Below are 57671 nucleotides of genomic sequence, written 5' to 3'. Positions count from 1 at the left end.
GGGCCGCGACCACCTCCGCGCTGCGCGCGACCGCTGCCAGATCCGCGGAGAACGACTCGCACTGCACCAGTTCGGCCAGGTCGGCCAGCATCGCGTCGGTGTCGAACACGTTCGAGCCGGCCGCGTTCGAGCCGGTCGCGTTCGAGCCGGTCGCGGAACCGGCCGTCGCGCCGGTCATCGGGCCAGGCCCAACTCGGCACGGAACAGCCTCTGTACATTGCCGCCGAGGATCGCCATGATCTCCTTCTCACCCAATCCGCGGCGCACCAGTACCTCGGTGAGCGCGGGCAGTTCGGCCGGGCCGTTCAGCCCGGGCAGTTCGGCGGAGGCGTCCACGCCGGTGTAGTCGACACCTTCACAGCACGGCGGAGTGATGTCCGCGAGCACTTCTTGCAGGAAGTCGGGGCCGATCCCGACGTGGTCGATGCCCACCAGGGAGACGATGTGCTCGATGTGGTCGACGAGCCCGTCGATGGTCTGCTTCGACCGGTCGGCGGACAGGAAGTCGGGCACGAAGTTGACGCACACGACGCCACCGGTGGCGGCCACGCCCCGGATCTGCTCGTCCGTCAGGTTCCGGTGGTGATCACACAGCGCCCGGGCGCCCGAGTGGGTGGCGATCAGCGGGCGCGTGGCCTGCTCCAGCACGTGCGCGACACCGACGGCCCCCAGGTGGGAGATGTCGAACAGGATGCCGAGACGTTCCATCTCGCGCAGCGCCTCGACGCCGGCGTGGGTGAGCCGGCTGCCGGTGGCGTCCTCGCCGCTGCCGTCGCCCAGGGCGGACCGGCCCCAGTGCGCGATCGAGGCGACCCGTACGCCCAGCCGATACAGCGTGCGGAACAGTTCGAGGTCGGCGTCCACCCCGGGCGCGCTCTCCAACGCGAGCACGAGCGCGATCAGGCCCTCGGCGAGCGCCGCGTCGATGTCGTCACCGGTCAGGCACAGCCGGACCGCGTCCGGGTTGCCCTCGGCGATCGCGTGCGCGCACTCCACCATCCGCAGCGTCCGGCGCAGCGCTCCCTCCGGACGGAACTGGTCGTCCACGAAGACCGGCAGCACCTGGATGTCCACCCCGCCCTCGCGCAGTTGGGGCAGCCACTGCTCTCGGAAGAAACTCGCCCACCTTCCTGGTGGTCGTTCCACCACGGCCATCAGGAGATCGTTGTGCGTGTCCGCCACGACGGCACGGGTGTGCAGTTCGGCGCTCATGTCGCGTCCTTCCGGTCGGTGTGTGATCGACGCTAGGCCGCGGTGCACATCGGCTTCTTCGTCCGAATGACCAATGCTGTCGACACTTTCCGTCAGCGAGCACCAAAGCCACGACCGGCTCGCGGGACCGCCCCGTCGACGTCTCGGCACCGGATCCGTACCCGGCGGCGGCCCGCGCGAGGCCATAGGTGGGCCGCGACGAAGAACCCGGCTCGGCTTTGTCGCGCCGGACGATCCCGGGCCACCGGCCGTGCACCTACCGTGCGCAGGTGTCCTGGTATCCCCCGGGCCCGGTTCACCGGGTCCGCGCCGCCGGTTCGGGGGTCGTCCCCGGCCCCGGCACCAGGTGACCCGGGCCTCCTTGCCGGCCCGCCCGTCCACCCCAGGGATGCGCCCGTGCCCGTCGATCGTCTGCTCCCCACCGACGAAGCCCACGACCTGATCGCCCGGACCCGGGCGTTCGCGGACCGGGAACTCGCCTCCCGGGTCACCGGGTGCGAGGCCGACGCGAGCTATCCCACCGGCTTGTTCGCCGCCCTGGGTCGGGCGGGCCTGTCCGGGCTGCCCTACCCGGTGCGGTACGGGGGCGCCGGCCAGCCGTACGAGGTCTACCTCCAGGTTCTGGAGGAGCTCGCCGCGCGCTGGGCGGCGGTGGCATGCGCCGCGGACATGCACACGCTGGCCTGCCTGCCGACCGCGGTGTACGGCACCGAGGCGCAGCGCGAGCAGTGGCTGCCCGGCATGCTCGACGGTGCGCTGACCGGGGGCGGCAGCCGATCCGAACCGCATGTCGGAGCCGACCCCTCGGCGGTCACCTGCCGGGCCGAACGCACTCGCGGCGGGCACCTGCTCCAGGGCACCCAGGTCGCCGTCGCGCACGGAGGTCGGGCGCACTTCCACACCGTGTTCGCCCGCACCGGTCCGGCCCGGCCGGACGTCTCCTGCTTCCTGGCCCCCGGCGCCGACGAATACCTCTACTTCGGCGCACCCGAGGAGGCGACCGCGCTGCGCGCCATCCCGACCACCGCCGCCTACTGGGACGGGGTGTACCTGGAGCCCGAGCGGCTGATCGGGGCACCGGGTCGGGGTCTGCGGATCGCGTTCGACCTGTTGGACGCGGGCCGATTGGGCGGCGCGGCGTGCGCGACCGGACTGGCCCAGGCCGCGCTGGATGTCGCGGGCGCGTTCGCTGTTGGGGCCGATCGGCACCTTCTGGTCGAGCCGGCGGGGGCGGTCGACTCGGCGCGGGCGATCTACCTGGACGCGGCCCGGCGCCGCGACGCGGGCATCTCGTACACGCGGCAGGCGTCGGTGGCCGAGTCGGCCGCGGTGGAGGCCGCGGTCCGGGCGACCGCCGCCGCGGTACGGATCCTGGGTGCGGTGGCCGACACCGACGAGTTCCCGGTCCGGCGGTATGCGCGCGAGGCCGCGGTGCTGCGCCTGCGGATCGCGCCGACGGCGGGTCTGGGGGGTGGGGGTGGGGGCGGCTCGGGTGCGGACGGCGCGGGTGGAGGTGCCGCGGGTGGGGGCGCCGCGGGTGCGGGCGGCGGCGTGGGGGCTGTGGTCGGCGTGCCGGCGGTTCGGCGGTTCGAGTCGGGGCGCGGTGGGGCCTTGAGTGTGCGCGGGTCCGTGGCTTAGGGCTGCTTCGGTGTAGGCGTTGGCGTAGGCGTAGGCGTAGGCGTTGGCGTTGCCGTCGATGTCGGTGTCCGTGTCGGTGTCGCCGGCTTCGGGGGCCGTCGTGCTCGGCGGGCTCGAAGAGGGTCGGTGTCTCGGGAAGCCTTGCGGCGGCGTGGACTTCGGCCCGTCGCCCGCCCATCGGTCGCACCGAATCCGGGCGTTGTCACCCGACTGGGTCTTGCGCCGACGATCACGGGTTGGACAGCGTGGAGTTGCGCACACACGACGTGTGACCACACGTCGGAACGAGCACACCCCGTACGGGCGCGCGCATCCGGCCCGGCGGCGTGGGCGGAACGAGACCAACGGGAGTGCTGTGAGCGACCGGAACGGCGACAGGCGAACGGACGACCGCATCGTCCGAGTACGGATCCACCCGGCCATCGGCATCGCACGCGTGGGCAACAGCACGCGCCCGGACGGCTGGTACGTCGGACCCGAGACCCCCGATCCGGAGCCCTTCCCGCCTGGCTTCGCCAAGGACGCGGACGGCGCGATCAAACGCCAGGCGGCCCGCTTCCGGCTGTACGGCCTCGCCGCCGACGGGCGCGTGGTGCGCGAAGTCACCGTCGCCGACCCGAATACCCGGATCACGTGGGGCGTGCACGTGGCCAATCGCAAGGCCGCGTGGTACCAGTTCCAGTTGCCGCTGGACATTCCCGACTCCCGGGATCCGGCGGCCCGGCCGTCCGCGCGCCGCAATCCGGGCGTCACCGATCGCCGGACGCTGGTGATCGACCCCGGCCGCAAGACGCTCGACGCCGCGCCGGGCGGCCGAGTGCCGTTCACCGGCGGCCGGTTCCTGGGTCGGGTCGACGTCCCGCTGGGCGAGATGCGCACCGACGAGCACGGCCGACTGGTGGTCCTCGGCGGACTGGGCGTCTCCGGCTCGCCGGATCAGGCGCCGCTGGCCTCGGTGACCAACAACGACGGTTGGTACGACGACATTTCGGATGGCCCGGTCACCGCCTCGGTCACCATCGACGGTGTCGGCGTACCGGTGGACCCGGCCTGGGTGGTGGTCGCACCGCCCAACTTCGCGCCGGACGTGCGCACCGTGCGCACCCTCTACGACCTGCTCTTCGACGTGTTCGTCGGCACCGGTCAACTGCCCTTCCCGGCCCGGGTCTCCTTCGGCGAGCACATCGAACCGATCCTGCGCCGGTTCTGCGAACTCCAGTGGGTCAACGCCGGGTTCGCGGCCAAGTTCGGGTGGGCGGGCCCCGAGTACTTCCTCGCGCCCGAGGCTCTGCGCCGGTTGTCCAGTCCCGCGCCCGAGCATCGCGAGACGCGCCGGCAGGTGTACACCGCGCTGCGCGACTACAAGCGCGACGACAAGTCACCGATGCCGTGGCCGTGGATCTACGGCGACGGCATGGCCAGTGTGCCCAGGACGGTGCGCCAGTACATGACGCTGTCGCCGACTCAGGACAAGATGCTGCTCGCGTGGTCGCGCGGGGACTTCGACGCAACGCCGTTCGCCGGATACCCGCATCGCCTGGAGGACGCGCCACCGGCCGCGCAACCGGGTCTGTTGGATCGGGCGGCATTGGACTTCTGCGTGGCGGACGCGTTCCATCCCGGCATCGAGGTGACCTGGCCGATCCGGCACGCGTCCATGTTCAGCGAGCCGTTCCGGATCCGGGTGCGGGCGGAGGGCGATCCCGATCCGGACTACGGCGACACACTCACCCCCGATGCGGCGCTGGCCGCGAACGGCCCCTTGCACGCGCAGGGTCCGGGCGACCTCAGTCGATGGATGGCGGTGCCCTGGCAGACCGACACCGCGGGCTGCCGCGCGGGCTACGAGTCGCAGGCCGGGCTCGGGCCGCGCTACGACCCCTATGTGCCGACGTTCTGGCCCGCGCGGGTGCCCAACCACGTGCTCAAGCAGAGCGACTACGAGACGGTCAATCGGCCGGACGGCACCGGATCGGCCGACCGCGAGGCCGCGTTCGCGCACCGTGCGGTGTGGTTGCGCGGACTGACCGGGACCACGCCCGAGGCGCAGCGTCGGCAGATGGTCGACGGCTGGTACAAGCTCGGCATCGTCGAGGTGCGGCCCTACACGGTCGGCGACGGCCGGTTCCCGGCGCGCATGCAGGTCGAGTCGCCGCCGCAACCGCCGTTCGATCAGGCCTCGGACGCGAACAACCTGGTCAACGTCCATGTGCCGGAGCTGGCTGCGGCCGATGCGGTCATCCGTGGCGTCGCCGACGCCACCGGGCAACATGCGGCGGACGTGACCGTGGGCTACGTCGACAACATCGACCCGTATCTGGACTCGCCGTGACCGGTGTCGCTTCGGGCGCTGCCTCGTGCACTGCGCCGAGCGCCGCGTCCGGCGTGGGGTGCGGGTGACCCGCGGCGGCTCGGGACCGGGCTTCCCGTGACCGGGGTCGAGGTGCCGAGCGGGCGTCGGCGGCGCTATGACGTCGTGGTTGCCGGTGGCGGCCCGGCCGGTGCCTCGGCCGCGATCACGCTTGCACGCGCCGGTCGTTCGGTGCTGCTCGCCGACGCGGGTGGCGGGCCGCCCGCGGTCGGCGAGGCGCTGCCGGGTGCGGCCCGGGTGCTGCTGGCCGACCTGGGGGTCGGCGAGCACGTCCCCGGGCCCGGCCATCTGACCTGCTACGCCACGCTGTCCGCGTGGGGGTCGGCGCAGCCGATCACGGTCTCCGCGATCCACGACCCGAACGGGCCGGGCCGGCACCTGGATCGCCCGTTGTTCGACCGCCGGTTGCGCGATGGTGCCCGTGCGGCCGGTGCCGAGGTGGTCGAGCACACCCCGGTCGGCGCGCCGGTGCGGCGGCCGGACGGCACCTGGTCGGTGCCGCTGGGTCGGCCCGCCCGGCGCGAAGTGGTGGGCTGTGACTGGGTCGTCGACGCGACCGGACGCCGTGCGACGGTCGCGACCGGAAGCGGCGGCGCCCGGCGGCACACGCACGACGCGCTGGTCGCACTGCACCTGACCCTGGCCGACCCCGCCGAGCCCGACATCGACGCAGGCACCCTGGTCGAATCCGGCGCGGACGGCTGGTGGTACACCGCGCTGCTGCCCGGCGACCGGCGCCTGGTGGTCTACTTCACCGACGCCGACCTGCCCGCCGCGCGAGCGGGTGACCCGGCCCGTTTCCGGGCTCTCCTCGCCGAGACGAGCGAGGTCCGCCGCCGGCTGGCCGGATGGCCGCTGCCGGCGCACGCGGTGCCGCGCCGGGCACCCGCCCACGGTGCGCATCTGGACCGCGTCTGCGGTGACGGCTGGATCGCGGTGGGCGACGCCGCAGCCGCGTTCGATCCGCTGTCCGCGCAGGGCATCCTCAGCGCGCTGTACACCGGCCTGACCGCCGGCCACACCGTCGACGCGTGTCTGGCGGGCCGCCGGGATGCACCCGAGGCGTACCGGGCCCGGCTCACGGACCTGCTTCGGGCCTACCGCCGCAACCACCGCGACGCATACGCGGCCGAACGCCGCTGGCCCGACCACCCGTTCTGGCAACGACGCCACCTCGCCCCACCCGAAACCGACTTCGACCCCGAGCCCGCCGAACCCCGCTTCGAGGTCGGCTGACCGAGCACACCGAACGGTGCACGCGCCACACCGCGGCCGAGGCAATCCACCGGCCCCGTCGACTCCCAGCGGGAGCCGGCCAGCTCACCCGTTCGGGTGACTCCCGCTGGGAAGCCGGGGTGTCGAGCACATACGTGCGTACGGTTTCGATTCGACGGCGGTACATCGGCCCGGGCAATGGCCCGGCGCGGTCGACGGTAATCAGGGAGAGATGACGCGACGCGAACCACGGGCAGGGAGGCCGCAAGTGACCACGGTGACCGCACGTGCAGGCATGCCCGTCGAGGAGTTCGAAGGCATTGCCCGCGTCACCGCCGAGTCGGTGCGACTGGAACTCATCGGCGGCAGGGTAGGGGTAAAGGAGATGCCCGACGACGACCACATCGAGATCGTGATGTGGCTGGTGAAGCTGTTCGCACGGCTACGCTCGGAACTGAGGCTATACGTGGGACACGGCCTCCGGGTGGAGCAATACCGCAATGGCCGTGCCCACCCCGACGGCATCCTCGCTCCGAAAGGTAGCTTCACCGGCCAGGGTGAGTGGGACGACCCGGCCGCCGCGCTCATGGTCGTTGAGGTAACCTCCTTCGACCGTGACACCGACCGACGCGCCCGTGAGGACAAACCCCGCGCATATGCCGAAACCGGCATCCCGCTTTACCTTCTGATCGACCGCGATACGTGCGAAGTCGTCGTGCACAGCGAGCCGGCCGATGGCGGCTATACGACCGTCCTCAAGCGCCCCTTCGGCAAGCCGGTGCGTCTTCCGGCTCCGGTCGAGCTTCGGGTCGATACCGAGGGGCTTTCGGGTTGGGTGCGCTGAGGTCGCCGGGGAGCCCCGAGCGGGCTCACCGGCGACGCCTCTTCAGCTGTTCATCGCTTCGCGCGTACTGCGTGGGCGCATGTCGGTCCAGACCTTGTCGATGTGGGCGAGGCAGGCCGGGCGGTTGCCGGTGAAGCCTTCCGCTCGCCAGCCGGCCGGGATGTCGCGGTCGGTGGCCCAGACCGAGTACTGGTCCTCGTCGTTGATCACCACTCGGTAGGGGCGTTCGGACTCGTCGTTGGTGGTCATACCTTCTCCAGTTCGGGTTCGGGTTCGGGTTGTTTCCGGACGGGTGGCGGCGGCGTCGACGCGTCCGCGCGCTTCCTGCGGCGTTCCTCGATGCCGATCAGGTCGTCCGGCATCGCGTCCGGGACCTCGTCGTCGAATCCGGCGATCACCCGGTGCCGGAACGAGGCGAGCGCGAGCAGGATCATCGCCGACGCGCACAGCAGGTACAGGAACCCGGTGCCGCGGCCCTCGCCGACCCCGATCACCCGGCCGACGCTGGACGCCAGCGCGCCGCCCGGGGTGAACAGCGGTTCGAGCAGGTGCACCGCGAGCGGCGCGATCACCCCGAAGCCCAGCGGGAGCGTGGACCACGCCACCATCGTGTTCAGCGCGATCACCCGGCCGTGGAATCGTTGCGGCACCTTGACCTGGATGATCGTCGCGTAGATGCCGTTGAGCAGGGACAGTCCGAAGAACACCCCGAAGAATCCGACGCCGACCAGCACCGGCGAGGGCCGCAGACCGGCCACGAAGGCGAAGACCGCGATCAGCACGGTGGCCAGCAGAATGCCGTGCATCCGGCGATGCCGCGGGCCTCCCCACACCCCCATCGCCAAGCCGCCGAGCAGCGCACCCGCGCCCGCCGCGACGCCGACCGCGCCCGCGGTGTGCACCGACCCGAAGGACAACACCAGCGGTGTCATCAGCACCAGCATCGGCGCCAGGAACACGTTCAACAGCGCGAAGTAGAGCAGCATGGTGCGGAATCCGGCGTGCCCCATCGAGTAGCGCACCCCGTTGGCGATCTCCTTGACCATGCTCTCGCGCCGGGTCTGCGCCATCGTGTCGGGGAACGGCACGAACGCGACCACCGTCACCGCGATCACGAACGTGGTGATGTCGATCGCCAGAATCCCGCCGAGTCCGATGCTCGCCAACAGCGCGACCGCGATCAGCGGCACCACCAACTGCGCCAGCCCGGTGCTCATTTGCACGATGCCGTTGGCGTGACCCAAATAGCGTTTGGGCACCAGCTGCGGCACCGCCGAGTTGTAGGCGAGACGTTGGAAGGTGGCGGTCACCGACAACACCACCAGCAGCCCGTACACCGCGCCCACGCCCAGATGGCCGCTCCACAGCAGCAGCGCCATCACCACCTGGACCGCTCCCGCCGCGCAGTCCGCGGTCAGCATCACCGCCCGGCGACTGTTGCGGTCCACCACCGCGCCCGCCAACGGGGCCACCACGATGCCCGGCACCAGTGCCAGCACCGAGAACAGCGCGAATTGGGTGAGCGAATCGGTGCGCAGATAGATCCAGATCGGGATGGCGAACTCGGTCAGCGCCGACCCGGTGATCGAGGCGAGCTGCCCGAGGGCCACCGCCATGAACCGACCCATGCTCGGCCGCACGGCCGGTGTCCGCGCCGCCCGGGCTTCGGCAGCCGCGGATCCGGCCCCGGCGCCCGTGCCCTTGCCCTTGCCCTTGCCGGTGCCTGTGCCCGCGCTCGCGTCCGCGCCGAGACTGCCCGCGCCCGTGCCGCCCGACACCCCCTGCAACCACCATCCCGCGTCCGCACCGCGCGCATCCCGGGTCAGCGGCTCGGTCCGGTCCCGGGCCACCGCCTCGTGTGTCGCGGTGACGATCTCGGCCAACTCGTCCGCCCGATAGCGCAGGAAGTAGTGGCCCGCCTCGTCGATCACCACCAGCGCCGTGGCGTCGGCCATGAAGTGCCATTCCCGGTAGCGCTCCTGGTAGAACTCGGTGCTGGGATCGCGCTCGCCGATCACCGAGATCACCGGCGCCGCCAACGGCCGCATGCCCTCGGCCATCCGCCGGGTGAAGTACTCCTCCGAGGTCCGCCCGTCCTTGCGCATGTTGCGGACGATGAAGGTGACCTGTTCCTCGTCCAGGTCGCCGAGGTCCGCGCCCATCGAGGTCAGCCAGTTCAGGTGCACCCGGTCCCCGCGCAGCCGCTCCAGTCCGGCGAATCGCGACAGCGCGCCGAGCACGCCGCCCTCGGGTCGGGCGAACGGGAAGATCGCGCCCAGGTACACCGCCTCCAACCGGCGCCCCGACTCCTCCAGGAGGTGGGCGATCTGTGCGGTCAGCGCGCTGCCCACCCCGCAGTGCCCGTACAGCGCAAGCGGTCCCTCGACCCGGGCCAGGATCTCGTCCACGCACTCCTGCGCGACCTCCTCGATCGGCCTGGGCGCCTCCGGCATGGACAGGTCGTGACCGGGAATCGCCACCGAGTACAGCGAGTGCCCGGCGGGCAGCGCATCGGCCAGCGGCTGGTACACCACCGCACTGCCACCGCCGTAGGGCACGCACACCAGCGAGAGCACCCGCTGCGCCGCCGGCACCGGCCGGGTCAACTCGTGGAGCAACGAGCGCGGTTCGTCCTCGCCGACCGGGCGATCGATCAGTGCCGCAAGCTCGCGCACGGTCCGGTGCTTGAACAGCTCCAACAGGCTGACCTGCCGGCTGCCGGGCGGCAACACCTTGCGCAGTCGGGCCAACACCTGCATCGCCAGCAGCGAGTGCCCGCCCAGTTCGAAGAAGTCGTCGGTGACGCCGACCGAGGCGAGGTCGAGCACCGACGTCCAGATCCCGACCAGGGCCTCCTCGGTCGCGCCGACCGGGGCCACCCGCTCGCCGCCGTCGGCCCCGGCCCCGGCGTCCGGTTCCGGCAGCAGGGCCCGATCCACCTTGCCGTGCGCCTTCAGCGGCAGTCGATCGAGCCAGACGAAGCGGGACGGCACCATGTACTCGGGCAGTCGAACGAGCAGTTCCCGGCGCAGGTCGGCGGTGGCCGGCGGCTCGCCGGGACCGTCCTCGGCCGGCACCAGGTAGGCGATCAGCCGCTGCGCCCCCGCGGGGCCCCGGGCATCGACCACGGCCTGTCCGACGGCTGGTTGCGCGCGCAATGCCTCCTCGATCTCGGCCGGCTCCACCCGATAGCCGCGGATCTTTACCTGCTGGTCGCTGCGCCCGAGGAACTCCACGTCGCCACCGGGCAGATATCGCCCCAGGTCGCCGGTCCGGTACAGCCGCCCGCCCGGCGGTCCGAACGGGTCGGGTACGAACCGGTCCGCGGTGGCCCCCGGTTGGCCCAGGTAGCCCCGAGCCAGCCGCTCGCCGCCGATGTGGATCTCCCCGGTGACCCCGATCGGCACCGGTTGCAGGTGTGCGTCCAGCAGGTACACCCGCGTGTTCGGCAGCGGTCTGCCGATCGGCGTCACGGTCGAGATCGGCTCGTCCCGCGGCTCGACCCGATAGGTGGTCACACCCACCGTGGTCTCGGTCGGCCCATAGTGGTTGACCACCGCGCACCTGCCGATCGCGGCCAGGTCCCGCGCCCACTCCCAGGACGAGCCCTCACCGCCGAGGATCAACAACCGGCGGGGCAGGAGATGTTCGGCGCCGACCTCGGCGGCCAGTCCGGCCAGGTGCGAGGGCGTCATCTTCAGGTAGTCCACCGGATGCCGACTCAGCCGGTCGGCGAACTCCGCGCCCGACAGCCGCTTGGGGATCAGGTGTAGTTCGCCGCCGGTGTTCCAGGCCAGGTACAGCGCGGTGATCGCGAAGTCGAAGGACAACGACTGGGCCAGGCCGAAGACGGATCCGGGCACCACCTCGAACCGCTCGCGTACGCCGTCCAGATAGGCCAGCACTTCGCGGTGCTGCACCGCGACGCCCTTGGGCCGGCCGGTGGAGCCGGACGTGTAGATCACATAGGCCAGGTTCCCCGGCCCGGCCTGCGCCGGCGCAGGACCCGATTCCGGTTCCTGCGCGTCGATCGCGGCCTGTTCGCGATCCAGCAGGATCACCGTGCCGGTGTACCCCGCCGTGCGCTCGCGCAGCGCGGTGTCCGTCACCAACACTCGCACATCCGCGTCGGCGAGCATGAACGCCAGTCGTTCCACCGGCTGTTCGGGGTCGAGCGGGAGATACGCCGCACCCGCCTTGAGCACGGCCAGGACGGCCACCGCGAGGTCGAGCGATTGTTCCAGGCACAGTGCGACCGGTGTCTCCGGGCCGACGCCGCGCCCGCGCAGGTAGCGGGCGAGCCGCTCGGCGCGGGCGTCGAGTTCGCCGTAGTCGAGCGTGTGCCCTTCGTGGGTCACCGCCGGCGCACGCGGATCGAGGGCCACCCGGGCCTCGATCGCGGCAGCCAGCGTGGGGTGTTCGGGCAGCGCCCGAGCGGTGTCGTTCCAGCCGGTGACGAGTTGGGCCCGCTCCCGCGGTTCGAGCAGGTCGATTCGGGACAGCGGGGTATGCGGGTCCGCGACCACCGCCCGCAGCAGTGTGGTCAGATGACCGGCGAGCCGGGCCACCGTACTCGCGTCGAACAGGTCGGTGTTGTAGGTGAGCATGCCGTGCATCCCGGCAGCGACCTCGAACACGAACAGGCTCAGGTCGAACCGGGTCACCCGGGAATCGCCGCTGAACCACTCGTGGTCGAGCCCGGCGAAGCCACGTTCCCCGCGTCCGTAGTTCTGCAGCGCGAAGGTGACCTGGAAGAGCGGCGTGCGACTGACGTCGCGGGTCACGTTCTGGTCCCGGACCACCTGGTCGAACGGCAGATCCTGGTGCGCGTAGGCATCCAGACTGCTCTCCCGGACCCGACCCAGGAGTTCGGCGAAGGTGGGATCCCCCGCCAGCGGCGCCCGCATGGCCAGCATGTTGACGAACATGCCGATCATCGGTTCCAGGTCCGGGTGCGGACGTCCGGCGATCGGGGAGCCGACCGCGAAGTCGCTCTGGCCGCCGTGCCGGGACAACACCGCCTGCCAGGCCGCGAGCAGCGTCATGTACGTCGTGGCGCCGTGCGCACGACCCAACTCAACGACGGCAAAAGCCAGTTCCGCGTCGAGCGTGAAGGCGTGCGCGTCGCCGGTGAAGGTCTGCTGCGCCGGTCGGGGCCGGTCGGTGGGCAGCGCCAGCGTGCCCAGCCCGGCCAGTCGATCCCGCCAATAGCGCGCGGCCCGCTCGCCTTCGGGACCGGCCAGGCGCTGCTGCTGCCAGGCCGCGTAGTCGCCGTACCGCACCGCCGGTTCGGTCAGGGGCGATTCCAGCCCGGCCGTGAAGGCGTTGTAGTCGTCCATCAGTTCGTTGACGAGCAGGTGGACCGACCAGCCGTCGCCGACCAGGTGGTGCAGGACCACCACCAGTACGGTGTCCTCCCGGTCCAGCCGCACCAGTGCGGCCCGCACCAGCGGCGGCACCTCCAGGTGGAACGGGCGGGCGAACTCCGCGCCCACGAGGGCGGACGCCCAGCGCTCCCGGCCCTCGGCGTCGAGATGCTCGTCGGGCGTATGCCGGGCCACGGTGAGCGGCAGCGGCGGATGCACCGTGGCCACCGGCCGGCCGTCCGCACTCGTGCCGAACGTGGTGCGCAGGCTGTCGTGCCGGGTCAGCAGCGCGTTCAACGCCCGGTCCAGCGCCTGCTCGTCGAGTCGCCCACGCAGCCGCAACGCAAACGGGATGGTGTACGCGGCGGTTCCCGGCGTCAGGTTCTCCATGAACCACAGCGGGATCTGTGCCGAGGACAGCGGTACCTCGGCCCCGTCCGGCAGTCGGGGGATCGATGCGGGAGCGGCCTTCGCGGATCTGCGCAGCCGCTGTTCGAGCAGCGTGCGCTTGGCGACCGAGAGTTCACCCGGACGAGTCGCCGGCGCCGGGGTGCGCGTCATCGCGGGTCTCCTGTCTCGGCCTGGTCCAGTACCAGTCGCTCGGCGTCCGCTTCGGAGAGGGTGTCGAGTTCGGCCAGCAGCAGTTCCTCGACCGACGCGGCCAGTCCAGCCACCGTGGGATCAGCGAACAGGGCGCGGATCGGCACGGTCAGTTCGATCGCCGCGCCGAGCCGGGCCACCGCCCGGGTGGCCAGCAGCGAGTGGCCGCCGAGCGCGAAGAAGTCGTCGAGCGCGCCGACCCGCTCCAGGCCGAGCACGTCGGCGAAGGTCTCCGCGACCAGCTCCTCGGCGCTGCCCCGCGGCGCCACGAACGAGACCGCCGACGGGGTGCGTTGTTCGGGCACGGGCAGTGCGGCCCGGTCGAGCTTGCCGTTCGCGGTCAGCGGCAGCCGGTCCACCACCACGAACGCGGCGGGCAACAGGTACGCGGGCAACGTCCGGGCCAGCGCGGCCCGCACCGCCGCCGGGTCCGGCGGGTCGGCCGCCGGGTCGCCGGGCACCAGATAGGCGACCAGTCGTGGATCGCCCGGCTCGTCCCACAGCAGTACCGCCGCCTGGGCGATGTCCGGTTGCGCGACCAGGGCCGCCTCGATCTCGCCGAGTTCGATCCGGTAGCCGCGCAGCTTGACCTGCCGGTCGGTGCGACCGAGGAACTCCAGTTGCCCGTCCGGGCGTTGCCGCGCACGGTCGCCGGTGCGGTAGAGCCGGGAGCCGGGTGGGCCGTACGGGTCGGGCACGAAGTGCAGTCCGGTCCGGCCCGGGCGGCCCAGGTATCCCCGGGCGGGTCCGACGCCGCCGATGCACAACTCGCCGGGCACGCCCGGCGGCACGGGTTCGAGATGCCGGTCCAGCACGTGCACGCGGGTGCCGGCCAATGGGCGCCCGATCGGCGGTCGGGTGCCGTCCCAGGGTTCGGCGCTCGGGCCGGCCAGGGTGGCCGACGTGACGATCACCGCGGTCTCGGTGGGACCGTACGTGTTGACCAGGTCGACCCGGTCGCCGAACACCTCGCGCCAGCGCCGCGTCGAGGCGATGTCGGCCTGATCGCCGCCGATGATCAGCAGCCGCAGCGCCTTCGGCCAGGGCAGGCCCGGGGTCTGTGCGACCAGTTCGTGCCAGTAGGACGTGGGCAGGTCGAGCACGGTCAGCGTGCGACCGGCATCGGTGCGGAAGAAGTCCGGCAGCAACCCGTCGGCGGGAGCGAGCACCAGGGTCGCACCGCTCAGCAGCGTCGGATACACCTCCTCGACGTGCGTGTCGAAGCCGAACGAGGCGAATTGCAGGACCCGGTCGGTGGGGCCGGTCCGGTAGCGCTCGCGCATCCAGGCCACCCGGGCGGCCAGCGCCTCCCGGGTGATCAGGGTGCCCTTGGGTCGGCCGGTGGAGCCGGAGGTGTAGACGAGGTAGGCGAGATGGTCGGGACCGGTGATCGGGGTGCGCGGCCGGTCCTGCGCCTCGTCACCGTCGACGCCTGCGGACCGGTTTCCACCTGCGTCCCGGTCTCCGTCGCGATCTCCCCCGCGTTCTCCGTCCTGCTCTCCGTCCTGCTCTCCGTCGCGATCTGCGTCCAGGTCCCCGTCCAAGAGCAGCAGCGCAGGCGCCACGTCGGCGAATCGGTCCGCGAACTCGGCGCGGCACAACACGCGTTCGGCCGCGCTGTCGGCCAGCATGTAGGCGATGCGCTCGGTCGGCAGCGCGGGATCCACCGCGAGGTAGGCGCCGCCCGCCTTGAGCACGGCGAGCAGCGCGACGATCGTCTCGATCGAGCGCTCGGCGCACACCGCGACCACCGAGTCCGGGCCGGTGCCGCCGCGCCGCAGTTCCCGGGCCAGCCGGTTCGCCCGGGCGTCCAGGTCGGCGTAGCCGATCCGGGTGTCGCCGCACTCGACCGCATCGGCCTGCGGGGTGCGCAGCGCCTGTACCTCGAAGGCCAGGATCGGGTCCGGGCATTCGCCCGGCGGCGGCCCGGACGCGGCGGCCGAGACCCGGGCCCGCTCGGCGGGCGGCAGCAGCGGCAGTCGGGACAACGGCGTGTCCGGGTCCGCCACCGCGCCCCGGAGCAGCGTCTCGAAGCAGCGCGCGAGCCGGGCCACGGTCTCGGGCACGAAGCGTTCGGTGTCGTAGACGAACTCGACGACCAGTTCGTCGTCTTGCGGCCACACCTCCAGGGTCAGATCGAACTTGGCCTGCCGGAACCCGGATTCGAAGACCTCCGTGGTCACCTCGCCGAGCCGCAACTTCGGGCCCGCGGGCGGGCGAAGCACCAGCATGGTCTGGAACACCGGTGGGCTGTCCGGGTCGCGCTCCACATCCAAGGCGGCGAGGAGTCGCTCGAACGGCACGTCCTGGTACTGGAAAGCCTGGAGTGCCACCGTCCGGGTGCGGGCCAGGAAGGCCCGGAACGTGGGGTCCCCGGCGGTGCTGCCGCGCAGGACCAGGGTATTGAGGAAGTAGCCGACCAGCGGCTCGTACTCCTCCTCGTCCCGGCCCGCCAGCGGCGAGCCCACACACACGTCCTCCTGATCGCAGTAGCGCGCGAGCAGGGTCTGATAGGCGGCGAGCAGGGTCATGTAGAGGGTGACCCGTTCCCGGCGGGCGAGTTGCTCGATGCCGGTGCGCAGTTCGGCGGGCAGGTGGTGGGTGACGGTGCCGCCGCGCCCGGCGTGGCCGCCGCCGACGCGGGGGCGGTCGGCGGGCAGGTCCAGGGTCGGCGCACCCGCGAGTTCGCGGGTCCAGTAGGTCAGCCGTTCGTCGAATCCCGGCGCGTCGACGAGTTCGCGTTGGCGCCGCACATAGTCGAGGTAGCTCGACGGCAGCGGTTCCAGCGGCGACGGGCGACCGGCCGTGAACGCCGCGTAGACGGCGGCGAGTTCGGCTTCCAGGACGTTCATCGACCAGCCGTCGGCGATGATGTGGTGCAGGACCAGGCAGAACACGTGGTCGTGCCCGTCCTCGTCCAGGCGCAGCAGGCTCGCCCGCAGCAGTGGACCGCGGGCCACGTCGAAGGCACGATTGGTGCGTTCGGCGACCAGATCGCGGGCGTGCCGCTCGCGTTCGGTCGGCACACCGTCGACGGCCACCCGTTCCAGGACGAAGTCGCCGGGCGGGCCGATCACCTGGGCGGGCACGCCGTCCTCGTCCGGGAACGTGGCCCGCAGGCTGTCGTGCCGCGCGAGCAGTTCGGCCAGCGCGCGCTCGAATGCGTCGACGTCCAGCGGTCCGCGCAGTCGGTGGATCTGGAACATGTTGAAGGCGGCGTCACCGGGATTGAGCCGGTCCAGCAGCCAGAGCCGTTCCTGCCCCGCCGACAGCGGTGCGCGGGTGGAGCGTTCGGGCCGGTGCACGGGCTGCTGCGCGGGCCGGTGCGGGTGCGGGTCGTGGCTTCGGGATGGGGTGTTCATGGCCGCCGTTCGCTTTGCATCGCGGAGACCGCGCTGGTGAGTCCGGAGATGGTCGGGGATTCGAAGAAGACGTGCAGCGGTACGTCCACGCCCAGGCGCTTGCGGATCCGCGCGCCGATCCGGGTGACGGTGAGCGAGTGACCGCCGAGGTCGAACAGGTCCTCGTCGGGGCGGATGTCGTCCAGGCCGAGCACTTCGCGCCAGATGGCGGTGATCTCGGCGGCCGGGCCGGGGCCGATGCCCGGTGGGGCCGCCGGATCCGGGTCGGGCTCCGGGTCCGCCGCCCGCACGCGTGCCGGCGCCGGGAGCGCCGCCCGGTCCAGCTTGCCGTTGGGGGTCAGCGGCAGGCGCTCCAGCGCGACGAAGGCGCTCGGCACCAGTGCGCGGGGCAGCGTCGCGGCCAGGTGTACCCGTAGTTCGGCCGGACTCGGGGCGATGCCCGCGCGCGGTACCAGGTAGGCCACCAGATGCGGCTCGTCGGCCCCGTCCCGGCGGGCCACCGCGGCGGCCGTCGCGATGTCCGGGTGCGAGAGCAACGCCGCCTCGATTTCCCCGAGTTCGACCCGGTGGCCGAGAATCTTGACCTGGTGGTCGACCCGGCCCAGGAACTCGATCCGGCCGTCCGGGCGGTGCCGGGCCCGGTCGCCGGTGCGATACATCCGGCTGCCGGGCGGGCCGAACGGGTCCGGGCCGAACCGGTCGGCGGTGGCACCGGGCAGGTGTCGGTAGCCGCGGGCGAGTCCGCTGCCGCCGATGTACAGGTCGCCCTCGACGCCGATCGGGACCGGTGCCGCCTCGGCATCCAGGATGTACATCCGAGTGTTGGCGATCGGGCGGCCGATGGTCACCTCGTCGGCGTCCGGGCCGATCTCCGCGGTACTGGACCAGACCGTGGTCTCGGTCGGTCCGTACGCGTTCACCAACCGCGCGGCCCGGGCCCGCAGTTCGCGGGCGAGCGGGAGCGGAAGCGCCTCGCCGCCCGCGACCGCGACCACGGCGGGCTCCGCGAAGCCGGCGTCGAGCAACATCCGCCATCCGGACGGTGTGGCCTGCACATGCGAGACGTGTTCGTCCCGGATCAGTCGGAGCAGCGCCCGCCCGTCGCGTACTTCGCCGTCTCGGGCGAGGACCAGCAGGCCGCCGGTGATCAGCGGTACGTACAGTTCCACGGCGGAGATGTCGAACGAGGCCGAGGTCAGCCCGAGCCACACCGGGTCGTGTTCACCGGCCAGCGTGTCCCGCATCGCCGCGAGCAGGTTGGTCAGCGCGCCGTGCTCGATCTCCACGCCCTTGGGCCGGCCGGTGGAGCCGGAGGTGGCCAGCACGTAGGCCAGGTCGCCGGGTGCCGGCGGTGTGTGGGATCGGGCCGTCCCGGCCATCGCGGTGTCGATCTCGTCGATCTCGTCGATCTCGTCGATCAGCAGCGCGTCCGCGGCGTGTTCGGGGAATCGAATGAGCAGGTCGCGTTCGGTCAGCAGCACGGTCGCGGCGCAGTCGCCGAGCACGCTCGCCAGCCGCGCCGACGGATATTCGGGGTCCAGGGGCAGATAGCCGGCGCCGGCCCGCAGGACGCCCAGCAGGGCCGTCGGCAGCGCGGCGGTGCGTCGTACGCAGACCGCCACCAGGTCGCCCGCTCCGATGCCGGCGGTGCGCAGCCGCCGGGCGACCGCCTCCACGGCCGCGTCCAGGTGGGCGTAGGTCAGTCGTTCGGCACCGCAGTGCACGGCCGGTGCGTTCGGGGTCCGGGCGGCCTGCGCGGCGAAGAGTTCGGGCAGGGTCGCGCGGTCGCCGGCCCGGGCGGTGTCGTTCCAGTCGACCAGGATCGTGGTCCGCTCCCGGGCGGTCGGCACCGCGAGCCGGGACAGCGGGGTGTCCGGGTCCGCGACGATCGCGCGCAGCAGGGTGCTGTAGTGGCCCGCGATCCGTTCGGCCGCGCCCCGATCGAGGGCGTCGGTGGCGAAGTGCAGGTGCAGCGCGAGCCGGTCGGGGTCGTCCAGGCATTGCAGATGCAGGTCGCCGCGCACGGCGTGGTTGAACATGGTCCAGTCGATCGACGCGGGCACACCCGCGAAGTCGGGCACCTCGGTGCGCCGGCGGTAGCTCATCGACACCGGCGCCAGAGCCGGGCGCGGCGTGAGACCGGCCACCGCCCGGCCCAGTGGCACATCGCGCACCCGGTACAGCTCGCGCAGGTCCGCGCGCAGCGCCCGACCGAAGTCGGCGAACGGGGTGTTCGGCGACGGGTGGCTGTGTACCGGGAGTTCGTTGACGTACGGGCCGATCCGGTCGCGGGTGGCCGGGGTGCGGGTGCCCAGACCGATGGCGACCGTGGGGTGTTCGTTGCCGTAGCGCCACAGCAGCACGTGCAGCGCGCCGAGGAGCAGCGCGAACGAGCTGATGCCCAGCAGCTCGGCGGTACCGGCGAGGTCGCGCCGCAGTGTGTCGTCCACGGGGATCGGCACCGACCCGCCGGGTCCGCCGTCGGTCCCGGTGCGGGCCGCGCCGGGCAGCCGCACCGGTGGCGGGTCCTGGGCCTCGGCGGCGAAGCGCTTCTTGGCGAGGGCGACGCGACGGGTGAACTCCGCCGCCTCGCGGGCGATGTGCTCGGCGTCGGCGATTTCCTCGCGCTCCGCCGGGTCCGGCTTGATGCCGGCGGAGAACGCGGCGTAGAGCGCGCCGAGTTCGCGGACCAGGATGTCCTTGGAGCCGCCGTCGAAGGCCAGATGGTGGACCACGACCAACAGCACCCGGTGGTCCGGGCCCGCGTCCACCAGGGTGAAGCGCGTCGGCGGGGCGGAGACGAGTTCGAACGGGCGCATCGTCTCGCGCCGGATCAGCTCCGCGACGACATCCGCGCGCCGCTCGGGGGCCGCCGCGGGCAGGGTATGGGTCACCAGTCGGGGCATGGTGTCGGCGGGGACCAACCACAGTTCGCCGTCGGCTTCGCGCAGCACGCTGCCCAGGACCGGATGGCGGGCGACGAGGGCATCGCAGGCGTCGGCCAGGGCCGCCGGGTCGAGGTCGCCGGTGAACCGGATGGCGAGCGGCATGTGGTGGGCGGTGCCGGAGTGCCCGGCGAGTTCGGTGAACCGGATCCCGTGTTGCGCCGGGGTCGCCGCGGCGCGGTCGAGGGTTTCCGGCGGCAGGGGTACCGGCTGGGACTTGCGCATCGTCAGCCCTTCTCGGTGGCGGTGGTTGGGTGCACAAGCGCGTCGGTGTCCCCGAACACCGGCGCTTGGGGGTGGTCGAGCGCCGGTGCCCAGGCGTCGACGAAGGCCTGCGCCAGGTCCTCGACGACGGAGGGGGCGAATGCGCGCTCGTTGTACAGCAGCCAGCCGGCGATGGTGCCGTCCGGTTGTTCGGTGAGGGCCAGTTCCGGTACGCCCAGATCGGGACGGCCGCCGGGAGTGGACCATTCGGCGTCCAACTCGCGGGGCAGCTCGAAGGGTTCGGAGACCAGCCCGAGGAAGTGCGCCCGGTTGGACCAGCTCTCGTAGCGAACCCAGGCGGCGTCCGGAAAGCGCGGGTAGAACTCGGCGAACGGGTAGGACTGGTGCTCGTTGGCGGCCAGCGCGGCGCTGCGGACCCGGGTCAGCAGTTCGTCGAACGAGGGGTCGCCGTGCAGGTCGACCCGGATCAGCAGGGATTGCACCAGGCAGCCGATCAGGTTCTCGCTGCCGGGTCGCGAACGCCCCGGTACCGGTGACATCACCACGATGTCGCGGGTGCCGGCGGCCCTGGCCAGCACGCTCGTCCAGCACGCGGTGGCCAGCATGAACGGGGTCGCGCCCCGTTCGCGCGCGCTCGTGCGCAGCCGGGTGACCAGGTCCGCGTCCAGGGTGAACCGTACCGATGCGCTGTGCAGCCGGTCGGTGACGTTCCGGCCGGGAAAGGGGTCGATCGCGGCGGGTGCGCCCGCCAGGGACGCCTCCCAGAACGGCCGGGTGCGCGGCCATTGGGCCCGGGCCCAGCCCAGGTGTTCCGAGCAGGTCGGTGTGGGTGCCGGCAGCGGACTGGGGCGTCCGGTGCGAAACGCCGAGTAGATCATCGCGAGTTCGCGCAGCAGCACGCCCATCGACCAGCCGTCGAACACCATGTGGTGCACGGCGAGGATCAACACGTGGTCCTCGGCGTCGAGTTCGATCAGCAGGGCGCGCACGAGCGAGCCGTGCGCCAGATCCCAGCCCTGTTCGCGTTCGATCCGGGCGTGCTCGTGGGCGAAGCGCTCGCGTTCGGCCGATGTTCCCCCCTCGGCGCGCACCCGTCGCACCTCGGGCGGCAGTTCGGGCCGCACGACCGCCTCCGGGACGCCGTCGACGTAGCGGAACACGGTGCGCAGCGCCTCGTGTCGGCGGACGATTTCGGCCAGAGCGGCGGTCAGCGTGTCCGGGTCGAAGGTGTCGGTGATCCGGATGCCCACACTGACCGGACCGACGTCGCGGGTCTCCTCGGTGGCGTGCATCCAGACGAAGAAGTTCTCCTGCTGCGAGCTGAGCGGCATCGGGGCGAGTTCGGCCGACGTCTGCGGGTCGCCTGCCCGGATGGGTACGGGTTCGGCCCGTGCGGCGTCGATCCAGGCGGCCTGCGCGGCCAGTTCGGGTCGGTCGAAGGCGAGCGAGGAGGGCACGTCCAGGGCGAACAGTCGCTCGGCGGCGGCGGCGAGCCGGGTGGCCTTGAACGAGTCGCCGCCGAGGGCGAAGAAGTTGTCGTCGGGGCCCGCGCCGCAGGAGCCGAGCACCTCGTCCCACAGTCCGCTCACCGCCACCTCTGTCGCGGTCCGGGGCCCGCGCGCCGTCGGCGGGTCGCTCGCGCTCAACCGGGCACGCAGTTGGTGTTTGAGCACCTTGCCCGCCGGGTTCCGGGGCAGCGAGTCCAGCCGCAGGAGGCGGGTCGGGATCTCGTGCCGGGCCAACCGCTCGCGCAGGAACGCGCGCAGGTCCTCGGCCGACACCTCGGCCCGCAGCACCAGCGCGGCGGCGACCATGGTGCCCATCACCGGGTGCGGCACGCCGAACACGGATGCGTCGGCGACGGTGGGGTGTTCGTACAGCGCGGCCTCCACCGCGAGGGTGGAGATCCGCATCGCGCCGGACTTGATCAGGTCGCTTTCCCGGTCGATCAGGTACAGGTAGCCGTCGGCGTCCAGGCGGCCGATGTCGCCCATCCGTACCCAGCCGTCGGTGAACACCTCGGCGTCGGCCCGGGTGTCGCGGTAGTAGCTGCGCGACGCGGTGGGCGAGCGCAGCCAGATCTCGCCGGCCTCGCCGGTGGGTACGACTTCGCCGTCGTCGCCGACGATGCGCAGGTCGTCCCGGCCGGTGCCGCGGCCCACCGAGGTGGGGCGATCGGGGTCGAAGACCATGGTGGTCTGCGCGGGCGCCGCCTCGGTGGAGGTGTAGGAGTTGACGATGGTGGCGTCCGGGAACGCCTCGGTCAGCGCGAGCGCGGTGGTCGGCGGCAGGGCGGCGGCGGTCGAACCGAAGAGTTGTACGGTGCTCACGTCGTGCCGGGTCCAGGCTCGCGAGTTCACCAACTCGGCGGCCATCGCCGGGACCGTGAACACGGTCCCGACCCGGTAGGCGGCGATCAGCGCGCAGAAGTCCTCGGCGTCGAACGCGGGTGCGCACAGTGCGGTCGGCTCGGCGGTCAACGCGTTCAGCAACATCGTCTGGCCCGCGTTGGTGCCGATCGGGAACGCGTGCAGGAAGTGCCGCGAGTGGGCCAACGGGCGCCGCCGGGGGGCCGGTTCGAAGCCGAAGGTGAGGTTGGCGTGGGTGGCGGCGACGCCCTTGGGGGTGCCGGTGGTGCCGGAGGTGTACAGGATCTGGGCGAGATCGTCGGGGTGCGGGGCGGGCAGATCGGGCGCGGCCGGAGCGGGGGCCCGGTGCGGGTCGGCTCCCTGTGGATCGGGTCGGAGCTTCTCCGGTCGACCCGGTTCGGGCGTGCGGCCCTCGGCCCGGGCGGCGGCGGCTTCGAGTTCGGCCGCGGGCGAGCTCCACGCATCGGTCGGGGCCGGCCGGATTTCGGCGCCGTGCAGCACGGCGGTGGCGGCGCAGTGGGTGAGCATCGTGTCCAGGGCGGCGGGCGGCAGGCGCTCCGGGAGCGGTACCGCGACCGCGCCGGCCCGGTGCACCGCGCAGTAGGCGACGGCGTAGTCGGCCCATTCGCGACCGGCGAAGATCAACCCGATCCGGTCTCCCCCGCGCACTCCGCGCGCGCGCAACTCCCGTGCCAGTGAGGTGGATCGGCGGTCCCAGGCGGCGAACGTGAGCCGGATTTCCGGTGTTCCGGGCTGGAGGACGGCGACCCGATCGGGCTCGACGAGCGCGCGGGCGGCCAACAGGCCCGGCACGGTCGATCCCGGCGCGGTCGCTCTCGTCGCGGGGCGCGCCTGGTCGGCCGACCTCCGGCGGGCCTCGGCGGCGGTCACCTCGCGGCCCGAATCGGTGGGACCGGATGCGGGCACGGGTGAGTGGTGGCTCGGCGCATGGATGTATCTCCGGGGTAGGAGTGCAACGTGCAAAACGCGATGGGCACATCGGCCCACGCTGGGCAGCGCAAATGCCATACGGGAACCGCCGATCAGGTCATGGAGCGATGACCGTCGGCGACAAGTCCAAGACTGTCAATGGACTAGACCAATGACAAGAGCCGGACGACATCCCGGTCCGGATCCGGGCGAGAAATCGCCCGCCGAGCTGCTTCGGGCGGCCCGGCACACCCGCACCGGTTGGTCGGCCGGCGTCGGACGAATCGCTCGATTCCCGTGCCGGCAAGGCGAATTCACCTATGCCGATCAGGGTCTGTCGCCGCCGGGCTTCCGGCGCTACCGTGAGCTGCCGCACTTCCCTAACCCAGGGTCGATGACCGGTGAACCCGGCGTACCCGCCGGGAACGTCGGACATCGGCGGAAAGGTATCGTCATGCGCACCGCATCGAATGCCGCTCGGAACACCGTCGTCAACGCCTGGCGCTCCGGCGCCGAATCGGCCGACGGCGTGGAGAACCCCGCCGGTTCGCTCTACATCGGCGGAACCGCAACCGAACAGGGCCTCACCGAGATCGACGTCGCCGCGATCAGCTGCGGCACCGCGTGCTCCTGGTCGCGCACTCGCGCCTGTTGTTGATCCATACCTCAACGACCCGCCGCCCGGGGCCCGTCGCACCTCGACGGGCCCGGGCGGCGGGTCCGTCATCGATGGGTGGCGATCCGCGCATGGCAATCCCGGTCCGGCCCCGCCCGGTGGTGACGTACGACGACGCAGGCGAATTCGACGCCGCGTTGGAGCCCTTGATCGGCCCCGCCCTGGACCGCTTCCGCCGCCGCCTGCACGCGGTGCCGAATCCCCTGTCGGCGGCCGAGCGGAACATCCTGCAACACGCCGCCCATCGCACCCTGCTGGGCGCGGTCCGCCCCAAGGCCAACCGACTGCTCCTGCTCGAACTGCACGCCGCACGGATGTCCGGCCGACTCACCCGGGAAACCAGTGAGCAACGCTGGGACGAATTCCTCGAACTCGCCGCCGAGGCCCGCTTCTGGAGCGAACTGGACGCGGACTACCCGGCGTTCGCTCCCCGCCTGGACCGGGTGATCCGCAATCGCTGCGCGGCGCTGCTCGCCCTGGCCCGCCGTCTGGCCGCCGACCGCCCGCGGCTGGCCGCCCTGCTCGGCACGCCGCCCGGCGAACTGGTCGAACTCGGCCTGGACGCCGGTGACTCGCATCGTGGCGGCCACACCGTCGCCCTGCTGCGCTTCGAAACCGGCCGCGCGGTGTACAAGCCCCGCCCGCTGGCCGTGGACGTCGCGCTGGCCACGACCCTGGACGCCCTCCTGGCCGGCACCCCGCATGCGGACCGGATCCGGGTCCCGCGCGTCCTGCTCGGCGACGACTACGGCTGGGCCGAGCACGTCGAGCACCGCCACTGCGCCGACGCGCGCGAACAGGCCCGCTTCTACCAGGGGCTGGGCGAGTGGATGTGCGTGATGCAGCTGCTCGGCGCCACCGACCTGCACTCGGACAACGTGATCGCCCAGGGCCCCGTCCCGTGGGTGGTGGACTGCGAAACGTTGTTCAGCCCCGAGCCGAACGTGGGCGCGAGCGGACTCGGCGACGCCTTCGACACCGCCGCCGCCTCGGTCCGCCGAACCGTGCTGCGTACCGGGCTGTTGCCCATGCGGCTGGCCCAACTCGTGCTCCAGGGCGTGGACATGTCCGCCGTGGGCGCGCTGCCCGAGCAACAACCCCGCATCCCGGTACCGGTGATCTCCGGCGCCGGCACCGACCTGGCCCGCCTGGCGATGGAGCCCGCCGAGGTGGCCGGTTCGGCCAACCTGCCCGCCCCCGATGCCGATCCGATGGCCCATCAGGACGACATCGTGCGCGGCTACCGGGACCTGCGCGACCGACTCGACGGCCTGGACCGGGCCGGCCGACTGCGCCCGATCCTGGACGCCTTCCTCGGCTGCGACCTGCGCGTGGTGCTGCGGCCCACCCAGGTCTACGTCGAGATCGCCCGGATGTTGTGGCATCCCGCCTCCCTGCATGACGAGCCGGCGGCCGTCGAGCGCGCCCGGGACGTGCTGACCCGCCAGGCGAAGGCCCTGCACGGCGCGCCGTCCAGCCCCGAGGTGGTCGGCGCCGAGGTGGCCGATCTCCTCGACGGCGACGTTCCGTTCTTCGGTGTCCGACCCGAGGACGGCCGGATGGACGGGCCGCGTGGCACCACCTGGGGGGACCCGGTCCACCTGATCGATGCGAGCGTCGAGCGCTGGCGGGCGGGCGACCCGGAGTTCGAGGAGGTGATGATCCGCTCCTCGCTGCTGGGCGTCTATCGTGACCGCAGCGCGATGCCCGAGGCGAATCGACGCCGGGACCTGCCGGTCCGGACCGGCCGGCTGGACGACCGCCGTCGCGACCTGGCCGCCCGGATGGCCCGGGATCTGTGCGCACGCGCGGTGGTGGGCGCGGACGGCACGGCCACCTGGATCGGCCCGGTGTACACCGAAGGCGGCTTCAGTGTCCGGCCGTTCGCCGCCGACTTCTACAGCGGACAGGCCGGGGTGGCACTGGCGTTGGACGCCTATCTGGCCCAATCGCGCAGCGGACACGTACCGACGGTGCCCGAGTCGGAAGCCGTCGCCGACGGCGCGATCCGGGCACTCGCGGCGATGGAGGACGCGGTACCCATCACCCGGGTCGGCGCATTCGACGGGATCGGCGCGGCGGTACGCACCTGGCTGGCGCTGGGCGCGACCTCGGGCCGGCAGGCGTACCTGGATCGGGCCATCGCACACGCGGAGCGCGCGTCGGAGCTGTTGGCCCAGGACCCCATCCTCGACGTCGCGGGCGGCGCCGCCGGGCTCGTGGTCCCGCTGCTGGCACTGACCGAGCGGACCGGCGACCCCCGTTGGCGCGGCGTCGCGGAGTCCGCCGGGAAACTGTTGGTCGAGCGCGCGGTGGTCGAGGACACCGAGCACGGACGGGCCGCCCGCTGGCCGACCGCGCTCTTCCCGCACGGCATCGGCGGGTTCGCCCACGGCGCGGCGGGCTTCGGCTGGGCACTGACCCGCCTGGGTCTGGTGACCGGCGACCCCGAAATCCTCCAACTCGCCGAGCTGGCCTGCGCGTTCCAGGAGAACCTGTACCGACCCGAGGCCGGCGCCTGGCTCGACGGCCGGGAGGCGGACCAGGTCCTGTACCTGGACTCCTGGTGCCACGGCAGCACGGGCATCGGCCTGGCCGCCTGGGACCTGTACGTGCGCACCGGCGCCCACACCCACCTGGACCGCGCCCTCCGCGCCGCCGCGGCCACCTGGCGCACCGGCTTCGGCTGGGACTACACCCTGTGCCACGGCGACCTGGGCTCCTGGGAACTCCTGGACACCCTCCTCCACGGCGCCCCCGACCAGCTACGCACCCACGTCCCCGACGCCCCCACCCGCCACCACCTGGACGCCCTCCTCCTCACCGCCCTGGAAACCTACGGCCCCCTCACCAAGTCCACCACCGACACCACCACCGGCCTCCTCCCCGGCACCGCCGGCGCCCTCCACCAACTCCTCCGCCTGAACCACACCCAGCCACACCGCCCTCCATCGCTCCTACTACTGGACGAGCTGTAGCCGGCGAACCAGCCCGGCCGGCGCATGAGGCCAAGCAGCCCGGCCGGCGTTTGAGGCCAAACAGCCCCGCCGGCGCATGAGGCCACCCAGCCCCGCCGGCGCATGAGGCGAACCAGCCCGGCCGGCGCTTGAGGCCAAGCAGCCCGGCCGGCGCTTGAGGCCACCCAGCCCCGCCGGCGCATGAGGCGAACCAGCCCGGCCGGCGCTTGAGGCCACCCAGCCCCGCCGGCGCATGAGGCGAACCAGCCCGGCCGGCGCTTGAGGCCAAGCAGCCCGGCCGGCGCTTGAGGCCACCCAGCCCCGCCGGCGCATGAGGCGAACCAGCCCGGCCGGCGCTTGAGGCCAAGCAGCCCGGCCGGCGCATGAGGCGAACCAGCCCGGCCGGCGCTTGAGGCCAAGCAGCCCGGCCGGCGCATGAGGCCAAGCAGCCCGGCCGGCGCTTGAAGCCATCAGGCCCCCGAAGCCGAAGGCGAGTGCGCCCCATCAGGCCCCACGTATGCCGCCGCTTGCAGCCGATACAGCTCCGCGTACAAACCCCCCGAGCGCATCAACTGCTCGTGCGTACCCTGCTCCACCACCGCCCCACCCCCCAGCACCACGATCCGATCGCATTCCCGCACCGAAGCCAACCGATGACTGATCAGCACCACCGTCCGCCCCGCCGCCAGCCGCCGGATGTTCGCGTACACCGCATGCTCCGCCCGCGCGTCCAACGCCGCCGTCGGCTCGTCCGCGATCAGCAACCCCGCATCGCGATAGAACCCGCGCGCGATCCCGATCCGCTGCCACTGCCCGCCGGACAGATCCACCCCGGCACGGAACTTCTTCGACAACAACGTCTCGTACCCGTGCGGCAGTCGCGAGATCAGCCCGTCCGCCCCCGCGTCCCGCGCCGCCCGCATCATGGCCGCGCCGTCCGGGTCGACCCGATCGGCGCGCCCCAGCACGATGTTGCCGCGCGCCGTCACCGGCCAGCGGGTCGGCTGCTGCATCACCAGCGCCACCTGCTCGCGGATCCCGACCGGATCGACGTCGGCCAGATCCGCGTCGTCCCAGTGCACCGTGCCCTTGTCCGGGTGGTAGAGCGCGGCCAACAGCAGGGCGAGCGTGGTCTTTCCCGACCCGTTCTCGCCGACCAGCGCCACCGTCTCCCCACGCCGGATGACCAGATCCACCCCGCGCAGCGCCGACTCCGCACTGCCGGGATAGGCGAAGTACACGTCCCGCAACCGGATCTCGGCGAAGCCGACCGGCACCTCCCGGGTCGCCGCCGGCCGCGAACGCGCGGTGGCCTCGTCCAGGAACGCGTGATAGTCGGTGATGTACAGGGACTTCTCGTATAGCCGGTCGACGGCCACCATCAACGTGGCCAGCGAACCGCTCGCGGTCCGCACCGCCAACACCGCCGTACCCGCCACCGCGAGCGGCACGATCTCGGCGCGCACGAGCAGGCCGAGCGCGAGGTACGTGGCGCCCAGTGCCAGTCCGGACAGGGTCCGTCCGATCACCCCCACCCGGACCTGCGCATAACCGACCCGGACCTCGGCCCGCTCCACCGACCCGGCCAGCCGCCGGAATTCGGCGAGCAACGGCCGTTCGGCGGTACAGGCGCGCACCTCCGCCGCCGCCTCCCGGGCGCTGAGCAGATCCGCGAACAGCCACAACCGCCGATACAGCGTCATCCGCTGCACCATGCCCTCGAAGCCGATCCGGGCCGAACGCAGCGCCGCCCACCCCTGCGGCGCGATGGACAGGGCCAGCAGCGGCAGCAGTACCGGATGCAGCCCGGTCACCACGCCGATCCCGACCAGCAGTCCCACCAACGCCCCCAGCAGTTCGACCGCGTGCCCCAGGGCCAGTTGCGCGTGGTCGATGCCACGATCCCGGGCCCGGGCCAGCGCGTCGTGCCAGTCCGCGTCGTCGAACGCGCCCAGGTCCGCACCGACCGCCGCGGCGTGCAGCCGGTTCTCCGCCACCCGGCGGATCCCCGGCGACAACCGCGCCTGGGTCGCCGCCACCACCGTCTCCAACCCCGCCCGCACGGCCGTGGCCAGCACCACCGCGACCACCGCGGGCAACGCCGCGCCGACCCGATCCGGCGCCGGCCCCGAGGCGAACAACGCCCCCAACGCCCGTGCGGTGGCCAGCAACGCCAACGCGGTGGCCACCCCCGCGGCCGACTGCGCGAGCACCAGCAGCCACGTCGCCCGCCGACTCGCCGCCCGGGACAGCCGCCACACCTGCGCGAGCGCGACCGGCAGCCGGGTGACCATGCGGCCCAGGCCCGCGTTCGCCGCGTCCCCGTCGAACGGGGTGTCGTACCCCTGCCCCAGCTCGTCGAACTCGCCCATCTCCACAGGCACTTGCCCGGTCATCCGCGAACCCCTCCCGGCCGACAAGTACGGTATGCCCGGGACAGGGGCGCGCTACGGGTGCCGATGGGTTCGAAAGCTTCCCACGCAACCGACCCGCCGCGCCGCGAAGCCCGACGCGGATTGAAGACAAGACCTAGTCCGGGATCAACCCGCTGCGTCGAGCCAGCGCCACCGCCTCGGTGCGGCGGGACGCGCCGACCTTGGCCATGATGTTGGAGACGTGCACACTCGCGGTCTTGGCACTGATGAACAGTTCCTCGCCGATCTGCCGGTTGGTCCGGCCCTTGGCGAGCAACTGCAACACCTCCTGCTCGCGAGCGGTCAACATCGCCTCGCCGGTCGGCGCGGAGTCCGGATCGCCCAGCCGCGCACGCCGAACCGTCGCGTCCACCGCATCCCGCAGCGGCACCGAGCCCAGCCGGTCCGCCGTCTCCCGCGCCCGGCGCGCCAGATCGGCCGCCTCGTCCCGGCGGCCCACCGCCACCAGTGCCTGGGCCAGCCGCAGTTCGCTGCGCGCCCCCTCGAAGACGTTGCCGTAGCCGAATGCCTCGACCGTCTTCTCCCACAGCGCGACGTCGGCGTCACCGGCAACCCGCGACCACTCGGCCTCGGCGCGCAGCAACCAGGCGCGGCCCTCCGATCCGCTGCGCGGATAACGCCGACCGGGCCAACCGGGCGTGGTACGGGCCAGTTCGATGAACTCCTCTGCCACCGCCACCTCTTGCTGCTCACCCTCGGCGTCGCCCGCCGCCCGCAGGTCGGCCACCGTGTCGCCGATCGCGGACAGCACCAGGGCGGACAGCCGGATGCCCACGTCCGGGTAGGGGTTGCGCTCCTCGGCCAGTTCGCCCAGCGCGCGGCGTGCCCAGTCGGCCGCGGCGCGGGAATCGCCGCGCCAGGCCGCCTCGTCGGTCAGCACCAGGCCGCCCACGAGCTTACCCATCCAGTTGAACGGCTTCGCCTCGAACAGGGTCCGCGCCTGCTCCACGACACCGGGTTCGCCGCGACCCAGCGAGACGTACAGTGCCGCGGCGGCGACGTGCCCGAAGGCCGACGGCACCCTCGAGGGCACCGCCGCCAGCGCGTCGTCCCAGCGGCCCAGCGTGTACAGGAGTTGGGTGCGCAGGTAACGCATGTCGAGCGAATGGGGCGACGAGGACCTGGTGGTGCGACGGGCCAGTTCCAGGCCGTCGTCCAACCAGCGCAGGCTCTCCTCGAGTCGGCCGGACTCGAAGCTGCCCATGGCCAGGTTGAACAGCGCCCGCAGCTCGATCGTCGTGTTGCCCGCCCGGCGGGCCAACTCGCGTGCCTGGCTCAGCCGTTCCCGTCCTCCCTCGGATTGCCGAGTGTCCCACTCCAGGCCGGTCAGCGAGATGATCGCGTCGGCGAGGGCGTCATCGGTACCCAGTTCCTCGGCGGCGGCCAACACCTGGCGACCGACTCGCCGGGCGGTTTCGTCGTCCCTGGAGTAGTACGCGGCCTGCACGAACGTGGTCGCCGCCCACAACCAGGTGCGCGACACCGGCTCGGCCGGGATCATCGCCAGTGCCTGGCGGCTGTACTCGAACGCGGCCTGCAGGTCGTCCACGCTCAGCAGACTGGAGGCGAGCGTGTAGCGGACGGTCACCGCGAGGTCGATGTCCGCGTTCGCGCCGAGTCGGTCCAGCGCGGTACGCGCGAACGCGACGGCACGGTGCGCCTCGCCGGCCCGGACCGCGGCCGCGGACGCGCGCAGCATCAGCGACACGTCGTCGGTGTCGGCCAACTCCCGGGCGTCGGGCACCGCGTCCCACACCTCCAGGGCCGCCTCCAGCCGGCGCATCTCCTCGGCCGGGGCACCGACGCGCGCGGCGTGGTCGGCCGCCTCGATCGACGCGGAGAGTGCACCGGGCAGGTCGTGAGCGGCCCGGTGATGGTGGGCGCGCTCGGCGGCGCTGCCCGCCCGCCGCTCCGGGTCGCCGAGCAGCCGCGCGAACACCCCGTGGATCCGCGCTCGCTCGCCCGGCAACAGGTCCGCGTACGCCGCCTCGCGAATCAGCGCGTGCCGGAACGCATAGGTGTCCCCCTCGGCGGCCACCAGCAGGTGCCGTCCGACCGCCTCGCGCAGCGCGGTGTCCAACTCGTCGTCGGGCAGGTCCACGGCGTCCCGAAGCAACCCGTGTTCGACGCGGCGACCGGCCACGGCGGCGGTGCGGATCACCCGCTGGGCGGTGCCCGACATCTGCTCGATCCGGGTGAGCAGCACCTCGGCCAGGCCGCTGGGCACGCCGCCGGCCGTGGCATCGGTCGCGGCGCGCAACTCCTGCGCGTAGAACGCGTTGCCCTCGGCCCGCTCGACGATGGCCCGCACGGTGTCCTCGGGCAGCGGATCGGCCAGGCCGCGGACCAGCCTGGCCACGTCCTCGTCGTCCATCGGCCGCAGATCCAACCGCCCGACGGAGGGCAGCCGAACCAACTCGGCCAACAGCGGGCGCAGCGGGTGCCGCCGATGCAGATCGTCGGAGCGGTAGGAGACGAGCACGGTGAGTCGCTGGTACGCGGCGCCGCCCGGACGCTGAGGCAGCAGCCGGCTGAGCAGGAAGCGCAGCAGGTCGCGGGTCGACTGGTCGGCCCAGTGCAGGTCCTCGACCACGAGCAGTACGGGAGCCCGCTCGGCGAGGTCCCCGAGCAGCGCGGCGACGTCCTCCAGCAACCGCAGCCGCACCCCGGCGTCGGGCAGCGCGCCGGCATGCTCCGCCGCTCCCCCGCCGGCCCGCAGCAGCCGCTCGACGGCCGGATGCGCGGCCACTACGTCGGTATACCGGGTATCGGCGTCCAGCCGACGCAACACCTCGACGAACGGCAGATAGGGCAGCCCGACATCCCCGAGGTCGACACAGTGTCCGGTCAACACGGTCGTCCCGGCCGCGGCCGCCCGAGCAGCGGCCTCCGCCAGCAACCGGGTCTTGCCCACCCCCGCGTCCCCCGCCAGCAACACGGCGCACGGATCCCCCGCCCGCCCCCGCGCCAACGCCTCGTCGAGCCGGGCGACCTCCTCGCCCCGCCCCACCAGCGCCACATCCCAGCCCACGTCAGTCACCGCGCAATCCTCACACGCCCCGCCGACACAGGACATCCCACCTCAGCCACGTGTTCCCGCACAAACCCCCGAAGCCGCGCTCACCATTCCCGCCACCCCCGCTCCGTCCCTCCGCCGACCCGAGCCGGGAACGCCACGGTGCCGGCGAGATCGAGTGCTCCTCCGATGCGGATGGCCGCCTCCCGGTCACAGCGGGTTCGACCCCGGACGCGCGGAAGGCCACCGCGGGGGCGGTGGCCTTCCATCGTGCGGGACGAGCAGGGAGATGTGATCGGCTCGGCTTCGAGTCGATCTGCGTGGAGGGGGGAATGGCCGGTCCGGCTCGGACCGGTCCGGGCGGCGGCGCTTCGATCAGCTCTTGATCGTGTAGCTGTCGCCGTAGACCTTCCACTTCAGCGGAGGATCGAGGTCGAGGTTGCCGGCCTTGAGGAAGACGCGCTGCTCGGTGTCGACGCGGCTGGTGTCGCTGTGCGCGTCCTCGTGCTTCATCGCGACCTTGCGGGCGTCGAGGAAGGCGTTGAGGTAGGTGGTCTCGTTGCCGCCCTGGGCCGGCGGCTTGGCCTTCTTGAGTGCGTTCGCCCGGATCGAGCTGAAGCTGTCCCGGTCGCCACCGTCGCCGTGCATGACGATCGCGTCGTAGTAGATGAACTGGCCCAGTGCGCCCAGGCCGTCGGACTTGCCGCGGTTGACCGCCGGGTTGAAGTACACCCGGTCCCGCTCGTCGTCCTGGGCCTTGCGGAAGTCCGCGTCGCCGGCGGCGGTCGCCCAGGCCTTCTCGAACGAACTGCCCAGACCCGAATGCGAGTCCGTGCCGTTGACCTTGCGCAGTGCGGGCAGGTACTTGGCCAGCACGTTGCCCGGCTTGCGGGCGGTGTACAGCTCGACCAGGTCGAGCATGTCGCCGGTGCCGGAACAGAAGCCGATGATGCCGGCCGTGTATCCGCGCCCGTCGTCGATGTCCTCGATGTACTTGTACTGCGCCTTCCAGTCCAGGGAGGAGTTCTCCGCACTGGACACCAGTTGCATGGCGATGTCCTTCTTGTGCGGGTCGTCCAACCCGATCCGCGCGGCGGCCTGCTGGGTCACGCTGGTCGAATCCGACTGCGTGGCGCTCGTCGCCGCGTGGGCCAACGGCCCTGGTGCGGCGATCAACAGTCCGGTTGCCACAAGCAGGGTCAACCGCTTGCGGGTTCGTCCGAGGTGAGATTGCACGTGCGTCTCCGTTCCGGCTCTACGGCCACGTTCGGGGGGCTCCGTGTCCATCCATTGTTAGGAAAGTTTCCTAACAAGGACGAGACACATTGAAGCACTGCCGGGTTCCGTCGCCAAGGGGACCGAGAACATCTCCTGCAAACTGATGGGCCGTCATCCGGGTTGGTCACAAAGTGACCCGAGGACCGGTCAGATTCGGAAGACGGCGCGCACCATCGAACCTTCCAACACCACGATCCGGCCCGCGCGGTCCCGGACGGTGACCCGGCCGGCGTGCATGGTGGGTCGGATCGGCATCGACGCGCCCACGGGCAGACTCGGGCGGCCGGCCCGCGCCCGCCGCAGGTTCGGACCGGATCGCAGTGGTGGCCCGATCGGCGAATCGAGCGCATCGAGCGCGGGCAACGCACAGCCATGCGCATTTCGGCCCACCGTCGCGTCAACCGGCCGACCGGCGACGTGAGTCCGACCACATCCACGCCTTCCGGCGGCGACGAGAGCCGAACCGCCGGTACGGTCGGCCACGGCGGCGTACGGACAACCCGTTGGGGTCGGTGTCGGCCGGTATGCGATGCGGTGTCCATGCCGAGCCGGCAGGGATCCGAATCGGCCGAGTAACCGGGTGATTACGGACTGATTCGGAAACGTTGGCAGCCAACCGAGCCGTCGCGTGGCAGCATCGTGGCATGGACGAGCATCCGCAGCCCGAAATCGAGCCCGAGTGGCTCGACCACGACGACTTCGAACGGCTCATAGCCGAGGTTCTGCCGATCCCGGACGCACAGTTGCCGCCGCTCTCCGACAAGCGGGTCTACGAGCGCACCACCGGCGGAGACACCGGCTGATGATCGACCCGGTCGAGTTGTTCTCTGCCGATGGCCGATGTCGGATGCGCGGCCGCCGGCTGCCCGCCCCGACCGCCGCCGCGAATCAGCGCCGGAACCCGGCCGAGTCGCCTGCCGCGCCGGAGAGTTCGGCCTGATCCCGTGGCGGCGCGGCCTGCGACGGACCGTGGGCCGCGCCGCCGACGACACCCGCGGTCACAGCGGTGACGGGTCACCCGGGCTGCCCGGAGCACCCGGATCCCCCGGACGACCCGGAGCACCCGGCTCGCCCACCACGACCGGGAGTTCACCGTAGCCGCGGAACAACAAGCGGTCGTTCCGGATCGCGCCGGGCGCGAGGGTCGCCGCCGGGAAACGGTCGAGCAGGCGGGGAAAGGCCACCGCCGCCTCCAGTCGGGCGAGCATCGCGCCCACGCAGAAGTGGATCCCGGCCCCGAAGCTCAACGAGCCGCTCTCGGCGCGCCACGGATCGAAGCGCTGCGGATCCCGATAGCGCGCCGGATCCCGATTGGCGGCGGCGATCATCACCAGCACCTCGCCGAAGCGCGGCACCGGCACACCGTCGATCGACAGGCCGTCCCGAAGCGCGATCCGCGAGGTCAACTGGATAGGCGGGTCGTACCGCAGCACCTCCTCGACGAAGTCGGCCGCCGGCAGGCTCCGGTCGGCCAGCGCGCCGCGCACGTCGGGATACTCGCCCAGCAGGGCGAGACCGTTGCCGAGCAGATTCGTGGTGGTCTCGAAACCGGCCACCAGCAAAAGCACCAGATTGGCGACCAGTTCGGCGTCGCCGATCGCCTGCTCCGGGTCCTCGTCGCGCAGCCGTACCAGCGCGCCGATCAGATCCTGCCGCGGCCGAGCCCGACGTTCGGCGACCAAATCAGCGAAGTAGCCGCCGAGTTCGTGCACGGCCCGATCCGCCGCACGCGTATCGGTGTCGGCCGACATGAACTCCAGGACCCTGGTCAGCTCGTGGGCGGGGTGCCGGAAACGATGGCGGTCCTCCTCCGGGACACCGAGCAGTTCGCAGATCACCCCGACCGGGAGCGGAAAGGCGAACCGGTCCATGAAGTCGACGGGTGCGCCCTCCCGGCCCGACTCGGCCATCCCGGCCAGGAGGCGGTCCACGGCGCGCGCGATGGCCGGTTCCAGCGCGGCGACCCGGCGCGCGGTGAACACGGCCGCGATCGGCCCGCGCAGCCGGGTGTGTACCGGTGGGTTGCTGTGCAGGATCGACCGGCCGAACAGCTCCCACGACGGGGCTTCCGGCCCGTCGCCGAACACCGCCGTACTCGCCTCGTGGTCCATCATGCCGAACCCGCGATCACGCAGCACCCGATCGGCCGCCGCATAGCCGTTGACCAGCACGAGCGTGTCGGTCACCGGTACTACGGGGCCGAGTTCGCGGGCCTGTTCGTACAGTGGGTAGGGGTTCGCCCGAGTCTGCGGGGCGGTGAGCCGGTCGACGATCGTGGATGCATCCATGTGTTGCCCTCTCGTCCCGATCACCGGCCGTTACCGGCCGCCTGCCATCCGGTCAACCGCACACGGCCGTAGCGAAGTTCCCGTCCACCCGAACCACGCCTGCCGCGTGAAAGGGATCACTCGGCGGGCCGGGAGTGCTCGAAGGGGCCGGCCGGGGTTCGGTCGTCGGGGGCCCAGCGGTGGATGGCGGCTGCCGCGATCAGGGTGGCTACGGTCAGGGAGGCCCACAGGATGCCCGGACCCCAGGCGAACAGTGCCATCAGCACCGCCGGCGACGCGGCCACACCGAGGCCGTGGCTGAGCTGGAATCGGGCCAGGGCCCGGCCCAGGCGGTGGGGTGGGGTGGTCGCCACGACGAGCGCGGTGGCACTGCCGGTGTACATGATCTCGCCGGCCGTGTAGAGCACGGACACCAGCGCGATGGCCGCCGCGCCGAGCGGGCCGCCCAGGCCGCCGGCCGCCCAGAAGCCCAAGTAGGACACGGCGAGTACGAGACCCGCGCCGGCCAGCGCCGAGCGCCGGGGGCGGCGGGACAACCACACCACGACGGCGACCTGAGTGGTGACGACGATGAGCGTGTTGGCCACGAAGATGCCGGCGGACCAGGCCGGTGCCGCGTGCAGTTGGGTGACGAGTACGGCGGGCAGCGCCACCTCCAGCACGTTGAAGCAGAACGCGTAGGGCAGGTTGGCCACATCGAGCACGCCGATCCGGCCGACCGGCCGCTTCTCGGCCACACGCTTGCCGGCCGGCCGCTTGTCGGCCCAGCGCTTGTCGGCCGAGCGCGTGCCGCTCACCGTTGCGGCCGAAGCCCGCACCCCGGCCCGGCCGGTGCCGGCGCCGGCGCCGGCGCCGATTCCACTGCCCGTGCCGGTTCCGCTGCCGCTTATGCGCAACGATCGCACCAGCAGCGCGGCGACGGCGTAGCCCAGCCCGGTCACGGCCGCGAGCACCCGCAGGGCCCCCGTACCGCCGGTCATCGCCAGTGTCGCGATCAACGCGCCCGCGCCCATGCCCGCGTTGCGCAGCGATCGCCCGGCGGCCAGCGCGGCATCCCGATACCGCTCGTCGGCCACCGTGCCGACCAACGCGGCGTGCGCGGGGGGCCAGCACTGGTCGCCGACCCCGAGGAACAGCGCCGCGACGGTGAACCCCCACACGCCGGAGCCGCCGAGTCCCGTACCGGCGAGCAGCACCGCCACACCCAGCACCCGAATCGACATCGCGCCGGCGACCGCCGCGCTCCGGGCGCCCCGGTCGATCCACCGGCCGAGGAACGGCATCGTGGCGAGTCCGAGCAGCATGCCGATCGACATCGCCGTACCGGCTCGAGCCACGCCGAGCCCCAGTACCTGCACTCCGTAGAGCAGCAGGAACGGCCGCAACATCCCGGACCCGAGCGCATCCACCCCGAGCGCGACCGCGTAGCGCGGACCGCCCGAGGCCCGGACCAGTTCACCCAGAGGCGGCCGCCCCGGCCGGTCGGCCCGCGTCCGTCCGCCCGATTCGTCGCCCGCCGGCGGTGACGCTGGGCCCGCGAGAGGGGCGGATGCGAGAGGTGTGGATGGCGATTGCGCCGGAGTCGTCGTCATGGGCGAAACCGTCGTCGGCAGGACCGCGTCCGGTCACCTCGATTGACCGTTGTCGTCAATCGACTCCGGTCCACCGTCCGCCGGCTGCGATGATCCCGTCGTGAGCCTGACCATCGACATCACGGGGGTATCGCCCGAGCACCTGCTGTTCGCGGTGTCCCCACTCGCCGAACTGACCGCGATGCTGCACGTGCTCGCCGAGCCCGCCCATCACCCGGCGCACCGCGACTGGGCCGCCGAGACCCGGGCGGCGCTGCGACCGGAGTTGGCGGAGCAACTGCTCGAAGCGGAATTCCTCTGGCGCTCCTCGCGGGCGGACTTCCTGCTGCCGGGCAGCCCCGGGGCGACGTTGGCGGACGAGTTGGACGCGGTGGACCGCCTCGACGACGACGCGTACGTGTCGACCGCACTGGTCGCCACGTGCGGCAGCGACCGGATGTTGCTCGGCGACCCGTCGCCGTTGCGCAACTCGGGTGCCCGCGAACGCATCCTGGACCTGGCGCAGGCTCGCGGCCCGCGCCAGGCGTCCTTCGCGGAACGCTTGATCGCGGACCCGCCGATGGTGCGGGCCCGGGTGCGGCGGATGTTGGAGGAGTGCCAGGCGGCGTTCTTCACCGCGACCTGGCGGCAGGTGGTCCCGCGCCTGATCGCCGATCTGCGGTTGAAGGCCGACCTGATGGCCCGGCGCGGCGTCGCCGACGCACTGGCCTCGGTCTCCCGGGCCGTCGACCTGGACCGGTCCAGGCAGCGGATCGTGGTGGACAAGCTCCAGGACAACGCGACCAGCGCGATGGGCGACGGGGTGACGTTCCTGCCCACCGTGTTCGGCGCCCCGCACCTGATCGTGGTGCACGCGCGCGGGTGGCGTCCGGTACTCCAGTATCCGGTCGCGGTCACCGGCCGGGACGTCCCGGAGCCGGTCCCGATGGACCTGGTCCGGCAGCGCTTGGAGGCGCTGTCGCATCCGGTCCGGCTACGCCTGGCGCGCACGCTCGCGCGCGGCTCGCACACCACCGGCGAACTGGCCTCGGCCTGGGAACTGTCCGCACCCGAGGTCTCCCGACACCTGGCCGTACTGCGCAAGGCCGGGCTGTTGAAGATGCGGCGGCGCGGCCGGTACGTGCACTACGATCTTGACATTTCGGCGACGGCGGCGCTGGGAGCGGACCTGATGGCGGCGATGCTGCGCTGAGCCGCCCCGCCCGAAGCGGATCGGGACCGCCGCCGGGCAACGCATCTCAACCCACCGTTCGTGACCGGGACGCCGACTCCGGCCGCGGCCGGGGCGACTGCCGCTACGGCTGCCACCGTCGCTGCGGCTGTCGGGTCAGGCCGGTGGGGCCGCCCGGTCGAGTGGGGGGACGGTGGCGGCGTCGTCGAGGGTGGCTTCCCGGCTGGTTCGCAGGGCTCCATGCAAGGTGGCGTCCGGGCCCAATATGCCTTGTGCGATGGTCGGTTCGAGGTGGGGGGCGACCGCGCGGCGGCCCGCCAGGACGGCGTCGATACCGGGGGTCAGCCACGCGGCCCAGGTCGCCAGGTAGCCGCCGAGGATCACCTCGCCCGGGTCCACCAATCCCGAGATCGCCAGCACCGCCGCACCCACCGAGCGGCCCGCGACCGCCAGCGCGTCGGTCGCGCGCGGATCGCCGGCGCGCAATCGGCGGTCGAGTTCGGCCAGGGCCGCGTCGACCCCGTCCCGCGCGGCCACGTCGGCGAGTCCGGCGGCGGTGGTCAGCGGTTCGGGCCCGACGTACATGGCCAGGCAGCCGCGCGCGCCACACGGACAGTCGGGGCCGTCGAACGCGAGCGGGATGTGGCCCACTTCGCCGGCCATGCCATGTGTACCGGTGTGCATCCGGCCGTCGACCACCAGACCGCCGCCGACACCGGTGTCGGCCTTGATGTACGCGGTTGCGCACGGGAGTTCGCCGCTCCGGTCGGCGCGCGCGTGGTATTCGGCCAGGGCCGCGACGTTCGCGTCGTTGACCACGTCCAGGGGGCAGCCGAGGTCGGGCAGGTGCGCCAGCACCAGCGCGCGCAGGTCGGTCCGCGACCAGCCGAAGTCGATCGCGGCGGCAACGGTCTGCCCGGCCCCGGTCACCGGTCCCGCCATCGCGATCACCACCCGAGCCAGATGCACGTCGGGCCGGGCGCGGATCACGGCCTCGGCCCGCTCGATCTCGCGCGCGAGCACCTCGGCCGGCGGCTCGGGGTCACCGAACGGCGCATGGTGCGGTACGGACGCGCGATGCACCACCGCGCCGGCCAGGTCCGCCGCCATCACCTCGACCCGCTCCAGCGTCACCTGTAGCGCGATCGCCACCACGCGCCCCGGCACCAGGCGCAGCAGCCGACGCGGCCGGCCCCGACCGCCGGAGGACGTGGAGCCGACCTCGGCCACCAGGCCGCGCCCGATCAGGTCGGCGGCCAGGGCGGTGACCGACGCGGGTACCAGGCCGGTGGCCGCCGCGACCTCGGTACGCGCGCAGGGACCGTGCGCGGCGATCTCGCGCAGCACGAGGGCCACGTTGTGGCGTCGGACCGCGGCGGTGTCGGTGGGGGTGTTCACCCACCGATTCTGCCCCAGCCCGATCCGACCACCGCCGGGTGACGCCGAGAGCCGGGCTGCCGGGCGTACGGCCCGGAGCTGGTACTGCCACGAGGCCCGAGTAGCCCTCGCGGGGGCGGCAGGCCGACCGTCTCGCGCTCACTGCGGGCCTCGGGCCTCGGGATCCGCGACCCCGGTTGGCGCGGTCGACGCGATCGCCCGGGTGCTCCGGCAAAGCAATTTTTTCAACTCTTGTAATATATGTTGGGCGAGGTCGATACTCAGCCATGCAACGCAAGGAACGCCCGGGCCTCACCCCCGCGCCGACCGCCAGACTCCTTCGCGCAAAGGATGACCCGTGTCCCAGCAGCCGCTCGTCACCACCACCCTGGGCCCCGTCCAAGGGTTCTGGCAGGGCCGGTCCGCCCGCTTCCTGGGCATTCCGTACGCCAAGCCCCCCGTCGGCGACCTGCGCTTCGCCGCGCCCGAGCCCCCCGAGGCGTGGACCGAGCCGCTGGCGGCCACCGCATACGGTCCCACCGCCCAGCGCCGCACGTTCGGTGACGGGCCGACGATCATCCCGGAGCCGTCGATCCCCGGCGACGACGTACTCGGCGTCAACGTGTTCACCCCGAACCCGAGCCCGGACGCCGCACTGCCGGTACTGGTCTGGATCCACGGCGGCGGCTTCGTGGCCGGCTCCGCGGCCAGCCCGTGGTACGACGGCGCCGCGTTCAACCGGGACGGCGTGGTGCTGGTCTCGCTCGGCTACCGCCTGGGCATCGAGGGCTTCCTGCACCTGGAGGGCGCTCCCGACAACCGGGGCGTCCTGGACTGGATCGCCGCGCTGCGCTGGGTCCGGGACAACATCGCGGCCTTCGGCGGCGATCCGGCCAAGGTCACCATCGCCGGCCAGTCGGCCGGCGGCGGCGCGGTGCAGACGCTGATGGTCACGCCGTCCGCGCACGATCTCTTCCGGGCCGCGATCTCGGTCTCCGGCGCGGTGATGGAACCCCAGAGCCGCGCGGCCGGCCTCGCCGTCTCCGAACTCTTCACTTCCCGCACCGGCCTGCCCGCGACCGTCGCCGCGCTGCGCGACCTCTCGCACGACGAGATGCAGCGCCTGCAGGACCTGGTCACCGCACCCGAGGACGGCGCCGCCGCGCTGCCCGGCCTGCTGCTGGCGCCGTTCACCGACGGCGAGTCGATCCCCGAGGACGTACACGCCGCGTTCCGGGACGGCTCGGCCGCACCCGCGCCGCTGATGCTCGGCGCCACGCATCACGAGTTCAACGCCGCCGCCGAATTCGGCATGCCGGACGCCCCGATCGAGGCCGCCGTCGGCATCCTCGGCTCGGTCGGCCTGCCGCCGGAGGGCATCGAGGCGTACTTCGCCCTGCACGACGGCGCGACCCCCGCCCAGGTGATCGGCCAGGCGCTCACCGACACCCTGTTCCGCGCCGCCGCGGTCTCCATCGCCGAGGCCCGCGCGGGCCGGGACCTGCCGACCTGGCTGTACACCTTCGAATGGCTCTCCTCCGCACCGATGTTCGGCGGCAAGGCGTTCCACTGCCTCGACCTGCCGTTCGCCTTCGACCTGCTGGCCGCCGAGGGCGCCGAGAACGCAACCGGCCCCGACGCACCCCAGAAGCTGGCCGACGCGATGCACGGCGCGTGGGTCGCCTTCATCCGCGACCTCGACCCGGGTCCCCAGTGGCCGCGCTACACCCGGTCCCACCGCGACACGATGGTCTGGGACACCACCCCCCGGGTCGCCCCCGACCCCCTCGGCCCCGAACGCCGAATCTGGAGCACCCGCCGCCCCCCGACCGTCTGAGCCGAACGGCGCCGCCCGCCGGGGCCCGAGCCCGAGCCCGAGCGCGCACCGCCGGGCCGCGGGGCGGGCGGCCCGGCGTCGGGGATTGCCCACCGACTCGGATCGATGGAGACGGCCACCCCGTACGAGCGGTCCCGATCCCGGCGCTCGGTGTCCACTGGTCGATGCGTGTGCGCCACGGCAGACCACGGGGCCTACGCCTGGGCGTCGAGCCAGTCGCGGTAGGTGGGGCCGGCGAGGGTGGCGTGCGGGGAAGGAAGCAGGGCGCCGTTCTCGAAGACGTCGCGGTCCGGGTTGGCCGGGTCGCTCACCTCTTCGATGCGGACGTCGAGGCCGCGTCGGGCCAGCGCCAACTCGGCCATCGCGGCGAGGTTCTCCTCGCGGGGGCCGGCCACCTCCGCGAACGGGGTGCCCGGCGACTCGGTCGCCGGCCCGTCGCCGGTGGCCAGGTCGACCAGCCCTTCCGCGACGGCGCGGGCGGCGATCAGCTGGGTGCGCATCCTGGGCACGTAGCAGACGTCGCCCTGGATCCCCCAGCTCGCCAGCTCCGCCACGAACTCGTGGAACTGCGCCGCGCGCAGGATCCGAACCGGCAACGGACCGGCCAGCACGGCCTGTTCGTGGGCCAACTTGGCCGCGTTGTAACCCGCGATCGAGGCATCGATGCCGATGATCGAGGCCACCACCATACGATTCACGCCGGCCTTGACACCCGCCTCGTGCAGGTTGCGCGCCGAGGTGGTGAAGAACTCGGTGGCCTCGTGCTGTTCCGGCGACGGTGTGCTGGACACGTCGATGATGCATTCGACGCCGGTCAGCGCCGCTTCGAGACCTTCGCCGCTGATCACGTCCACGCCGACGGACCGGGAGATCGGGACGGCCTCGTACCCACGCTCCCCAAGCACGTCCACGACATGCCGCCCGGCCCGCCCGGTCGCCCCGACGACGGCAATCTTCGAACGAGTCTCCATGGTTCTCTCCCTCTACGACGGTGTGCGATCTCCAACCCGGCGGCACCGGATTGCGTCGACACAGCCCTGACGGACCCCGGCCCGAAGATGTGACAGCCGGGGAAGAGAAACCTCGATCCGGGTTTCTTCGAAGCCCGGTCCACGAAAGTCGCGACCCGCTCCGGGCCACCTGCTCATCCATGGGTCGGTCCGTCGATCGGTCGGTCCGTCGCGCCGTCGTCACCCGCCGGCCTCCGGCCGGACCGCCCGCCGGGGCGACAAGGAGGACGGACGTGAGGCGATGACCGGTTCCCCGGCACACGACGCGGCGAGCGACGCCCCCTCGGACGCCGCGGGACGGGTCTTGACCGGGATGCGCGTCCTCGTCCTGGAGCACCACGACCGCCGCCGCGAGGTCGTCGAGGCCACCGGACTGAGCGCTGCGCGATAGCGCATCCCCACACCGGCTTCGGCACCGGCACTCGTGCCCGTGACCGTGCCCGTGAGCCACTCGCCGCCATCCACCGACGAGTTCCGCCGACCGGCGCTCGGACCGGGCGAGTCCGCGGACGCGGACCCCGCGGATCGGCGGAGCGGCTCGGCAGGCAGGATGGGGTGGCATGACAGAGAACATCGCACCCGTGTCCGCCCTGCTCGTCGTCGACGTGCAGATGGCCTTCGTCACCGGAGCCGGCGCGGTACCGGCGGCGGAGCGCGTGGTGGAACGGGCCGCCACGTTGATCGCCCGGGCCCGGGCGAGTGGTGCGCTGGTGGTGCATCTCCAGAACGACGGGCCGGTCGGCGCGGACGACGAGACCGGCACGCCCGGGTGGGAATTGCGGCTGCCGGTGGCGGCCGGCCCCCGCGAGGTGGTGATCCGCAAGACCGAGGACGACGGCTTCGACGGTACGCCGCTGGCCGACCTGCTGACCCGGGCGGGCGTGACGGGTGTGGCCGTGTGCGGGGTGATGTCCGAGATGTGCGTGGGCGCGACCGCGCGGGCCGCGCTGGAACGGGGCTACCGGGTGGTGCTGCCGCACGACGCCCATGCCACGTACGACATCCCGGCCGCGCCCGGCATCAGCGCGGCGGTACCGGCGCCGATGGTCTCGCGGGTGGCCGAATGGGCGCTGGGCGACGAGGTCGAGATCGTCGCCCACGCCGAGGACGTGGCCTTCACCGCCGCGGGAGTCGCGGGAGCCGCCGCTCGGCCCGCCGAGGACACCCGGGACCCGGCGTAGTTCACACCCGGGCTCCTGCGGTACTCCACGATCTCGACCGACGCTCGTCGACGCGACGCGACGCCGACGCGGCGCGGCACGGCACGGCGCAAAGCGACCCGGCACAGCACGACGACACGGCCCGGCACCGTTGGATCATTCGGCTCCGCCGATCACGGCTTCGGCCTCCCGGAGGGGGATCGTGCGTGCCGCGGCCACCCTTCGCGCCAGATCCCGGTCGAATGCGGCCGACAGGAGGTCGAGTCGAATCCGGTCCCGGGCCTGCTCGAATGGCGGTATCGCGGCCGACGGACCGACCGCACCCGCCAGTTCGGCGTAGCGGTCGCGCACTCGCGCCTCGGACACCTCCTCCGGGACTGCCGCCGGCAACCGGCTCAGTGCGCGTGAGAGTTCGGCGGTCTCGATGCGCGCGAAGCCGTCCTCGTCGTAGCGCGGCACGCCCGGCACCGGATGCCCCGCCGCCCGGGCCGCCGCGCGACGCTCGTTCTCGGCGTCGAGTCGGGCCTGAAATCCGGTCTCGGTCGGGTCGGCCAACATCCCGGCCTGCTGCGCCCGGCGCCGCAGCACCGATTCCGTGGCCGCCGCCCGCAACGCCCGTTCCATCAGCACCTGGTGCGGCGTCCGACCCGAGATCGCCGTCCGCCAATAGTCGGCGCGTGCCCCGGTCATCGGGTACTCCGCGACCACCTCGGCGCGCAGCCGCACCGCCGCACGGCGCAACTGCCCTGCCGTGATCGGTACTTCGTCGACGGTCGCGACCACGGCGGTCGGCGCCACGGCAGCCGCGCGCGAGGGCGGGGCGCCGTCGGATGCGGGCGTCGTCCGTCCGGATGCCGGGGACGGGCCCAGCAGGGCCGGCGAGACGCCCACGACCGTGATCGCCACGGTCAGTGCGGCGGCCCAGCCGAGCGCCCGCCGCCGGCGACGACGAGCGGGGCCCGTCTGCGGCTCGACGCCGCGCACCGGCCTCTGGACCCGTCCCCGGCGGGCCATCAGGCGACGACCTTCAGGTCGAACACGTGCAGCCCGGGTCCGGCGATCGGGCTGCCCGCCGGCAGGGTCACCGAATCCACCGTCCGGGACGGGTCGATGGACAGTGACGCGACCCGTACCGTGACGTCCTCCTCGGACCGCGCCGTGGCCGGATTGCGGTAGTCGGTCTGCGGCTTGTGATGGTAGGCGGCGCGGACCGCGACCTGGTCGGACGGGCCGGCGGCGGTGCTCCACCAGTCGCCCAGGGCGAGCGTCGCCGTCGAGGAGGTGCCGTCGGTGTAGGTGACGGTGACGGTCCCGCTCTGCGCGCCGTAGGCACTCGCGCCCAGTACCACGAGGCGACTGCCGCTGCCGGTGAGGGCGATGCGCTGCCCGGCCACCTTGACGTTGTCCGGCAGGCCGTATGCACGCGGGTGCCACGTGAATGCGGCGCCGCCCGCGGTGACCGTGCCGCCCGGGAGGTATCCGGCCGCCGCCAGTGCGGGGCCGGAGTAGCTGCGTCCGGACAAGCCGAGGCCGCCGGTGTTCGGGTTGGCGTCGTCGCCGACCCCGACGTTGTTGTACGCGGCGGCGATCGACGCATACCGCGGCGCCTGCATCGCAGGGCCGTTGTAGGCACCCCGGTTGACTCCCGTACCCCCGGCCGTGACGGGGTTGCCGAAGTAGTCGTGTGGGCCCATGCCCGATACCGCGACCCCGCTGCCCAGCGCGGGAGATCCGGCGAGCAGCGCGTAACCGCCCGCGTCGGTACGGCCGGTCGCGGTGCCGGGTGCGGCCAGGCCCGGGTCGGTGGTCACGGCCGAGGTGTCGCCGGTCGGCGCGGTGAAGCCGCCGTGGTAGACGTTCGCCTGGTAGCTGATGCCCGCTCCCGTGGGCAGCGCGCCCTGGCCGGCGACGAAGACGTTGTTGGCGACCAGGGTGTTCGCCGAGGGGCCGCCCGGGAGTTCGACGTCCAGCTTCTTGCTCGGGCAGAAGAACGTGTTGTTGTACATCCGCAGCGGGCTGGTGTTGTCGCCCGATGCGTTGGCCCGGATCCGGCAGTCGTCCTGGGCGATGTTGAAACGCAGGATCTGGGTGGCGTGGAAGTTGCCGAGGGCGGTGCAGTTCTGGCAGCCGAGGTAGAAGCCGCCGCCGTTGTCGTGTGAGTAGTTGTACTGGTAGGTGCACGAACCGGTGATCGCGCCGTCGCAGTCCCAGGCTGTGGAGTCGAAGATCGACGGCCGTTGCCGGGTGACTTCGTTGTACTGGAAGACGGGGTCACGCGAGTTGATCGGCCACATGCCCGCGAAGTTGCCGTTGACGTAGGGGTACTTGCCGCCTCCACCATCGTCGAGGAGGTTGTGCTCGATCAGCGGCGCGTCCGAGCCGTGCACCACGATCCCGTCGCCGCCGACGCTGCGGATGGTGTTCGCCCGAATCAGCACGTCGCGGTGGAAGTCGGCGGGCTTGACCGAGATCTTGATACCGCCGCCACCGGTGTCGTGCACCTGGTTGTCGGTGATGGTCAGGCCCTCGATCGGGCCGGCGGTCGCCCGGCCGAGCACCACGATGCCGGCCGAGGCGGAGAACCAGCCCGCGTTGGTACCGGTCTTGTCGCTCCAGCCGGCGACATCGGAGACCTCCAGGTCGCGCAGCACGATCCCGTACTTGCGGGCCGGGGTGGTGGTGTCGACTTGAACTCCGGTACGCAGGGCCTGTGTCGGCGCCGGGTTGGTCACGTGGAGGCCCTGCACGGTCCACCAGCTCCGGTCGACCAGGCGCAGCGTGGCGGGTCCGCCGGTGCCCTGGATCACCGGGCGCGGGCCTTCGCCGTAGGCGCCGATCGTGATCGGGTTGCCCGCGGTGCCGGAGCCCTGCGGGGTGAGCGTGCCGATGCACAGGGTGCCGGCGCGGAGCAGGATGCGGTCGCCGGGTTGGTGGGTGCGGGTGTTGATCGGGGCGAGGTCGCCCAGCGGGTCCTCGGGGGTGGTCCCGGTGGCGCCTGGGCGGCCTACGCCGCAATCGACGTATGTCGTGGTCGGCGATGCGGCCGTGGGCGTGGCCGCGGATGCGGGTGCGCCTGCGGCGGCTTGGGCGCAGAGCAGGCCCGCCGTGGCCAGCAGGGTCGCCGAGAGGGTGAGGGTCAGGGGTCTGAAGCCGTGCATGTGACCTCCGGTCTGGGGGGTCTTGCAAAGAGCCTCCGGCTGGGGCCGGAAGATGTGTGGGCTCCTCACGCGCCGACCGACCGAGGGTCTTTGGCGGGCCTGGCGCTTCGGTTGCTCCGGGTGGCCTCAAACGCCGGCCGGGCTGGACTGGGCCTCAAGCCCGGCCGGCCCGGGACTGCGGAGTTCGGGCTCGATCGAAACGGATCGGGGGCGATATCCGCCCGGTTGTTCGCATGCCGGCCGGGCGCGTCTTCGGGTCCGGCCGGCATTCGGGCGTTGTTCAGGCCGAGTGGGTCAGGGTTGCCGGTTCGACGGCGTGGGCGAAGGGGATGCCCTGGGTGTAGCGGTCGAGTTCGTCCAGGGCCAGGGCGACCATGCGGCGCAGTTCGCCGCCGAGGGAGCCGGCGATGTGTGGGGTCAGGAGCACGTTGGGCAGGTCGTAGAGCGGCGAGGCGGCCGGGAGGACGTCCGGTTCGGTGACGTCGATGACCGCGTCGAGGCGGCCCGCGACCAGTTCCTCGGTGAGGGCGTCCTGGTCCACGAGGGAGCCGCGGGCGGTGTTGATCAGCGTCGCGCCGTCCCGCATCAGCGCGAGCCGGCGGCGGTCCAGGAGGTGCCGGGTGGACTCCAGTTCGGGGGCGTGCACGCTGACCACGTCCGAGCTTCGCACCAGTTCGTCCAGCTCCACGCTGCGCGCGCCCAGTGCCTCCGCCTGATCGGCGGTCACGTACGGGTCGTGCAGCAGCAGTTCGAAATCGAACGGACGGAGCAGTTCGAGCACCCGGCGGCCGATCCGGGAGGCGCCGACGATGCCGATGGTGCGTCGGTAGTTGCCGAATCCCGGGAATCGCGCGTCCCAGTCCACCAGGCGCCGTTCCGCGCGGTAGGCGTCCCGGATCCGCAGGACCCGCTTGTTGGCGAACAGCACGGCGGCGACGGTGTATTCGGCCACCGGCAGGGCGTTGGCGGCGGCGCCCGAGGAAACGATCAGGCCGCGTTCCCAGGCGGCGTCGGTGAGGTGGTGTTTGACCGAGCCTGCCGCGTGGACCACCGCGCGCAGTCGCGGCGCCCGGGCCAGCACCGCCGCGTCCAGGCGGGCGCTGCCCCAGCAGGTGAACAGGACTTCCGCCTCGGCCAGTGCCGCGGCGGCCTCGGGACGGTCGAAGTCGTCGGCGATCAGGTCGAGATCGACGTCGGCCAGCGCGCCGAGCCGCTCGCGGGCCTCGGCGTCCAGGATGCGTCCGGCCACGGACGGGTCCATCGCGAGCAGGAGTCGGGGCCGGTGCCGCGCCGGCGCGGACGTACCGGCGGGGGACTCGAATCGGGTGGTGCCGTTGGTCACTTGACGCTCCCCGCGGACAGGCCCGCACGCCAGTGGCGCTGGAGCGAGACGAAGGCGACGACCAGCGGGACCACGGCCATCAGCGATCCGGTGATGACCAGCGGATAGAACTCCGGGTACGCGTGCGCGTTGGTGTTCCACGAGTACAGGCCCAGGCTGACCGGGTACAGCTTCTGGTCGGAGAGCATCACCAGGGGCAGGAAGAAATTGTTCCAGATCGCGGTGAACTGGAACAGGAAGATGGTCACGAAGCCCGGCATCATCATCGGCATGGCGACCGAGAAGAAGGTCCGGATCTCGCCGGCGCCGTCCATCCGGGCGGCTTCGAGCACCTCGCCGGGGATGTATCCGGCGCTGAACACCCGGGCCAGGTAGACCCCGAACGGGTTGACGATGACCGGGATGAACACCGCCCAGAAGGTGTTGACCAGGCCCACCTTGGACGCCAGCAGGTACAGCGGCAGCGCGACGGCGGTGGTGGGCACGAGCACGCCCAGCAGCACCCCGCCGAACAGCTTCTCCTTGCCGGGGAAGTCGAACTTGTCGAACGCGTAGCCGGCCAGCACGCTGATGAACGAGCCCAGCGCCGCGCCGACGCCGGCGTAGAGCAGGCTGTTGAGGTACCAGTGCCAGTAGATGCCGTCGCCCTCGGTGCTGACGGCCTTGACGTTCTCGGTGAAGTGGAAGCCCTCGAAGGCGAAGCCGTCGCCGCCGAACAGGCCGCCCATGTCCTTGGTCGCGGCGATCAGCAGCCAGGCCAGCGGCAACATCATGTAGAGGGTGACCAGGACCAGGGCACCGTTGACGGCGACCTTGCCCATCAGCGCCTCGGTGGCGCGACCCTTGGCGCGCGGGCGGCGGGCGGGCTTGCTCGCGGGTGTGCGGGTCGGCGCGGGCGCGTCGGCCGCGACCCCGTCCGGCTGCTGCACGGTGGTGCTCATGCGGTCCTCCGTCCGGACGACAGGCGGGTGACGCCGAACGACAGCGCCGCGGCGAACACGGCGAGCAGCACCGAGGCGGCCGCCGCGAGGCCGAAGTCGTTGGCGCGGAAGGCGGCCGAGTAGGCGTACATGTTGGGTGTCCAGGAGCTGCCCACGGCGGGGTTGGCGTCGCTGAGGATGGACGGTTCGGTGAACAGTTGCAGCGAGCCGATGATGGTGAACAACATCGTCATCGCGACGGCGGCGCGGATCATCGGGATCTTCACCGAGACCGCGATGCGCACCGGTCCGGCGCCGTCCACGGTGGCGGCCTCGACCACCTCGCGCGGGATCGCCTGGAGTGCGGCGTAGAAGATGATCATGTTGTAGCCGATCCACTCCCACGTGGCGATGTTGACGATCGAGAACAGTGCGGTGTCCGAGGCCAGGAAGTCCCAGTGCAGGCCGCCGGATTCGAGCAGTTCCACGACCGGGCTCAGGCCCGGGGTGTAGAGGTAGACCCAGATCAGCGCGGCGATGATGCCCGGGACCGCGTGCGGCAGGAACAGGGCGAGTTGGAAGAACCGGCGGGCCCGGGCGAGCGCCGAGTCCAGCAGGAGCGCCAGTGCGAGGGCGGTGCCGACCATCACCGGGATGTACAGGAGGCAGTACAGCCCGATCGCGACGAACCCGTCGCGGAACTTCTCGTCGCCGAGCGCGTCGGCGTAGTTGCCGAAGCCGCTGAACACGCGTCTGGTGCCGCCGAAGCCCAGGCCCGAGGTCTTCTCGGTGAACAGGCTGAGCCAGATCGCGTAGCCGATCGGCACGACCATGGTGGCGATGAACAGCACGTAGAACGGGGTCAGGAACAGCGCGGCGGTGGTCTTCCGGCGCCGGCGTCCGGCGCGCAGGGATGTGTTCATGGAACTGCTTCCTCGTGGCGGTCCCCCGGTGCGGGCGGCGCGGGGTGCCGGGGGCCTGCGGATCACGGGCCGACGGGCGGCCTCGCAGGGCTGGTGCCGTGGCCGGGAACCGGTGAGCGTTCCCGGTCACGGCACCAGTGGTCAGCTCTTGACCGAGATGCCGCGCTTCTTCAGGTCCTCGACGGTGCTCCGCTGGGCCTCCTCCAAGGCGCCCACGATGCTGCCGCCGCTGGAGAGCTTGCCGAACTGGTCCTTGAGGATGGTGTTGGTCTGGGTCATCGACGGGCCCCAGGTCCAGCCGCCGCCGATCTTGCCGGTCGCCTCGGTGAACAGCGGGTAGATGTCCTGCTTGCCGAAGTAGCCGGTGTCGAAGAACTGCGCTGCGACGGGCACCAGCTCGGTGGCGGCGGGGTAGGCGCTGGAGGTGCCGGAGGCGATCCGCGCGGAGATGCCCTCCTTGGTGGTGGTCATCCACTCGATGAAGGTGAGCGCGGCCTTGCCCTTCTTGCTGTCCTTGCTCACCGCGAAGGTCGAGCCGCCGAGCATGCCGTTGGAGGGGGTGCCCCAGTCCGGCAGCGGCGCGACCGCCCACTTGCCGGCCAGGTCGGGCTGGCTGCTCTTGAGGACGCCCGCGCTCCACGAGGCGCCGACGATGCCGACCGTGCCGCCGCTCTTGAGGTCGGCGTTCCACTGCTGGCTGAACGAGGGCTGCACGCGCACCAGGTCGTCGGAGACGAGCTTGTTCCAGTACTCGCCGACCTTGCGCGCGTTCGGGTCGGTCAGCGAGACCTTCCAGGCGTCGCCCTCGGTGCCGAACCACGCGCCGCCGGCCTGCCAGGTCAGCCCGGCCATGGTGCTGGGGTCGTCCGGGTAGAAGGTGCCGATCCGGGCGTTCGGATCGGCCTTCTTGACCTGCTCGGCCGCGGCCCGGTACTCGTCCCAGGTCTTGGGCACGGCGATGTTGTGGTCGGTGAAGAAGTCCTTGCGGTAGTACAGCGCCATCGGTGCGGCGTCCAGCGGCACCGCCCAGGTCTTGCCGCCGAGTTCGGTCAGCTTGTTGACCGACGCGGGGAACTTCGACTTGAGGCCGGACACCTTCGACGTGAGGTCCTGCACGGCCCCCTGGCTGACGAAGTCCGGCAGTTGCGGGTACTCGATGGTCAGCACGTCGGGGGCGTTGCCCGCCTTGACCGCGTTGGCCATCTTCGCGTAGCCGCCCGCGTTGCCGGAGGGGATCTGCTCGTACTTGACCTGGATGTCGGGGTGCGACTTGTTGAACGCGTCCACGACCTCCTGGGTGCCCTTGGTCCAGGACCAGAAGGTGAGCTCCTGCTTCTGGCCCGGGGCGCCGCCGGGAGCGGCGGGGGCGGCTCCGGCGTCCTTCTTCTTGTCGTCGCCGCCGCCACAACCGGTGACGAGGCTCAGGGCGGTGACTATGCCGACGAGAGCCGTGCCGAGTCTGATGGATGTGCGCTGCATGGACGCTCCTGGGTCGAACCTGCATCGAAGGCGATAGCGAGCATCATTCGGTCAGGAGCGAACAGCGTCAAGAGCAAATGAACAATCGATGAAAAACGAAACTCGCTATGATCGTTCGATCACAGAGTGGCTGGGTTACTTTCGCTTGTCCGGATCGGTTCGGTCCGCGTGGTCGGCTCGATTCGCTCGCCCTCCCCCCGCTCGGCCGGCTCCCCCGCGTCGGCCGGTTCGGTGGTGGCCCGCAGCCGCAGCCTGGGCACCAGCGAGATGTGTCGCGGCGCGCGCCCGTCGTCCCCGTCGGCCAAGCGCGCGGCGAGCAGCTCGACCGCGATCCGGCCGACCTCGTGCTTGGCCGGCGCGATCGCGCTCAGCGGCGGATCGGCCAGCGCCGCCACCTCGTCGTCGTAGGCGATCAGCGCCAGGTCGCCGGGCACGTCCAGGCCCGCCGCGCGCAGCCGGGACACCAGCAGCAGCGCGTCCTGGTCGTTGTGCACGAGCGCGGCGGTGGCCGCACCCGAGCGCGCCGCCTCGATCACCCGCGACACCGCCCGGTCGAAGCCGTCCGCGTCCTCGCCCGGATGCGGCGTCTCCACCCCGGCCGGGTCCGGCGGGGTCAGCCCCAGGGCGGCCATCGCCGCGGTGTACCCGGCGTGCACGGCCGGCGTGGTCGGACTACCCAGCCGGGCCACGAGCAGGATGCGCTCGTGGCCGAGCGTGCCCAACCGGCGCACCGCCTGGGCCGCGCCCAGCGCGTGGTCGGAGGCGACCCGGTCCAGGTGTTCGAGCCCGGAGCCGATCTCGGCCCGGCGCTCCACCAGCACGACGGGCACCGGGAGCCGCCCCATCCACGCGTCCTCGCCGCCCGGTCCCGGCGCCCGCGAGGGGGTCAGCAGCAGGCCGTCCACGCCGCCGCGCAACAGCTGGTCCACCTGGTCGCGGTCCTCGCTGGGCAGATAGCGCGAGATGCCCAACACCAACCGCCCGCCGATCGCCTCGACCGCGTCCCGGGCGCCGCGCACGACCTCCGGGAAGTAGTAGGTGGCGGACGGCACGAGCATGCCCACCGTCGGCCCCTCGTGGCCGTTCGCCGGCGGCCGGCCCGGCTCCGGCGCGGAGGGGCGGGCGTGCGGCAGGGTGGCACCGCCGTGCACCCGGGCCAGCAGACCGCTCGCCACCAGGGCGGTCACGTCGCGCCGCACGGTGACCAGGGACACGCCCAGTTCCTCGGCGATCTCGACCACCTTGACGCTGCCCTGTTCACGGGCCGTCCTGAGAATGAGTTCCTGCCGCTGTTCCGCCAACACCGTGGACGTCGTCCTTCCGATCAGCGCACGCCCGGAACGGGCCGTGCCCCCCTGCGCCCGGCTGCTGTCCGGCCACCGGCTCAGCCTAGGGCATCGCCATTCGATTTTGATTGAAAAGGATCGTTCGATCAAACCGACTCTTGACCTGATCGATCGACCCCGCCTAGCGTGTCGGGGCCCGGGCGCGTCCAGCCGAGGAGGTCCGTGCACACGTCGAGGAGATCCGTGAACCCACCGCACCCCTTCGTGCTGCCCCCGGAGGACCGCACGCTGAGCCCGTACACCGGCTGGACCCGCGCGCACTGGGAGGCGGTGGCCGACGGCCTGCTCGCCGCGGTGCGCCCGTACCGCTCGCCGGGCGGTGCGCTGATCGCCCTTCCCGGACGCACGAGTTGGTCCGGCGAGCGCTCGGACGGCCTGGAGGGCTACGCCCGTACGTTCCTGCTCGCGGCGCTGCGCGCGGCCGGCACCGTCGCCTGCGGCCGGCCCGTCCCGGCGGGGCTGCTGGAGCCGTACGCGGACGGGCTGCGCACGGGAACGGCCGTGCCGGGCACGGCGGATGCGGAATCCTGGCCGGCCGTGGTCGATCGCGGCCAGGCGATGGTGGAGGCCGCTTCGGTGGCCCTGGCCCTGCACCTGACGAAGGATCAACTGTGGGACCGGCTCGACGAGTCCACCCGCGAGAGGGCGGCCGACTGGCTCGCCGGTGCGCTGCGGCACGAACCGGTGGACAACAACTGGTGGCTCTTCCCGGTCGCGGTGGGCACCTTCCTGGAGGCGGCCGACCGGCACACCGAGCAGGCCCGGGCCGCGATCGACCGGGGCCTGGCCCGCATCGAGCGGTGGTACGTCGGCGACGGGTGGTACACCGACGGCGCCGGGCGCTACTTCGACCACTACAACGGCTGGGCCATGCACCTGTATCCGCTGCTGTGCGCGGCGGTCGCGGGCGCGCCGGCCGACCCGGTCCGGCGCGAGCGGCTGCGCGAGTTCCTGACCGGGTACGGCCGGCTCTTCGACCGCACCGGCGCGCCGCTGCACCAGGGGCGTTCGCTGACCTACCGATTCGCCGCGGCGGCCCCGCTGTGGCTGGGCGCGCTCGTGGACGCCACACCCTACGGGCCGGGCACCACCCGACGCCTGGCGAGCGGCGTACTGCGGCACTTCCTGGACCGCGGCGCCGCCCGCGACGGCCTGCTCTCGCTGGGTTGGTACGGCCCGGACGCCGCGACCGTGCAGCCCTACTCGGGCTCGGCGTCGCCGTATTGGGCGGCCAAGGGCTTCGTCGGCCTGCTGCTGCCCGAGCGGCACGAGGTGTGGACCGCGCGCGAGTGCGCCGGGCCGGCCGAGGAGGCGGAGCCCGACCCCGCGCTCGGCCTACCCGGTCCCGGACTGCTCGTGCACGCCGGGCACGGCGTGGCCCGGTTGGTCAACCACGGCGCCGACCACCAGCCGGCCGCGCCGGCCGCCGCGCTCGACGCGGACGATCCGCTGTATGCGCGGCTGGCCTACTCGACGCTGACCGGCCCCACCCGCGGCGGCGATCCGGCGGACAACCACATCGGTCTGGTCCTGGCCGATCGGGTGACCGAACGCGGCCGGATCCAGCCGCTGGGCGCAGGTCCCGGATGGGCCGCCTCGGCGCAGTCGCCCACCCTCGACGGGCAGCCGGTCCCGGACACCCGAATCGTCACGGTCAGCGTGGTGCGCGGCCCGTACGAGGTGCGCGTGCACCACGTGCGGGCGGCCGCGGGCACCGCGGTGCGCGAGGGCGGGTGGGCGCCGGCGGCCGGGCCCGACGAGGAGGTGCGCTCCTCGGTCGACGGCCTCGGTGCCCGGGTGGCCACCGCGTCGGTGCACAGCACGCTGACCGGCGCGCACGGCTGGGACCGGGCGGCGGTCGGCGCGGCGCCGCACGGGACCGCGTTCGGCGAGCAGGCCGAACTCGCCGTGCTGGAGGGCACGGTGGCGGCCGGCCCGCTGGTCACCGTGCTGTCCCTGACCTGGGCGGACGCCGCGCCCACCCCGGAGCCGCGGGTGTCCGCGACGGCGTCGGGCGTGGACGTGACGTGGGCCGACGGCGGCGTGAGCCGGATCCGGCACGCGCAACCGGATCACTGCTCGGTCACCCACGAACCCGCCTGATCGGATCGCCCTCCCGGCACCGGATCGCATTCCGGGGCAGGCCGGCGCCGGCGCCGCCCGGAATCGTCCGGCGCCGGCTCGGATTTCCCGGAGCCGTCCGACACCCGGCGCGGGACCACTCCCGGCACCGGTTCGCATTCCCGGCAACGTGCGATCCCCGGTGCCGGGTCACCTCCGGGCGCCGGATGGCCCTCCCGGGCCGATCGGCTCCGGTCGTTCCGGAACCCCGCTCAGCCGGCCGGGCGACGCCGCACCATCACGGTGTTGTCCGTGCGGGTGATCGGCCGGCCCTCGGGGTCGTTCTGAATCCGCTCGTGCTCGTCCTTGCGGAGCACCTCCCACTCTCCCTCCGGGAGTTCGAGCGCGGCGAGCACCTCGTCGGGGGTCGGCAGGACCACGTCGGGGTGCGGGTTCTTCTCCCACGGCGGCATCCCCGAGTGGCCGACGATCAACAACACGCCGCCGGGTGCGACCGTCGTGGCGGCGGTGCGCAGGATCGCCTCGCGGTCCAACTCCCCGTGCGAGTGCAGGAAGTGCGCCGAGACCAGGTCGAAGGTGCCGGCCGGGAAGGTCGCGTTCAGGTCGTGCCACTGCCAGTCGATCAGATCGGCCACCTGCTTCGCCTTCGCGTGCTCGGCCGCCCGTTCCAGAGCGATCCGGGACACGTCGGTGGCGGTCACCCGCCAACCCCGCTCGGCAAGCCAGATCGCGTCGCCACCCTCGCCGCAGCCCAGGTCCAGGGCCCGGCCGGGCGGCAGGTCCGAGGTCTCCCGGACCAGGGCGGCGTTCGGCTTGCCGCTCCAGATGCGGGTGCTCTCCGCGTAGCGTGCGTCCCAGACCTCCGCTGCCGAGGGCTGTTCGGCGTGCTCGGCGATTCGGTCGTCGGTCATCGTGGGGTCCTCCGTGCGGTGGGGGATGCGGTCCGACCGCAGCCGATCGGGCCGGGCGGCGTGTGGTTCGGCGCCCGATCGACATGGTCCGCCCGCTGCACCGCGGTTGACAAACGTTGTTGCCGAGTCGGCAAATGGAGCCATGAAAGATGGCGAACTCGTCTCGGTCCTGACCGCCGTCGGCCCGCGTCTGCGAGCCCTGCGGCAGGAACGCGGCACCACCTTGACCGAGCTGAGCACGACGACCGGGATCTCCCCCAGCACGTTGTCCAGGCTGGAGTCCGGGCAGCGCAAACCCACCCTGGAACTGCTGCTCCCGCTGGCGAAGGCGTACGGCGTGCAGTTGGACGAGTTGGTGGACGCGCCGGAGACCGGTGATCCGCGGGTGCACGCGCGCCCGATCCAGCGCTTCGGCATGACCATCATCCCGTTGACCCGGTACAGCGGCGGGCTGCACGCGTTCAAGCAGATCCTGCCGCCCGGACTCGGCGGGACCCGACCGGAGTTGCAGACGCACGAGGGTTACGAGTGGATGTACGTCCTGTCCGGTCGGCTGCGGCTGTTCCTGGGCGAGCACGATCTCGTGCTGGCCGCGGGGGAGGCCGCCGAGTTCGACACCCGTACCCCGCACGCGTTCATCTGCGCCGGGCCGGAGCCGGTGGAGTTCCTCAGCCTGTACGGCAAGCAGGGCGAGCGCATGCACGTACGGGCCCGGCCCGGTGGCGGGTGAGGACGCTCCGCGCGGACGGCCGGGCCGGTGGGTCGCCGCGGTACGGCGACCCACCGGCCCGCCCCGGTCCCGCCGGCGTGGGTCGGCGGACGGGGTCGATCAGAAGGTGACGTCGGTGCACTGGTAGAAGGCGTTACCGGTGTCCGCGATGTCCCAGACCGCGAAGATCACCGCCTTGCCGCTGCGGCCGGCCGGGAGCGTGCCGGTGTGCGAGACGGTCGCGGCGGGTTGGACCCCGCCGTAGGGGACGGTCAGGAACGGGGTGCTCTCCAACTGCGCCCGGGTGATCGACTGGCCGGGACTCCAGCTCGACTTGGTGATGAAGTAGCGGAACGACGTGGTGGCGTGCCGCGCGGTGAGCTTCCAGGTGAACGTCTTGCTCGACCCCGAACTCACCGGGGTGCTCGGCCACGCGCCGCCACGCGGGTCGTCGAGTTCGGCGAATCGGCTGTTGCCGCCCGCGCAGAGCCTGCCGTCGGCCGGTCCGCGCGCCGGGAAGCCCTTGGGGCCCTCGACGCTCTGCGGCTCCCACTGGATCTCACCGCAGTTGCTGACGGTGCCCTGGGCACAGTAGGCGGCACGGCTCGGCGGGCTGGTGACCCAGCCGTGCGCGCCCGCCGTGCCGGCCATCATCAGGGGAAACGAGACGGCGGGGATGGTCAGCGCCGTCAGGATGGTCCTTTTACGCATGGAACTCTCCTAGGGGACGAGTGAATGCGAAGGACGTTCGAACGGTCCGGGTCCGCGTCGTACGCCTTATTTCACCGGTTGTTCACATCCGTAGTGCGCTCCTCAAGTTAAGAGGTCCAGACCACTCGGTCAATGGTCTGGACCACGTCAACGAAAGCGAAGTCCCTTTCCGGACAATGCGGTTGGCGATCATGCCGGCGCCGGCGGTGTGGGCCG

At 72.3% G+C, this 57671-nt stretch carries 36 protein-coding genes (1 of these 36 only partly in view); 13 read left to right on the top strand and 23 right to left on the bottom strand.

Features of this window, described 5'->3' with window-relative positions; all coding sequences use genetic code 11:
* Positions 1–91 carry the beginning of a M20 family metallopeptidase gene (locus tag ACZOOI_RS39505; protein ID WP_465284144.1) on the bottom strand. Its footprint begins 998 nt before the window's first position, so only the first 91 of its 1089 coding nucleotides appear in the window; the start codon lies at positions 89–91; its stop codon lies beyond the left edge, outside the window.
* 83 nt (positions 92–174) lie between these two features.
* A complete protein-coding gene (locus tag ACZOOI_RS39500) occupies positions 175–1212 on the bottom strand; it encodes a dipeptidase (RefSeq protein ID WP_465281633.1) in 1038 nt (345 codons plus the stop codon).
* 396 nt (positions 1213–1608) lie between these two features.
* Here ACZOOI_RS39500 and ACZOOI_RS39495 point away from each other — a divergent pair, with 396 nt between their 5' ends.
* The 4 genes from ACZOOI_RS39495 (at position 1609) to ACZOOI_RS39480 (ending at position 7280) form a co-directional block, all read left to right on the top strand.
* Complete coding sequence (locus tag ACZOOI_RS39495) at positions 1609–2850, top strand: acyl-CoA dehydrogenase family protein (protein ID WP_465281632.1); 1242 nt, start codon at positions 1609–1611, stop codon at positions 2848–2850.
* A 355-nt stretch (positions 2851–3205) separates the two neighbouring features.
* Positions 3206–5182 (top strand): LodA/GoxA family CTQ-dependent oxidase, encoded by a 1977-nt coding sequence (locus tag ACZOOI_RS39490; protein ID WP_465281631.1) that lies wholly within the window; start codon positions 3206–3208, stop codon positions 5180–5182.
* Positions 5183–5278: 96 nt separating this feature from the next.
* Positions 5279–6457 (top strand): tryptophan 7-halogenase, encoded by a 1179-nt coding sequence (locus tag ACZOOI_RS39485; protein ID WP_465281630.1) that lies wholly within the window; start codon positions 5279–5281, stop codon positions 6455–6457.
* 247 nt (positions 6458–6704) lie between these two features.
* Complete coding sequence (locus tag ACZOOI_RS39480; RefSeq protein WP_465281629.1) at positions 6705–7280, top strand: Uma2 family endonuclease; 576 nt, start codon at positions 6705–6707, stop codon at positions 7278–7280.
* 42 nt (positions 7281–7322) lie between these two features.
* Here the strand turns inward: ACZOOI_RS39480 and ACZOOI_RS39475 are convergent, their stop codons facing one another.
* The 5 genes from ACZOOI_RS39475 to ACZOOI_RS39455 are packed head-to-tail and all read right to left on the bottom strand — an operon-like array spanning position 7323 to position 23074.
* Complete coding sequence (locus tag ACZOOI_RS39475; protein WP_465281628.1) at positions 7323–7529, bottom strand: MbtH family protein; 207 nt, start codon at positions 7527–7529, stop codon at positions 7323–7325.
* Positions 7526–13207 carry a non-ribosomal peptide synthetase/MFS transporter gene (locus ACZOOI_RS39470; protein ID WP_465281627.1) on the bottom strand — a complete coding sequence of 1894 codons (5682 nt, stop codon included), beginning with the start codon at positions 13205–13207 and terminating at the stop codon, positions 7526–7528. Before ACZOOI_RS39470 ends, ACZOOI_RS39475 begins: the two co-directional genes overlap by 4 nt.
* Positions 13204–16608 carry an amino acid adenylation domain-containing protein gene (locus ACZOOI_RS39465; RefSeq protein ID WP_465281626.1) on the bottom strand — a complete coding sequence of 1135 codons (3405 nt, stop codon included), beginning with the start codon at positions 16606–16608 and terminating at the stop codon, positions 13204–13206. Before ACZOOI_RS39465 ends, ACZOOI_RS39470 begins: the two co-directional genes overlap by 4 nt.
* A complete protein-coding gene (locus ACZOOI_RS39460; protein ID WP_465281625.1) occupies positions 16605–19778 on the bottom strand; it encodes a non-ribosomal peptide synthetase in 3174 nt (1057 codons plus the stop codon). The genes ACZOOI_RS39465 and ACZOOI_RS39460 overlap by 4 nt, the downstream gene beginning before the upstream one ends.
* A gap of 2 nt (positions 19779–19780) precedes the next feature.
* A complete protein-coding gene (locus tag ACZOOI_RS39455; protein ID WP_465281624.1) occupies positions 19781–23074 on the bottom strand; it encodes a class I adenylate-forming enzyme family protein in 3294 nt (1097 codons plus the stop codon).
* Between the two features lie 457 nt (positions 23075–23531).
* On the opposite strand from ACZOOI_RS39455, the gene ACZOOI_RS39450 reads away from it, so the two are divergent.
* Positions 23532–23735 carry a DUF6229 family protein gene (locus ACZOOI_RS39450; RefSeq protein ID WP_020557656.1) on the top strand — a complete coding sequence of 68 codons (204 nt, stop codon included), beginning with the start codon at positions 23532–23534 and terminating at the stop codon, positions 23733–23735.
* An 89-nt stretch (positions 23736–23824) separates the two neighbouring features.
* The gene (locus ACZOOI_RS39445; RefSeq protein ID WP_465281623.1) at positions 23825–26731 is read left to right on the top strand and encodes a type 2 lanthipeptide synthetase LanM family protein; all 2907 of its coding nucleotides are present in this window, start codon (positions 23825–23827) and stop codon (positions 26729–26731) included.
* Between the two features lie 449 nt (positions 26732–27180).
* Here the strand turns inward: ACZOOI_RS39445 and ACZOOI_RS39440 are convergent, their stop codons facing one another.
* The 3 genes from ACZOOI_RS39440 to ACZOOI_RS39430 form a co-directional block, all read right to left on the bottom strand.
* Positions 27181–29106 (bottom strand): ABC transporter ATP-binding protein, encoded by a 1926-nt coding sequence (locus ACZOOI_RS39440; protein WP_465281622.1) that lies wholly within the window; start codon positions 29104–29106, stop codon positions 27181–27183.
* A 133-nt stretch (positions 29107–29239) separates the two neighbouring features.
* Complete coding sequence (locus tag ACZOOI_RS39435; RefSeq protein WP_465281621.1) at positions 29240–32221, bottom strand: helix-turn-helix transcriptional regulator; 2982 nt, start codon at positions 32219–32221, stop codon at positions 29240–29242.
* A 315-nt stretch (positions 32222–32536) separates the two neighbouring features.
* The gene (locus ACZOOI_RS39430) at positions 32537–33352 is read right to left on the bottom strand and encodes a chitosanase (protein ID WP_465284143.1); all 816 of its coding nucleotides are present in this window, start codon (positions 33350–33352) and stop codon (positions 32537–32539) included.
* A 731-nt stretch (positions 33353–34083) separates the two neighbouring features.
* Between ACZOOI_RS39430 and ACZOOI_RS39425 the strand changes: the two genes are divergently transcribed.
* Positions 34084–34242: a hypothetical protein gene (locus ACZOOI_RS39425; protein WP_465281620.1), complete on the top strand. Its 159-nt coding sequence runs from the start codon at positions 34084–34086 to the stop codon at positions 34240–34242.
* Between the two features lie 195 nt (positions 34243–34437).
* On the opposite strand, the gene ACZOOI_RS39420 is transcribed toward ACZOOI_RS39425, so the two are convergent.
* Complete coding sequence (locus ACZOOI_RS39420) at positions 34438–35727, bottom strand: cytochrome P450 (protein ID WP_465281619.1); 1290 nt, start codon at positions 35725–35727, stop codon at positions 34438–34440.
* Positions 35728–35843: 116 nt separating this feature from the next.
* Positions 35844–37190 (bottom strand): MFS transporter, encoded by a 1347-nt coding sequence (locus ACZOOI_RS39415; protein WP_465284142.1) that lies wholly within the window; start codon positions 37188–37190, stop codon positions 35844–35846.
* A gap of 229 nt (positions 37191–37419) precedes the next feature.
* On the opposite strand from ACZOOI_RS39415, the gene ACZOOI_RS39410 reads away from it, so the two are divergent.
* Positions 37420–38511 carry a DUF5937 family protein gene (locus ACZOOI_RS39410; protein WP_465281618.1) on the top strand — a complete coding sequence of 364 codons (1092 nt, stop codon included), beginning with the start codon at positions 37420–37422 and terminating at the stop codon, positions 38509–38511.
* A gap of 135 nt (positions 38512–38646) precedes the next feature.
* On the opposite strand, the gene ACZOOI_RS39405 is transcribed toward ACZOOI_RS39410, so the two are convergent.
* Positions 38647–39888, bottom strand: coding sequence for an ROK family transcriptional regulator (locus ACZOOI_RS39405; RefSeq protein ID WP_465281617.1), 1242 nt, complete (start codon positions 39886–39888; stop codon positions 38647–38649).
* 337 nt (positions 39889–40225) lie between these two features.
* Here ACZOOI_RS39405 and ACZOOI_RS39400 point away from each other — a divergent pair, with 337 nt between their 5' ends.
* Complete coding sequence (locus ACZOOI_RS39400) at positions 40226–41704, top strand: carboxylesterase/lipase family protein (RefSeq protein WP_465281616.1); 1479 nt, start codon at positions 40226–40228, stop codon at positions 41702–41704.
* Positions 41705–41898: 194 nt separating this feature from the next.
* Here the strand turns inward: ACZOOI_RS39400 and ACZOOI_RS39395 are convergent, their stop codons facing one another.
* A complete protein-coding gene (locus ACZOOI_RS39395) occupies positions 41899–42675 on the bottom strand; it encodes an SDR family oxidoreductase (RefSeq protein WP_465281615.1) in 777 nt (258 codons plus the stop codon).
* Between the two features lie 280 nt (positions 42676–42955).
* Here ACZOOI_RS39395 and ACZOOI_RS39390 point away from each other — a divergent pair, with 280 nt between their 5' ends.
* Positions 42956–43105 carry a hypothetical protein gene (locus ACZOOI_RS39390; RefSeq protein WP_465281614.1) on the top strand — a complete coding sequence of 50 codons (150 nt, stop codon included), beginning with the start codon at positions 42956–42958 and terminating at the stop codon, positions 43103–43105.
* 169 nt (positions 43106–43274) lie between these two features.
* Positions 43275–43895 carry an isochorismatase family protein gene (locus ACZOOI_RS39385; RefSeq protein WP_465281613.1) on the top strand — a complete coding sequence of 207 codons (621 nt, stop codon included), beginning with the start codon at positions 43275–43277 and terminating at the stop codon, positions 43893–43895.
* A gap of 135 nt (positions 43896–44030) precedes the next feature.
* Here the strand turns inward: ACZOOI_RS39385 and ACZOOI_RS39380 are convergent, their stop codons facing one another.
* The 7 genes from ACZOOI_RS39380 to ACZOOI_RS39350 all read right to left on the bottom strand — a co-directional run bounded on the left by ACZOOI_RS39380 (position 44031) and on the right by ACZOOI_RS39350 (position 53000).
* A complete protein-coding gene (locus ACZOOI_RS39380) occupies positions 44031–44888 on the bottom strand; it encodes a hypothetical protein (protein WP_465281612.1) in 858 nt (285 codons plus the stop codon).
* Positions 44888–47032: a right-handed parallel beta-helix repeat-containing protein gene (locus ACZOOI_RS39375; RefSeq protein ID WP_465281611.1), complete on the bottom strand. Its 2145-nt coding sequence runs from the start codon at positions 47030–47032 to the stop codon at positions 44888–44890. Before ACZOOI_RS39375 ends, ACZOOI_RS39380 begins: the two co-directional genes overlap by 1 nt.
* A gap of 280 nt (positions 47033–47312) precedes the next feature.
* A complete protein-coding gene (locus tag ACZOOI_RS39370; protein WP_465284141.1) occupies positions 47313–48293 on the bottom strand; it encodes a hydroxyacid dehydrogenase in 981 nt (326 codons plus the stop codon).
* 77 nt (positions 48294–48370) lie between these two features.
* A complete protein-coding gene (locus ACZOOI_RS39365) occupies positions 48371–49315 on the bottom strand; it encodes a carbohydrate ABC transporter permease (RefSeq protein WP_465281610.1) in 945 nt (314 codons plus the stop codon).
* Positions 49312–50217: a carbohydrate ABC transporter permease gene (locus ACZOOI_RS39360; RefSeq protein ID WP_360317097.1), complete on the bottom strand. Its 906-nt coding sequence runs from the start codon at positions 50215–50217 to the stop codon at positions 49312–49314. The genes ACZOOI_RS39365 and ACZOOI_RS39360 overlap by 4 nt, the downstream gene beginning before the upstream one ends.
* A gap of 141 nt (positions 50218–50358) precedes the next feature.
* Positions 50359–51696: an ABC transporter substrate-binding protein gene (locus tag ACZOOI_RS39355; protein WP_465281609.1), complete on the bottom strand. Its 1338-nt coding sequence runs from the start codon at positions 51694–51696 to the stop codon at positions 50359–50361.
* A 119-nt stretch (positions 51697–51815) separates the two neighbouring features.
* Positions 51816–53000, bottom strand: a complete 1185-nt coding sequence (locus tag ACZOOI_RS39350) for a LacI family DNA-binding transcriptional regulator (RefSeq protein WP_465281608.1) — start codon at positions 52998–53000, stop codon at positions 51816–51818.
* A 225-nt stretch (positions 53001–53225) separates the two neighbouring features.
* Here ACZOOI_RS39350 and ACZOOI_RS39345 point away from each other — a divergent pair, with 225 nt between their 5' ends.
* Positions 53226–55145, top strand: a complete 1920-nt coding sequence (locus ACZOOI_RS39345; RefSeq protein ID WP_465281607.1) for a DUF2264 domain-containing protein — start codon at positions 53226–53228, stop codon at positions 55143–55145.
* Positions 55146–55375: 230 nt separating this feature from the next.
* On the opposite strand, the gene ACZOOI_RS39340 is transcribed toward ACZOOI_RS39345, so the two are convergent.
* A complete protein-coding gene (locus ACZOOI_RS39340) occupies positions 55376–56035 on the bottom strand; it encodes a class I SAM-dependent methyltransferase (RefSeq protein WP_465281606.1) in 660 nt (219 codons plus the stop codon).
* A 142-nt stretch (positions 56036–56177) separates the two neighbouring features.
* On the opposite strand from ACZOOI_RS39340, the gene ACZOOI_RS39335 reads away from it, so the two are divergent.
* Complete coding sequence (locus ACZOOI_RS39335; RefSeq protein ID WP_465281605.1) at positions 56178–56765, top strand: helix-turn-helix domain-containing protein; 588 nt, start codon at positions 56178–56180, stop codon at positions 56763–56765.
* Between the two features lie 99 nt (positions 56766–56864).
* On the opposite strand, the gene ACZOOI_RS39330 is transcribed toward ACZOOI_RS39335, so the two are convergent.
* The gene (locus tag ACZOOI_RS39330; protein WP_391585588.1) at positions 56865–57455 is read right to left on the bottom strand and encodes a lytic polysaccharide monooxygenase auxiliary activity family 9 protein; all 591 of its coding nucleotides are present in this window, start codon (positions 57453–57455) and stop codon (positions 56865–56867) included.
* Between the last annotated feature and the right edge of the window lie 216 nt (positions 57456–57671).

It is taken from the genome of Embleya sp. L77 (assembly GCF_055557415.1).
The sequence above is the reverse complement of the archived record's forward strand: the minus strand, read 5'-3'. Positions and strand labels throughout refer to the sequence as shown.

What these genes read in the sequence shown, in the direction of transcription:
- ACZOOI_RS39395 (WP_465281615.1), bottom strand. Translation starts at nt 42,675, where the DNA reads ATGGAGACTCGTTCGAAGATTGCCGTCGTCGGGGCGACCGGGCGGGCC.
- ACZOOI_RS39460 (WP_465281625.1), bottom strand. Translation starts at nt 19,778, where the DNA reads ATGCGCAAGTCCCAGCCGGTACCCCTGCCGCCGGAAACCCTCGACCGC.
- ACZOOI_RS39330 (WP_391585588.1), bottom strand. Translation starts at nt 57,455, where the DNA reads ATGCGTAAAAGGACCATCCTGACGGCGCTGACCATCCCCGCCGTCTCG.
- ACZOOI_RS39375 (WP_465281611.1), bottom strand. Translation starts at nt 47,032, where the DNA reads ATGCACGGCTTCAGACCCCTGACCCTCACCCTCTCGGCGACCCTGCTG.
- ACZOOI_RS39360 (WP_360317097.1), bottom strand. Translation starts at nt 50,217, where the DNA reads ATGAACACATCCCTGCGCGCCGGACGCCGGCGCCGGAAGACCACCGCC.
- ACZOOI_RS39365 (WP_465281610.1), bottom strand. Translation starts at nt 49,315, where the DNA reads ATGAGCACCACCGTGCAGCAGCCGGACGGGGTCGCGGCCGACGCGCCC.
- ACZOOI_RS39385 (WP_465281613.1), top strand. Translation starts at nt 43,275, where the DNA reads ATGACAGAGAACATCGCACCCGTGTCCGCCCTGCTCGTCGTCGACGTG.
- ACZOOI_RS39370 (WP_465284141.1), bottom strand. Translation starts at nt 48,293, where the DNA reads ATGGACCCGTCCGTGGCCGGACGCATCCTGGACGCCGAGGCCCGCGAG.
- ACZOOI_RS39475 (WP_465281628.1), bottom strand. Translation starts at nt 7,529, where the DNA reads ATGACCACCAACGACGAGTCCGAACGCCCCTACCGAGTGGTGATCAAC.
- ACZOOI_RS39355 (WP_465281609.1), bottom strand. Translation starts at nt 51,696, where the DNA reads ATGCAGCGCACATCCATCAGACTCGGCACGGCTCTCGTCGGCATAGTC.
- ACZOOI_RS39465 (WP_465281626.1), bottom strand. Translation starts at nt 16,608, where the DNA reads ATGAACACCCCATCCCGAAGCCACGACCCGCACCCGCACCGGCCCGCG.
- ACZOOI_RS39470 (WP_465281627.1), bottom strand. Translation starts at nt 13,207, where the DNA reads ATGACGCGCACCCCGGCGCCGGCGACTCGTCCGGGTGAACTCTCGGTC.
- ACZOOI_RS39420 (WP_465281619.1), bottom strand. Translation starts at nt 35,727, where the DNA reads ATGGATGCATCCACGATCGTCGACCGGCTCACCGCCCCGCAGACTCGG.
- ACZOOI_RS39440 (WP_465281622.1), bottom strand. Translation starts at nt 29,106, where the DNA reads ATGACCGGGCAAGTGCCTGTGGAGATGGGCGAGTTCGACGAGCTGGGG.
- ACZOOI_RS39500 (WP_465281633.1), bottom strand. Translation starts at nt 1,212, where the DNA reads ATGAGCGCCGAACTGCACACCCGTGCCGTCGTGGCGGACACGCACAAC.
- ACZOOI_RS39390 (WP_465281614.1), top strand. Translation starts at nt 42,956, where the DNA reads ATGACCGGTTCCCCGGCACACGACGCGGCGAGCGACGCCCCCTCGGAC.
- ACZOOI_RS39380 (WP_465281612.1), bottom strand. Translation starts at nt 44,888, where the DNA reads ATGGCCCGCCGGGGACGGGTCCAGAGGCCGGTGCGCGGCGTCGAGCCG.
- ACZOOI_RS39445 (WP_465281623.1), top strand. Translation starts at nt 23,825, where the DNA reads ATGGCAATCCCGGTCCGGCCCCGCCCGGTGGTGACGTACGACGACGCA.
- ACZOOI_RS39335 (WP_465281605.1), top strand. Translation starts at nt 56,178, where the DNA reads ATGAAAGATGGCGAACTCGTCTCGGTCCTGACCGCCGTCGGCCCGCGT.
- ACZOOI_RS39425 (WP_465281620.1), top strand. Translation starts at nt 34,084, where the DNA reads ATGGACGAGCATCCGCAGCCCGAAATCGAGCCCGAGTGGCTCGACCAC.
- ACZOOI_RS39435 (WP_465281621.1), bottom strand. Translation starts at nt 32,221, where the DNA reads ATGTCCTGTGTCGGCGGGGCGTGTGAGGATTGCGCGGTGACTGACGTG.
- ACZOOI_RS39340 (WP_465281606.1), bottom strand. Translation starts at nt 56,035, where the DNA reads ATGACCGACGACCGAATCGCCGAGCACGCCGAACAGCCCTCGGCAGCG.
- ACZOOI_RS39450 (WP_020557656.1), top strand. Translation starts at nt 23,532, where the DNA reads ATGCGCACCGCATCGAATGCCGCTCGGAACACCGTCGTCAACGCCTGG.